This window comes from Microbacterium sp. EF45047 (genome assembly GCF_028472845.1).
In the GTDB taxonomy this organism is placed as follows: Bacteria; Actinomycetota; Actinomycetes; order Actinomycetales; family Microbacteriaceae; genus Microbacterium; species Microbacterium neungamense.
Map to the genome: position 1 here is coordinate 1,417,928 of NZ_CP069429.1, position 54,040 is coordinate 1,471,967.

General features: G+C 71.8%; 56 protein-coding genes, 1 tRNA gene and 4 pseudogenes (2 of these 61 cut by a window edge). 19 read left to right on the top strand and 42 right to left on the bottom strand.

All coding sequences use genetic code 11. The features are described 5' to 3' along the window. Window positions 1-68, bottom strand: a pseudogene (locus tag JRG78_RS06810) (helix-turn-helix transcriptional regulator); its annotated part reaches 187 nt to the left of the window's first position; the annotation flags it as partial. Window positions 69-161: 93 nt separating this feature from the next. Between JRG78_RS06810 and JRG78_RS06815 the strand changes: the two are divergent. Continuing rightward, window positions 162-737, top strand: a complete 576-nt coding sequence (locus JRG78_RS06815; protein ID WP_259605979.1) for an HdeD family acid-resistance protein — start codon at window positions 162-164, stop codon at window positions 735-737. Between the two features lie 24 nt (window positions 738-761). Here the strand turns inward: JRG78_RS06815 and JRG78_RS06820 are convergent, their stop codons facing one another. Continuing rightward, a complete protein-coding gene (locus JRG78_RS06820; protein ID WP_259605980.1) occupies window positions 762-1,526 on the bottom strand; it encodes an SDR family oxidoreductase in 765 nt (254 codons plus the stop codon). 113 nt (window positions 1,527-1,639) lie between these two features. On the opposite strand from JRG78_RS06820, the gene JRG78_RS06825 reads away from it, so the two are divergent. The 4 genes from JRG78_RS06825 to JRG78_RS06840 all read left to right on the top strand — a co-directional run bounded on the left by JRG78_RS06825 (window position 1,640) and on the right by JRG78_RS06840 (window position 4,301). Next, a complete protein-coding gene (locus JRG78_RS06825) occupies window positions 1,640-2,101 on the top strand; it encodes an NfeD family protein (RefSeq protein ID WP_259605981.1) in 462 nt (153 codons plus the stop codon). An 8-nt stretch (window positions 2,102-2,109) separates the two neighbouring features. Continuing rightward, window positions 2,110-3,036, top strand: coding sequence for an SPFH domain-containing protein (locus JRG78_RS06830; protein WP_259605982.1), 927 nt, complete (start codon window positions 2,110-2,112; stop codon window positions 3,034-3,036). Next, entirely contained in the window at window positions 3,033-3,803 is a 771-nt protein-coding gene (locus tag JRG78_RS06835) for a glycerophosphodiester phosphodiesterase family protein (protein ID WP_259605983.1), read from the top strand. The genes JRG78_RS06830 and JRG78_RS06835 overlap by 4 nt, the downstream gene beginning before the upstream one ends. Before the next feature lie 117 nt (window positions 3,804-3,920). Continuing rightward, a complete protein-coding gene (locus JRG78_RS06840; protein ID WP_259605984.1) occupies window positions 3,921-4,301 on the top strand; it encodes an RNA polymerase-binding protein RbpA in 381 nt (126 codons plus the stop codon). On the opposite strand, the gene lnt is transcribed toward JRG78_RS06840, so the two are convergent. The 9 genes from lnt to JRG78_RS06885 all read right to left on the bottom strand — a co-directional run bounded on the left by lnt (window position 4,302) and on the right by JRG78_RS06885 (window position 14,045). Further along, window positions 4,302-5,849, bottom strand: coding sequence for an apolipoprotein N-acyltransferase (gene lnt / locus JRG78_RS06845; RefSeq protein ID WP_259605985.1), 1,548 nt, complete (start codon window positions 5,847-5,849; stop codon window positions 4,302-4,304). An 11-nt stretch (window positions 5,850-5,860) separates the two neighbouring features. Beyond that, window positions 5,861-8,335, bottom strand: coding sequence for a DEAD/DEAH box helicase (locus JRG78_RS06850; RefSeq protein WP_259605986.1), 2,475 nt, complete (start codon window positions 8,333-8,335; stop codon window positions 5,861-5,863). Further along, window positions 8,332-9,090, bottom strand: a complete 759-nt coding sequence (gene tatC / locus JRG78_RS06855; protein ID WP_259608152.1) for a twin-arginine translocase subunit TatC — start codon at window positions 9,088-9,090, stop codon at window positions 8,332-8,334. Before tatC ends, JRG78_RS06850 begins: the two co-directional genes overlap by 4 nt. A 62-nt stretch (window positions 9,091-9,152) precedes the next feature. After that, on the bottom strand, window positions 9,153-9,404 hold the full coding sequence (tatA, locus tag JRG78_RS06860; RefSeq protein WP_259605987.1) for a Sec-independent protein translocase subunit TatA: 252 nt from the start codon (window positions 9,402-9,404) through the stop codon (window positions 9,153-9,155). Between the two features lie 29 nt (window positions 9,405-9,433). Further along, window positions 9,434-10,426: a helix-turn-helix transcriptional regulator gene (locus JRG78_RS06865; RefSeq protein ID WP_259605988.1), complete on the bottom strand. Its 993-nt coding sequence runs from the start codon at window positions 10,424-10,426 to the stop codon at window positions 9,434-9,436. After that, complete coding sequence (locus tag JRG78_RS06870) at window positions 10,423-11,418, bottom strand: helix-turn-helix transcriptional regulator (RefSeq protein WP_259605989.1); 996 nt, start codon at window positions 11,416-11,418, stop codon at window positions 10,423-10,425. The genes JRG78_RS06865 and JRG78_RS06870 overlap by 4 nt, the downstream gene beginning before the upstream one ends. Beyond that, a complete protein-coding gene (locus tag JRG78_RS06875) occupies window positions 11,418-12,326 on the bottom strand; it encodes a hypothetical protein (protein ID WP_259605990.1) in 909 nt (302 codons plus the stop codon). The genes JRG78_RS06870 and JRG78_RS06875 overlap by 1 nt, the downstream gene beginning before the upstream one ends. A gap of 10 nt (window positions 12,327-12,336) precedes the next feature. Continuing rightward, window positions 12,337-13,350: a tRNA (adenine-N1)-methyltransferase gene (locus tag JRG78_RS06880; RefSeq protein ID WP_259605991.1), complete on the bottom strand. Its 1,014-nt coding sequence runs from the start codon at window positions 13,348-13,350 to the stop codon at window positions 12,337-12,339. After that, complete coding sequence (locus JRG78_RS06885) at window positions 13,347-14,045, bottom strand: HAD family hydrolase (RefSeq protein ID WP_259605992.1); 699 nt, start codon at window positions 14,043-14,045, stop codon at window positions 13,347-13,349. Before JRG78_RS06885 ends, JRG78_RS06880 begins: the two co-directional genes overlap by 4 nt. Window positions 14,046-14,131: 86 nt before the next feature. Here JRG78_RS06885 and JRG78_RS06890 point away from each other — a divergent pair, with 86 nt between their 5' ends. Then, entirely contained in the window at window positions 14,132-14,977 is an 846-nt protein-coding gene (locus tag JRG78_RS06890) for a PAC2 family protein (RefSeq protein ID WP_259605993.1), read from the top strand. Window positions 14,978-15,086: 109 nt separating this feature from the next. Here JRG78_RS06890 and JRG78_RS06895 read toward each other — a convergent pair whose 3' ends face one another. Next, window positions 15,087-15,911, bottom strand: coding sequence for an undecaprenyl-diphosphate phosphatase (locus JRG78_RS06895; protein WP_259605994.1), 825 nt, complete (start codon window positions 15,909-15,911; stop codon window positions 15,087-15,089). A 64-nt stretch (window positions 15,912-15,975) separates the two neighbouring features. After that, complete coding sequence (locus JRG78_RS06900) at window positions 15,976-17,271, bottom strand: M20/M25/M40 family metallo-hydrolase (RefSeq protein WP_259605995.1); 1,296 nt, start codon at window positions 17,269-17,271, stop codon at window positions 15,976-15,978. Between the two features lie 110 nt (window positions 17,272-17,381). Between JRG78_RS06900 and JRG78_RS06905 the strand changes: the two genes are divergently transcribed. Then, window positions 17,382-17,466 (top strand) — tRNA-Leu (locus JRG78_RS06905). Window positions 17,467-17,559: 93 nt separating this feature from the next. Here the strand turns inward: JRG78_RS06905 and glmS are convergent. Together glmS and JRG78_RS12710 are read right to left on the bottom strand one after the other, a co-directional pair. After that, window positions 17,560-18,909 (bottom strand): annotated as a pseudogene (gene glmS, locus JRG78_RS06910) (glutamine--fructose-6-phosphate transaminase (isomerizing)); the annotation flags it as partial. Between the two features lie 466 nt (window positions 18,910-19,375). After that, window positions 19,376-20,221 (bottom strand): DUF222 domain-containing protein, encoded by an 846-nt coding sequence (locus JRG78_RS12710; protein ID WP_442927192.1) that lies wholly within the window; start codon window positions 20,219-20,221, stop codon window positions 19,376-19,378. A gap of 46 nt (window positions 20,222-20,267) precedes the next feature. Between JRG78_RS12710 and JRG78_RS06915 the strand changes: the two genes are divergently transcribed. Together JRG78_RS06915 and JRG78_RS06920 are read left to right on the top strand one after the other, a co-directional pair. Continuing rightward, a complete protein-coding gene (locus tag JRG78_RS06915; protein WP_272653225.1) occupies window positions 20,268-21,134 on the top strand; it encodes a Sir2 family NAD-dependent protein deacetylase in 867 nt (288 codons plus the stop codon). Window positions 21,135-21,143: 9 nt separating this feature from the next. Continuing rightward, window positions 21,144-21,782, top strand: coding sequence for a histidine phosphatase family protein (locus JRG78_RS06920; RefSeq protein ID WP_272653226.1), 639 nt, complete (start codon window positions 21,144-21,146; stop codon window positions 21,780-21,782). Between the two features lie 44 nt (window positions 21,783-21,826). Here the strand turns inward: JRG78_RS06920 and JRG78_RS06925 are convergent, their stop codons facing one another. From JRG78_RS06925 to JRG78_RS06945, 5 genes are read right to left on the bottom strand one after another with little or no spacing between them, the layout of a single operon-like run. After that, window positions 21,827-22,630: an HpcH/HpaI aldolase/citrate lyase family protein gene (locus tag JRG78_RS06925; RefSeq protein ID WP_272653227.1), complete on the bottom strand. Its 804-nt coding sequence runs from the start codon at window positions 22,628-22,630 to the stop codon at window positions 21,827-21,829. Next, complete coding sequence (locus tag JRG78_RS06930; protein ID WP_259606006.1) at window positions 22,631-23,107, bottom strand: MaoC family dehydratase; 477 nt, start codon at window positions 23,105-23,107, stop codon at window positions 22,631-22,633. It abuts the gene before it with no gap. Window positions 23,108-23,116: 9 nt separating this feature from the next. Then, window positions 23,117-24,271, bottom strand: a complete 1,155-nt coding sequence (locus tag JRG78_RS06935) for an acyl-CoA dehydrogenase family protein (protein WP_272653228.1) — start codon at window positions 24,269-24,271, stop codon at window positions 23,117-23,119. Next, entirely contained in the window at window positions 24,268-26,220 is a 1,953-nt protein-coding gene (locus JRG78_RS06940) for an acetyl/propionyl/methylcrotonyl-CoA carboxylase subunit alpha (protein WP_272653800.1), read from the bottom strand. The genes JRG78_RS06935 and JRG78_RS06940 overlap by 4 nt, the downstream gene beginning before the upstream one ends. A gap of 7 nt (window positions 26,221-26,227) precedes the next feature. Beyond that, window positions 26,228-27,799, bottom strand: a complete 1,572-nt coding sequence (locus JRG78_RS06945; RefSeq protein WP_272653229.1) for a carboxyl transferase domain-containing protein — start codon at window positions 27,797-27,799, stop codon at window positions 26,228-26,230. Window positions 27,800-27,916: 117 nt separating this feature from the next. On the opposite strand from JRG78_RS06945, the gene JRG78_RS06950 reads away from it, so the two are divergent. Continuing rightward, on the top strand, window positions 27,917-28,510 hold the full coding sequence (locus tag JRG78_RS06950) for a TetR/AcrR family transcriptional regulator (RefSeq protein WP_272653230.1): 594 nt from the start codon (window positions 27,917-27,919) through the stop codon (window positions 28,508-28,510). A 27-nt stretch (window positions 28,511-28,537) separates the two neighbouring features. Here the strand turns inward: JRG78_RS06950 and JRG78_RS06955 are convergent, their stop codons facing one another. Genes JRG78_RS06955 through pdhA form a run of 3 tightly spaced genes read right to left on the bottom strand, consistent with a single transcriptional unit; the run spans window position 28,538 to window position 32,197 of the window. Then, window positions 28,538-30,046 carry a dihydrolipoamide acetyltransferase family protein gene (locus JRG78_RS06955; protein WP_272653231.1) on the bottom strand — a complete coding sequence of 503 codons (1,509 nt, stop codon included), beginning with the start codon at window positions 30,044-30,046 and terminating at the stop codon, window positions 28,538-28,540. Next, the gene (locus JRG78_RS06960; protein ID WP_272653232.1) at window positions 30,043-31,083 is read right to left on the bottom strand and encodes an alpha-ketoacid dehydrogenase subunit beta; all 1,041 of its coding nucleotides are present in this window, start codon (window positions 31,081-31,083) and stop codon (window positions 30,043-30,045) included. The genes JRG78_RS06955 and JRG78_RS06960 overlap by 4 nt, the downstream gene beginning before the upstream one ends. A gap of 1 nt (window position 31,084) precedes the next feature. Continuing rightward, on the bottom strand, window positions 31,085-32,197 hold the full coding sequence (pdhA, locus tag JRG78_RS06965) for a pyruvate dehydrogenase (acetyl-transferring) E1 component subunit alpha (protein WP_272653233.1): 1,113 nt from the start codon (window positions 32,195-32,197) through the stop codon (window positions 31,085-31,087). 166 nt (window positions 32,198-32,363) lie between these two features. Between pdhA and JRG78_RS06970 the strand changes: the two genes are divergently transcribed. Further along, window positions 32,364-32,837, top strand: coding sequence for an Lrp/AsnC family transcriptional regulator (locus tag JRG78_RS06970; RefSeq protein ID WP_272653234.1), 474 nt, complete (start codon window positions 32,364-32,366; stop codon window positions 32,835-32,837). On the opposite strand, the gene JRG78_RS06975 is transcribed toward JRG78_RS06970, so the two are convergent. After that, complete coding sequence (locus JRG78_RS06975) at window positions 32,809-33,714, bottom strand: alpha/beta fold hydrolase (RefSeq protein WP_272653235.1); 906 nt, start codon at window positions 33,712-33,714, stop codon at window positions 32,809-32,811. The genes JRG78_RS06970 and JRG78_RS06975 overlap by 29 nt on opposite strands. A gap of 48 nt (window positions 33,715-33,762) precedes the next feature. On the opposite strand from JRG78_RS06975, the gene JRG78_RS06980 reads away from it, so the two are divergent. Then, window positions 33,763-34,479 (top strand): 3'-5' exonuclease, encoded by a 717-nt coding sequence (locus JRG78_RS06980; protein WP_272653236.1) that lies wholly within the window; start codon window positions 33,763-33,765, stop codon window positions 34,477-34,479. Between the two features lie 508 nt (window positions 34,480-34,987). Here JRG78_RS06980 and JRG78_RS06985 read toward each other — a convergent pair. The 3 genes from JRG78_RS06985 to glgA form a co-directional block, all read right to left on the bottom strand. Continuing rightward, window positions 34,988-35,239, bottom strand: a complete 252-nt coding sequence (locus JRG78_RS06985) for a type B 50S ribosomal protein L31 (protein WP_259606016.1) — start codon at window positions 35,237-35,239, stop codon at window positions 34,988-34,990. A 101-nt stretch (window positions 35,240-35,340) separates the two neighbouring features. Then, window positions 35,341-36,123: an ABC transporter ATP-binding protein gene (locus JRG78_RS06990; protein ID WP_272653237.1), complete on the bottom strand. Its 783-nt coding sequence runs from the start codon at window positions 36,121-36,123 to the stop codon at window positions 35,341-35,343. Between the two features lie 16 nt (window positions 36,124-36,139). Beyond that, the gene (gene glgA / locus JRG78_RS06995) at window positions 36,140-37,324 is read right to left on the bottom strand and encodes a glycogen synthase (protein ID WP_259606018.1); all 1,185 of its coding nucleotides are present in this window, start codon (window positions 37,322-37,324) and stop codon (window positions 36,140-36,142) included. A 46-nt stretch (window positions 37,325-37,370) separates the two neighbouring features. On the opposite strand from glgA, the gene JRG78_RS07000 reads away from it, so the two are divergent. From JRG78_RS07000 to JRG78_RS07010, 3 genes are all read left to right on the top strand, one after another. Continuing rightward, on the top strand, window positions 37,371-38,612 hold the full coding sequence (locus JRG78_RS07000; RefSeq protein WP_272653238.1) for a glucose-1-phosphate adenylyltransferase: 1,242 nt from the start codon (window positions 37,371-37,373) through the stop codon (window positions 38,610-38,612). 17 nt (window positions 38,613-38,629) lie between these two features. Continuing rightward, window positions 38,630-39,265, top strand: a complete 636-nt coding sequence (gene serB / locus JRG78_RS07005) for a phosphoserine phosphatase SerB (protein ID WP_259606019.1) — start codon at window positions 38,630-38,632, stop codon at window positions 39,263-39,265. Between the two features lie 133 nt (window positions 39,266-39,398). Beyond that, a complete protein-coding gene (locus JRG78_RS07010; protein ID WP_272653239.1) occupies window positions 39,399-40,034 on the top strand; it encodes an alpha/beta fold hydrolase in 636 nt (211 codons plus the stop codon). A gap of 16 nt (window positions 40,035-40,050) precedes the next feature. Here the strand turns inward: JRG78_RS07010 and fabG are convergent, their stop codons facing one another. Beyond that, window positions 40,051-40,761, bottom strand: coding sequence for a 3-oxoacyl-ACP reductase FabG (fabG, locus tag JRG78_RS07015; RefSeq protein WP_272653240.1), 711 nt, complete (start codon window positions 40,759-40,761; stop codon window positions 40,051-40,053). A gap of 99 nt (window positions 40,762-40,860) precedes the next feature. Here fabG and JRG78_RS07020 point away from each other — a divergent pair, with 99 nt between their 5' ends. The 3 genes from JRG78_RS07020 to JRG78_RS07030 are packed head-to-tail and all read left to right on the top strand — an operon-like array spanning window position 40,861 to window position 42,235. Further along, complete coding sequence (locus JRG78_RS07020; protein WP_259606022.1) at window positions 40,861-41,235, top strand: DUF3099 domain-containing protein; 375 nt, start codon at window positions 40,861-40,863, stop codon at window positions 41,233-41,235. Beyond that, on the top strand, window positions 41,232-41,429 hold the full coding sequence (locus JRG78_RS07025; protein WP_259606023.1) for a hypothetical protein: 198 nt from the start codon (window positions 41,232-41,234) through the stop codon (window positions 41,427-41,429). The genes JRG78_RS07020 and JRG78_RS07025 overlap by 4 nt, the downstream gene beginning before the upstream one ends. Next, window positions 41,426-42,235 (top strand): SURF1 family cytochrome oxidase biogenesis protein, encoded by an 810-nt coding sequence (locus tag JRG78_RS07030; RefSeq protein ID WP_259606024.1) that lies wholly within the window; start codon window positions 41,426-41,428, stop codon window positions 42,233-42,235. The genes JRG78_RS07025 and JRG78_RS07030 overlap by 4 nt, the downstream gene beginning before the upstream one ends. A gap of 60 nt (window positions 42,236-42,295) precedes the next feature. On the opposite strand, the gene JRG78_RS12715 is transcribed toward JRG78_RS07030, so the two are convergent. From JRG78_RS12715 to JRG78_RS07060, 7 genes and pseudogenes are all read right to left on the bottom strand, one after another. Beyond that, window positions 42,296-42,499 (bottom strand): HNH endonuclease, encoded by a 204-nt coding sequence (locus JRG78_RS12715; RefSeq protein WP_432806393.1) that lies wholly within the window; start codon window positions 42,497-42,499, stop codon window positions 42,296-42,298. A 121-nt stretch (window positions 42,500-42,620) separates the two neighbouring features. Continuing rightward, window positions 42,621-42,770, bottom strand: a pseudogene (locus JRG78_RS12720) (HNH endonuclease); the annotation flags it as partial. Window positions 42,771-43,397: 627 nt separating this feature from the next. Continuing rightward, window positions 43,398-44,996 carry a ribosomal protection-like ABC-F family protein gene (gene abc-f, locus JRG78_RS07040; protein ID WP_272653242.1) on the bottom strand — a complete coding sequence of 533 codons (1,599 nt, stop codon included), beginning with the start codon at window positions 44,994-44,996 and terminating at the stop codon, window positions 43,398-43,400. A 78-nt stretch (window positions 44,997-45,074) separates the two neighbouring features. Further along, the gene (locus tag JRG78_RS07045) at window positions 45,075-45,422 is read right to left on the bottom strand and encodes a CHY zinc finger protein (protein WP_259606026.1); all 348 of its coding nucleotides are present in this window, start codon (window positions 45,420-45,422) and stop codon (window positions 45,075-45,077) included. Further along, entirely contained in the window at window positions 45,419-46,015 is a 597-nt protein-coding gene (locus JRG78_RS07050) for an energy-coupling factor transporter transmembrane component T family protein (RefSeq protein WP_272653243.1), read from the bottom strand. Before JRG78_RS07050 ends, JRG78_RS07045 begins: the two co-directional genes overlap by 4 nt. Further along, on the bottom strand, window positions 46,012-46,722 hold the full coding sequence (locus JRG78_RS07055; protein WP_272653244.1) for an energy-coupling factor ABC transporter ATP-binding protein: 711 nt from the start codon (window positions 46,720-46,722) through the stop codon (window positions 46,012-46,014). Before JRG78_RS07055 ends, JRG78_RS07050 begins: the two co-directional genes overlap by 4 nt. Then, the gene (locus tag JRG78_RS07060; protein ID WP_272653245.1) at window positions 46,712-47,290 is read right to left on the bottom strand and encodes a biotin transporter BioY; all 579 of its coding nucleotides are present in this window, start codon (window positions 47,288-47,290) and stop codon (window positions 46,712-46,714) included. The genes JRG78_RS07055 and JRG78_RS07060 overlap by 11 nt, the downstream gene beginning before the upstream one ends. A 100-nt stretch (window positions 47,291-47,390) precedes the next feature. On the opposite strand from JRG78_RS07060, the gene JRG78_RS07065 reads away from it, so the two are divergent. Further along, window positions 47,391-47,942 (top strand): TetR family transcriptional regulator, encoded by a 552-nt coding sequence (locus tag JRG78_RS07065; protein WP_259606030.1) that lies wholly within the window; start codon window positions 47,391-47,393, stop codon window positions 47,940-47,942. 503 nt (window positions 47,943-48,445) lie between these two features. Here the strand turns inward: JRG78_RS07065 and JRG78_RS07070 are convergent. The 7 genes and pseudogenes from JRG78_RS07070 to sufB all read right to left on the bottom strand — a co-directional run. Then, window positions 48,446-49,117: pseudogene (locus JRG78_RS07070) on the bottom strand (MFS transporter); the annotation flags it as partial. A 110-nt stretch (window positions 49,118-49,227) separates the two neighbouring features. Next, on the bottom strand, window positions 49,228-50,376 hold the full coding sequence (locus JRG78_RS07075; RefSeq protein ID WP_272653246.1) for a MalY/PatB family protein: 1,149 nt from the start codon (window positions 50,374-50,376) through the stop codon (window positions 49,228-49,230). A 99-nt stretch (window positions 50,377-50,475) separates the two neighbouring features. Then, window positions 50,476-50,805, bottom strand: a complete 330-nt coding sequence (locus JRG78_RS07080; RefSeq protein ID WP_272653247.1) for a metal-sulfur cluster assembly factor — start codon at window positions 50,803-50,805, stop codon at window positions 50,476-50,478. A 9-nt stretch (window positions 50,806-50,814) separates the two neighbouring features. Continuing rightward, window positions 50,815-51,585 carry a Fe-S cluster assembly ATPase SufC gene (gene sufC / locus JRG78_RS07085; protein ID WP_259606033.1) on the bottom strand — a complete coding sequence of 257 codons (771 nt, stop codon included), beginning with the start codon at window positions 51,583-51,585 and terminating at the stop codon, window positions 50,815-50,817. Between the two features lies 1 nt (window position 51,586). Then, complete coding sequence (locus tag JRG78_RS07090; RefSeq protein ID WP_259606034.1) at window positions 51,587-51,913, bottom strand: non-heme iron oxygenase ferredoxin subunit; 327 nt, start codon at window positions 51,911-51,913, stop codon at window positions 51,587-51,589. Then, entirely contained in the window at window positions 51,910-53,139 is a 1,230-nt protein-coding gene (gene sufD / locus JRG78_RS07095) for a Fe-S cluster assembly protein SufD (protein WP_272653248.1), read from the bottom strand. The genes JRG78_RS07090 and sufD overlap by 4 nt, the downstream gene beginning before the upstream one ends. Before the next feature lies 1 nt (window position 53,140). Then, a protein-coding gene (gene sufB / locus JRG78_RS07100; protein ID WP_259606036.1) for a Fe-S cluster assembly protein SufB crosses the window boundary here: on the bottom strand, window positions 53,141-54,040 show its 3' portion. It continues 519 nt past the right edge of the window; 900 of the gene's 1,419 nt are visible here — the last part of the coding sequence; its start codon lies off the right edge, out of view; it ends in the stop codon at window positions 53,141-53,143.

A 54,040-nucleotide genomic window follows, 5' to 3' on the forward strand; every position in this document is an offset into this window, starting at 1 on the left:
AACGCCTACCGGAACCGGCGGCTGAGATGCCCCGACGACATGTGCACGTCGCGGGCCAGCGACTCGACGTAGGCCAGCCATCGGGCACGCGCCGCCCCCGCTCCCCCATCCCGCCGGTGCCCGGCCTAGACTGAGCACACGCCTCCCAGAAAGGATCCCCGATGTCCGACCTCACCTCGGGAATCGCAAGCTTCGCGCGATCTGTGCGGCTCTTCCTCCTCCTCTCCGGCGTCCTCGCCGCGCTCGCCGGCCTCGTCCTGCTCATCTGGCCGGCCAAATCCGCGGTGATCGTCACCGGCATCGTCGCCGCCTACCTCATCGTCGGCGGCCTGATCTACCTCGGACTGGGCATCTTCTCCCGGCAGGAGGGCGGCTGGGCCCGCATCGGCCACATCCTGCTCGGCCTGCTCTACATCCTCGCCGGCGCGCTCGCCTACGCGAACCTGCCGGCTGCGACGGTCGCGCTCGCCCTGGTGACGGTGATCTTCATCGGCGCGAGCTGGATCGTGGACGGCGTCGTCGCGCTGAGCCTGATGGGCATGGACGGTTCGAAGGCGTGGACGCTGATCTACGCGCTGCTCAGCATCGCGGCGGGCGTCGTCGTGCTGCTCTCGCCGCTGTTCGCGGCCGCGGTGCTGTGGATCTTCCTCGGTGCGGCGCTGCTGGTCCTGGGCGTCACGCAGATCGTGCGCGCCGTGATGATCGGCCGGGCCGCATCCGCGGTCGCCGAGGGCTGACGCGCACGCCGACCGCTGCGGCGCTCACTCCGGGATGAAGTCCGACGTGTCGCCGACGAGCCGGGTGTTGTCCTCGGGCACCGGCTCGACGGCGGCCCGCGCCACCTCCGCGGCGAACTCCGACACGTTGTAGAGCTTGCCCGCCGACTCCCGCCGCGAGGCGATCGCGCCCGGATTGGCACGCTCGAGCAGCGTGGCGGTGATGGTGCCCTCGATCATGTCGCCGGAGACGACGGTGAAGCCGATCCCCTTCTCCGCCAGCGACGGGATGAGCTCGCGCAGCGCGTCCTCACCGGCGCGCTTGGACTTCGCGACCGGCTCGTACTCCGGCATGGTGGGCGTGGTGCGGATGAAGTGCGCCTGGTGGCTGGTCACGAACACCACGCGCGACCCGTCGCCGAGCAGCGGCAGCGCGGCGTTCAGCACCCCGAGCTGGGCGTCGCGGTTGAGCTTCAGCGCGTAGTCCTCGGCCATGCCGGACTCCATGCCGCCGGAGGCGTTCAGGACGAGGATGTCCAGCCGGCCGAACTCCTCGCGCACCGCCTCGAACATGGCGTCGACGGATGCCGGGTCGGTGAGGTCCGCCCCCACGACCAGCACCCGGCGGCCGAGCTCGCGCAGCTGCTGCGCCAGCTTCTCGGCACGCGGAGCCTTGTTGCGGTAGTTGATGACGACGTCGGCGCCGGCCTCGGCGAAGTAGCGCACGGTGTCGGCGCCGATGCCCCGGGACGATCCGGTGACGAGCGCCACCTTGCCCTCGAGGGATCCTGCGGGAAGAACGTCGGTCACAGCTGACTCCTTGTACACGGCCGGATCGCGCGATCGCGCTCCCCCACCCTACCAACGCGGCCGCCCGGGACCCGGATCGTGCCGCGTGATAGGTTGACCGCAGGGAGGGGCGCATGGACGTCATGCAGGTCATCGAGCAGTGGGCGTGGATCGGCTGGCTGGTCCTGATCGCGGTGTTCCTGGTGATCGAGATGCTCAGCCTCGACTTCACCTTCCTGATGCTCTCGCTCGGCAGCGCCGCGGGGCTCGTCAGCGGCGTGGCCGGTCTGCCGCTGTGGGCGCAGCTGATCGTCGCCGCCGCGGCTGCCGCCCTCTTCATCCTCTTCCTGCGTCCGCCGCTGCTGCGGCGGCTGCACCGCGGCGAGGATCCGACCAAGTCCAACGTGGAGGCGCTGATCGGACTGCCCGGCGTCGCGCTGCTGGACATCACCCGGATCACCGGCCAGGTCAAGCTCAGCAACGGCGACACCTGGACCGCGCGCAGCGCGGACGGTGCGCCGATCCCGAAGGGCAGCCGCGTCGCCGTGACCGAGATCAACGGCGCCACCGCCGTCGTGCGCCCCCTGTCCGAATAGGAGAAGCCATGGACGACGCCTCGTTCATCCCCACCGCGATCGGGTGGATCCTCGCCCTCGCGGTCATCATCTTCGTGGTGGTGACCGTCGCACGCTCGATCCGGATCATCCCGCAGGCCACCGCCGGCATCGTGGAGCGGCTGGGCCGCTACCACAAGACGCTCAACCCGGGCCTGAACATCCTGGTGCCGTTCATCGACCGGCTGCGTCCGCTGATCGATATGCGCGAGCAGGTGGTGTCCTTCCCGCCGCAGCCGGTGATCACCGAGGACAACCTCGTCGTCTCGATCGACACGGTCGTGTACTTCCAGGTCACGGACGCCCGTGCCGCGACCTACGAGATCGCCAACTACCTGGGCGCCGTCGAGCAGCTGACCACCACGACGCTGCGCAACGTGGTCGGCGGCCTCAACCTCGAAGAGGCGCTCACCAGCCGCGACAACATCAACGGCCAGCTGCGCGTCGTCCTCGACGAGGCGACCGGGAAGTGGGGCATCCGCGTCTCCCGCGTCGAGCTGAAGGCGATCGACCCGCCCGCCTCGATCCAGGACTCGATGGAGAAGCAGATGCGCGCCGAGCGCGACCGGCGCGCCGCGATCCTCACCGCCGAGGGATCCAAGCAGTCGCAGATCCTCGAGGCGGAGGGGCAGCGGCAGGCCGCGATCCTCAAGGCCGAGGGCGAGAAGCAGGCCGCCGTGCTGCGCGCGCAGGGTGAGGCGGAGGCGATCCAGAACGTGTTCAACGCGATCCACGTCGGACAGCCGGACGACAAGCTCCTCGCCTACCAGTACCTGCAGATGCTGCCGAAGATCAGCGAGAGCCCGTCCAGCAAGATGTGGATCATCCCCAGCGAGCTGACCGAGGCGCTGAAGAACATCGGCACCGCCTTCACTCCGCGCCAGGGCCCGGGCTCGCCCACACCGCCCGGCGCGTGACGCACCCCTACTTCGCCGGCGCACGGCATCCCCGGGTCCTCGCCCACCGCGGGTTCATCTCCGCGGAGGGCGGGGACTCCGGCGTGTGGGAGAACACCGCGGCGGCCGTAGCCGGTGCGCATGCCGTCGGGGCGGAGTTCGTGGAGACCGACTGCCGGGTCACGGCCGACGGGGACGTGGTCCTGTTCCACGACGACACGCTGCGGCGGCTCGCCGGGGACCCGCATCCGGTCTCCCAGGTGCGCACCCGTGACCTCGAGCGGATGCTGGCCCCGCACGGCGGGCTGCTCACCGTCGCCGACGCCCTGGACGCCTTCCCCGACCTCCGGTTCAACATCGATGTGAAGACGGATGCCGCGGCCGCCCCGCTCGGCGCGCTGATCGCCGACCACACCGATCGCGTGCTGGTGACCAGCTTCTCGGATCGCCGGCGCCGGGCGGCGGTGGCATCCGCTCTCCGCGCGGGCGCCGCTCAGCGGCCCGCCGCCTCGGCCGGGCGCACCACCATCGCCGGCCTGCGCGCGGCCTCGGCGATCCGCCTCTCCCCCACGCTGAGCGGGATCGACGCCGTACAGATCCCGGTGCGCCACCGCGGGGTGACCGTGTTCACGCCGGCACTGGTCCGCGCCGCGCATCGCCGGGGCATCGAGGTGCACGTCTGGACCGTCGACGATCCCGACGAGATGCGGCGTCTCGTCGCGGCCGGCGCGGACGGGATCGTCACCGACCGCACGGACCTCGCGCTGCGCACCCTCGGCGGCGGCTGACCTGCCGCCGGGGACGCCGTGCTGGGATTCCCCTGTGAATCCCTCGCTGTTCTCGCGGACGTGGATGAAGCGCACAGACGCGAGCGTTATACCTGACAGCGACGAGAGGACCACACAATGGCAGATCGTAGTCTGCGCGGCATCCGCCTCGGCGCCCAGAGCCTGCAGAGCGAAGAGGGCGTCGTCTTCATGGAGCGCCGTGCCACCACGTACACGTGTCCGGCCTGCGGCCACGACACCACGCTGATGTTCGCCGCCGATGCGGAGGCGCCGCCGACCTGGGAGTGCCGCTCGTGCGGCTCCGAGGCCGTCCTCCAGGTCGACGGAGAGCCGGTCAAGCTCGACGAGGGCGAGGAGAAGGCCGCCCGCACGCACTGGGACATGCTCCTGGAGCGCCGCACCCGTGCGGAGCTGGAGGAGCTCCTCGAGGAGCGCCTCGCCTACATTCGCGCCCGCCGCGGCGCCGGCGACGATCCGACCCGGGAGAAGATCGCCTGATCAGCCCCGGCGACGGGAGACGAGCCCGGCGACGACGAGCGTGACCAGCCCCGCCCACAGCAGCAGTTGCGGGATCCACGGGCCGAGCACGACACCCATGGTGAGGCCGGAGCGCAGCTCGACATCCTCGAGCAGCGCTCCGGCCTCATCCGCGTCCAGGGACGCCACGGTCGTGCCGTCGGGCCGGATGATCTGGCTGGTGCCCACGGTGGAGACGTTCACGACGCTGCGGCCGGTCTCGATCGCCCGCATCCTCGCGAACGCCAGCTGCTGCAGGTTCTCGTCCGTGCCGCGGAAGTCGGCGTTGTTGGTCTGGAAGACCAGCACCTCGGCGCCGTGCTGCACGCCCTCGCGGATCACCTCGTCGTAGATCACGTCGAAGCAGATCGCCAGCCCCACGCCGACGCCGCCCACGCGCACGATCGGGGGGTTGGTGCCGGCGGTGTACTCGCGCTGGAGCAGGCCGATCAGGTCGGGGACGAGGGCGTGGAAGAACGGACGGTCCGGCACGTACTCGCCGAACGGCACCGGATGCCGCTTGTCGTGGCGCTGCGGCGCCTCACCGCCGGCGGTCCACAGGAACGAGGTGTTGAAGATGTTCTCGCCGCGCTCGGTCGCGGTGTTGGCCAGCAGCGGAGCGTCGAAGCGGGTCACGATGCGGGTGAGGCGCCGCGCGGTGCTCTCGTCCTGGAACGGGTCGTAGTCCACGCCGCCCTCCGGCCAGACCAGCAGGTCCACCTCGTCCCCCGCGATCGCGTCGGTCGCCACCGTCTGCGCGTCGATCACGCCGTACGGCTCCCGCTCGTCGAAGTAGCCGGTGCTGCCGTTGCCCTGCACGGCCGCGATCCGCAGCTGCCCGGATGCCGTCGTCGGGAACAGCGGGGTGTACAGCAGCACCAGGACGAGCGCCGCCGGCACGGCCAGGGACACCGGTCGCCGCCAGGCGCCGGTGCGGACCAGCTCGATCGCCAGCGCCGCCGTGGTGACCATCAGGAACCCGAGCCCGGTCACGCCGACCCACGAGGCGACCGGGGCGAGCGGGCTCGCCGACTGGGTCATCCCTATCCGCGCCCACGGGAAGCCGCCGTAGGGCCAGGAACCCAGGAACGTCTCGTGCGCGGTCCACAGCGCTCCGACGAGCGGCGGCAGGATCAGCGCGCGGCGCCGCGGCCACGCCCGCGGGACCCACCGGTACGCCAGCGCGATGGGGACCAGCGCCACGGCGGTGAGGACGGCCTCCGCGCCGGCCAGTCCCGCCCACGGGACGGGACCGAGGAAGCGGGTGGTCCAGGACACCAGCAGCAGGTAGAACGCGGCGCCGTACACCAGCCCCACCAGCAGCGCCCCGCCGACGCTGCGACCGATCAGCGCGACCAGCAGCATCCCGACGGCGGGGAACGCGAGCGGCCAGGCCGCCACCGACGGGAAGGCGAGGTCCATCGTGAAGCCGGCGGCCGCGGCGACGACGATCGCGAGCCACAGAGGCAGCACCGGGCGGGCGCCGGGCATGGCCTGCGGCGTGCGCCGGTCCTCGCTCGTGGCGGTCATGCCGCGCTCGGTCATACCGCGCTGTAGGCGACGATCCCGCGACGCACGCCGTCCAGGGCGCGGCGCGCGGTGCGGGCCAGGTCGCCGTCCTCCGCGACGATGGACAGCTGGTCGAGCAGGTCGATGGTCTGCTTCGCCCAGCGCACGAAGTCGCCCGCGGCCATGTCGGCCTCGATCAGCACGCGGTCCAGCGACGCCCCGCGCGCCCAGGCGTGCATCGCGGCGGCCAGTCCTGGGGCGAGCGGCTCGGTGCCGGAGAGTCCGCGCTCCTTCTCGATCTCGTCGAGCTCGGCCCACAGCCGGGCCGTGCTGTCGTACGCGATCCGGAAGGCGCCGCGGGGCAGCCCCCGCTCCCCCGCGTTCTGCTCGTCCCGGCGCGGTTCGTACACCAGGCAGCTCGCCATCGCGGCCAGCGACGGGGCGTCCAGACTGCGCCACAGGTTCTGGCGCAGCGATTCGGCGACCAGGAGGTCGCGCTCCCCGTAGATGCGGCGCATCGTGCGCCCGGCATCCGTCAGCTGCAGCTCGTCGCCGCTGCCGGAGACGTACTCGAGCACCTCGAGCACGTCGATCACGCGGTCGAAGATGCGCGCCACGGTGCCGGTGCGCGTCTCGATCTGGCGCCGCATCCGGTCGGTCTCGCGCTTGAGCTTCCAGTACCGCTCCGCCCAGCGGGCGTGCGCCTCGCGGTCCGGGCAGCGGTGGCAGGGGTGCCGCTGCATCCGGGTGCGCAGGCTCTGGATCTTGCGGAGCCGCTTGTCGCGGATCGAGCGCGGGCCGGCCGCATCCTGACGGTTCTTCTTCTCCATGTCGCTGAGCTCGCGCCGGATGCCGGCGTACTCGGCGAAGTCGCCGTGCTCGCACTCCATGGCCTTCAGGTACCCGGCGAGCGATTCCTCGGCGTCCCGCACCTTGCGTGCCAGGCCGACGACCGCGCGGTCGGCTTGGAACTGGGCGAACGAGGACTCCAGGATCTCGCGGGCCCGGGCGCGGCCGAACCGGTCGATGAGGTTCACGGCCATGTTGTACGTCGGGCGGAAGCTGGAGTTGAGCGGATACGTCCGTCGGGACGCCAGCGCGGCGACGGCCTGGGGGTCCATGCCCTCGCTCCACTGCACGACGGCGTGGCCTTCGACGTCGATGCCGCGGCGTCCGGCCCGGCCGGTGAGCTGGGTGTACTCCCCCGACGTGATCGCGACCCGAGCCTCGCCGTTGAACTTCTCCATCTTCTCCAGCACGACGGTGCGCGCCGGCATGTTGATGCCGAGGGCGAGGGTCTCGGTGGCGAAGACGACCTTGATCAGCTTGCGCTGGAACAGCTCCTCGACGACCTCCTTGAACGCCGGCAGCAGGCCGGCGTGATGCGCCGCGACACCGCGCTCGAGGTCGTCCCGCCACTGCCAGAAGCCGAGCACGGCGAGGTCCTCGTCGAGCAGGGCGCGGGTGCGGTCCTCCACGATCTCGCGGATCTCCGCGCGTTCCTCCGGCGTCGTCAGCCGCAGGCCGGCGCGGCGCACCTGGTCGACGGCGGCGTCGCATCCGACCCTGCTGAAGATGAAGAAGATCGCGGGCAGGAGGTTCGAGCGCTCCAGCAGCTGGACGACGTCCGGTCGGTCCATGCGCTCGATGCGGCGGATGTTGCCGGCGCGCACCGGACGCCGGCCGCCGCGCGGCGGGCGGTGCGCGTCCCTGCCGCCGTGCCGTGCGCTGCGATGCTCCTGCGCACGCCGGTTCTCGTCGTAGCGGGAGCCGGTGAAGGAGCGGATGCGGAACAGCTCCTGGTTCACCTGGGCCGTGGCGATGCCGGCGCGGTCGTCGAACAGCGGCAACAGGTCGTCCCGGACGAGCACGTGCTGCTCCAGGGGCACCGGCCGGGTCTCCGAGACGATGACGTCGGTGTCGCCGCGGACCGTGTCCAGCCAGTCGCCGAACTCCTCGGCGTTGGAGACGGTGGCGCTGAGCGAGATCAGCCGCACGCTGGGCGGCAGGTGCAGGATCACCTCCTCCCAGACGGGTCCGCGGAAGCGGTCGGCGAGGTAGTGCACCTCGTCCATGACGACGTAGCGCAGCCCGCGCAGCGCGTCGGAGTCGGCGTACAGCATGTTGCGCAGCACCTCGGTGGTCATCACCACGATGCGCGCGTTGCCGTTGATGTTGGTGTCGCCGGTGAGCAGACCGACGTCGTCGGGGCCGTAGACGTCGACCAGCTCGCGGAACTTCTGGTTCGACAGGGCCTTCATCGGCGTGGTGTAGAACGCCTTGTCGTTCGGCGTCTGCATCGCCAGGTGGATCGCGAACTCCCCGACGATGGTCTTGCCGGCCCCGGTGGGCGCCGCGACGAGCACGCTGCGGCCGCGCTCCAGGGCGTGACACGCGGCGATCTGGAACGGGTCGAGGGCGAAGCGCTGCCGCGCGGCGAACTCGGTGGTCCGCGGATGCTCGGCCGCGGCGCTCGCGGCGGCGTAGCGCTCGGCCGGGGTGCTCATGACGGCAGGTCCGGGATCAGTCCCTCGGCGGCGGCCTTCTTGCGCTTGCGCCGGTCGAGCAGCAGCGACAGCCCGGCCGCGGCGAAGTAGAGCACGGTGAGCATGCCGGCCAGCATGAGCATGCTGACCACGTCGGCGGCCGGGGTGGCGAGGGCGGCGAAGGTGGTGGCGATGAGCACCGCAACGCGCCAGCCCTTCAGGATCGCCTTGCCGGACATGATGCCGGCGAAGTTCAGTGCGACGAGGAAGACGGGCAGGACGAAGGCGACGCCGATCACCATCATCATCTTGAACACGAAGTCGTAGTACATCTTCGCGCTGTACAGGTTGTTCGCACCCTCGGGCGTGAAGTTCGCCATCAGCTCGACGATGTGCGGGACGACGAGGGTGCCGACATAGCAGCCGGCGAAGAACAGCGGGATGGCTGCCGCCATGAAGCCGATCGTGTACTTGATCTCCTTGCGGGTCAGGCCGGGCATGATGAACGCCCAGATCTGCCACATCCAGATCGGTGCGGACAGGAAGATGCCGATCGAGAACGCCATCCGCATGCGCAGGTCGAACGGCTCGGTCACCGAGCTGAACGTCAGTCCGACGAGCGCGTCGCGGTTCTCGGCGACGTCGTTCACCGGCTGCACGATGAACGCGATGATCGGGTCGGTCACGAGGAACGCGACGACCATTCCGGCGAGCAGGCCCAGCGCCGCGCGGACGAGGCGCTTCCGGAGCTCCAGAAGGTGCGCGCCGAGCGACATCCGCCGCTCGTGACGGGGCTCGTCCTCCTTCGCGGCGTGGCGATCGACCACTGCCACGACCGTCAGCTTGTGCTGGTGCCGCGGTCCGAACCGGGCGAGGCGTCCGTGTCAGCGGCCGTCGAATCGGTCTTGCCGTCGGTCTTGGCGCTCTCCGCGGCCGCGTCCTCCTCGCGCATGGCCTTCATCTCGCCCTTGAACACGCGGGCCGACTGGCCCATGCTCTTGGCCAGCGCCGGCAGCTTCGCCGCGCCGAAGAGGAGAAGGATGACGACGAGGAGGATGACCAGGTGCCAGCCGTTGAGATTGCTGAACATTGACATTCTCCTAAGCGTTTGGGATCGGTTCAGTCTATCCGAGCGTCCGCGGCATCCGGCGCACGATAGAGGGCCAGTCCGGCCGCAGCCCAGTCGCGGGTCGTGGTGCGCGCGATGCCGGGTTCGAGGACTTCCAGGGCGCCGCCGAAGCGGCCGGCGATCCGCTTGATGCCGCGGGGATCGGCCATCCGCAGGCGCAGGATCAGCTCGCCGTCACGGCGGTCGATCTCCTCCATCGGGAACGCGCCGACGAGGGGCAGCAGCCGCTCGGGGACGCGGACGGTGACCTCGCCGGACGCGGTGTCCTGCCCGAACGCCTCCGGCACCTTCTCGTCGCGGTGCGTGATGGGGATGTCGGTGAGCTTCGGGTCGCTGACGCGGTCGAGGTGGAAGGTGCGCATCGCCTGCCTCAGATGGCACCAGCCCTGCAGGTACCACTGCCCGTTGGTGATGAGGATCTGCATCGGGTCGACCGTGCGGGTCGTCGGCGCGGCATCCGGCGCCTGATACGTGAACGACACCGCCACGCCGTCGCTGAGGGCGCGCGACACCACCGACTGCACCTCGCTGACCGCCCCCGGGGCGATCACGACATCCGGCGGCGCGTCGGCCGCGCCGCGGGAGAGCTTGGCGATGAGGCCTGAGACCAGACCGGAGTCGGAGACGGCCGGCACCGCGGCCACCATCTGCAGTCCCGCCAGGAGCGCCGCCGCCTCGCGGGCGGTGAAGCGGGGCACGCGCCGGAGAGCGACGTCATTCGTGATCTCGATGATGTCGTGCTCGTCGAGCAGGTCCCAGTCGATGTCGAACATCTCCTGCGGGGCCTGCCAGTACCCGTCCGCCCCGGGCAGCCCGATCACGGTGAGCTTCTCCACCATCGCCCGCATCTCCTCGGGCGTCACGCCGAAGTCCGCCGCGGCCTCGGCGAGGGTCACCTGCCCGCGCTCGAGCAGGTAGGGCACCAGCGTCAGGTAGAGCCGCACCCGGTCGGCGGCCAGCAGCGGTGTCGGCGACGGGGTCATCGTCGGTCCCCCTCCCGGTCGGTGTGGGACGCCACGATGGCGCGTAGCCGCGCGACGACCGCGTCGCGCAGCTGCTCCGGTTCGACTACGCGCACCTCCGGCCCGTACGAGGCGAGCTCGTCGGCGAAGATGTGCAGGTCCACGTACGGCACCCGGATGCCCTGCGGGGCGGGTTCGGCACGCCGCCCCAGCCGCAGTGCGGCCTCCGTGCCGGGGGTGACCTCGAGCAGCGCCCGCTGCGCCTCGGCGACGGCCTTCAGCCCGGCGAGGGCCCGTTCCCCGGCGCCGTCGCGCAACGCGGGATCGAAGCCCTGGCGGGTGACCTTCACGTCGCCCACGATCCGGCTGAGCAGGAAGGTGCGCTCGTCCTCCGCGTCCACGTCGATGCCGTACACGTGCCACCGAGCCTCGTAGTCCACCAGCGCGAGCGGCCGCACCCGCCGGGTGCGCGGCGCGTGCTCCCCGGGCTTGAGGTAGTCGAAGACGACGACCCGGCTGCGCTCGATGCCCTCCTGGAGCGGCGCGAAGGCGGCGTCCCGGGCGGTGATGCGCGGGGCGAAGCCGATGATCGGCTCGTCGCCGTCGATGCCGAGCGCGCGGATCTTGCGCACCCCGGCCTGAGCGTCCGCGGACACCGACTCGGTGCTCCAGACGCTGCCGGCGAGCCGGAGTACCGCGAGCTCCGCGGGTGTGAACTCGATGTCGGCCGGCAGGTCGTATTCCGCCTGCGGAATGCGGTACCGCGCCTCCCGGAGATCGTTCGGGTCGGACGGGTCGCCGATCGTCTCGATCGGCACGCCGAGGGCGCGCAGGTCGTCCTTGTCGCGCTCGAACATCTTCTCCAGCGCCTCCGGCTTCGCGCCGGCATCCGCGCGCTGGCGGTAGCCCGAGACGTTGTCGAGGATCTGCTGCTTGGTCAGCCCGATCTCCGTGGCCATCAGCGCCACGACGAGGTTCGTCTGCCGCTCCTCCGCGGGGATCGGGGCGGCCATCAGCCCGCCAGATCCGGCGGGATCACGCCGAGCACGTCGACCACGTAGACCGCGGCGTCGCCCTTCGCCTCACCCGGCACCACGACGAGCAGCTGCGAGCCGATGGTCGCGTCGGTGACGGCATCCGCCACCTCCTGCGGCAGCACCGAGGGGTCGGTGCCGAGGGTGGTGCCCCAGGACGAGCTGGTGACGCTGCGGTCCGCCCAGTCCACGGCGGTGTGCCGGAACAGCGGCGCGTCCTCGCCGACCTTGTCGCCGTCGCCTTCAATCAGCGTCTGCACCACGGGCTTCGTGGGCGCAGAGGCGTCCGGGATGATGACGCCCGGGCGGCCGTCGGCGGCGCGGACCACGGTCGGCAGTCCGTGGGCGTCGTGGAACAGGTGGCGGCCTTCGGCCTTCGCGAGCAGGGTGTGTATGACGTCGAAGACGCCGACGATGCTGTCGTCCTGGCTCAGCCCGATCTGCTCGGCCATGCCCTCGGGGAGCTCCTTCGCGGGCAGCGAGGCGACCACCCGGCTGCCCTCGGTGACGCACGGGATCATCTGCTGCATCCCCGGGATCTGCTGCTCGAGCGAGTCCATGTCCCACAGCCGCGTGCCGCTGCCGAGCTCGGAGCCGGTGGTGCCGTCGTACAGCGCGAAGGTGAGGATCATGCCCTGGGTGGGCGAGGTCGTCGCCCGGCCGTCGCCGACGATGAGGTCGGCGTACGCGAACTCGTCCGTGCCGACCGGGGTGACCAGCTCGGCCTCCGGGTCGCCGAGCTCGCCCGAAGCCGTGACCGCGTCCGCCAGGCCCTCCGTGGAGGTGCGCTCGCAGGCGGCGCCGTCGAATCCCGGCGCGCCGGAGCATCCGGTCAGGGCAAGGGCGGAGAGGGCGAGGACGGAGAGGGCAGCGGACGATCTACGCACGCGCCCCAGTCTATTCCGAAGCCTGCTCCGCTTCGCGCGCGGCGGCGGCCGTGCGCGCGCCGGCCGCGGTCTTCTGCGCCTCCCGCACCCGTTTGCGCAGGTTCTTGTCGGTGATCTCCCGGTCGCCGACGGCGCCGGGCGTCCACAGCTCCACGTCCTCGTCGCCGTAGCTGGTCTTGGATGCCCGGCGGCGCACCTCGGGCGGGATGGCGCCCGGTGCGAGGCGACGGGCGGTGAGCAGGAAGCCGGTGTGGGCGACCATGCGGTGGTCGGGGCGGACGGCGAGGCCTTCGACGTGCCAGCCGCGGACCATGGTCTCCGAGGCATCCGGCTCGGTGAACAGCCCGGTGCCGCGGATGTACTCGGCGACTCGGGAGAGCTGGGTGGCGGTCGCGACGTAGCAGAGCACCACGCCGCCGGGCGCCAGGGCGTCCGCGACGGCGTCCATGCACTCCCACGGGGCGAGCATGTCCAGCACGACCCGGTCGACGGTGCCGGCGGGGAACTCGCCGGGCAGCGCCTCGGCGAGGTCGTCCACGACGACCCGCCAGCTGTCCGGGATGCCGCCGAAGAAGGTCTCCACATTCGCCTTGGCGACCTCGGCGAAGTCCTCGCGGCGCTCGAAGGAGACCAGCGTGCCGTCGCCGCCGACCGCGCGCAGCAGGGCCAGCGAGAGCGCCCCGGAGCCGACGCCGGCTTCGACGACGGTGGCGCCGGGGAAGAGGTCCGCCTGCATCACGATCTGCGCGGCGTCCTTCGGGTACACGATGGCCGCGCCGCGCGGCATCGACATCGCGAAGTCGCGCAGCAGCGGGCGCAGGGCGAGGTAGTCGTGCCCGGAGCTGTTCGTGACGACCGACCCGTCGGGCAGCCCGATGATGTCGGCGTGACGCAGCACGCCGTGGTGCGTGTGCAGCTCCCCGTCGGCGCGCAGGGTGATGGTGTGCAGACGACCCTTGGGTCCTGTCAGCTGCACGCGGTCGCCCTCGCGGAACGGGCCGCTGGGCCGACGCGCCGCGGTCATCGCGCGGCCTCCGAGGCGAGACGTCCCTCGCGGTGCAGCGCGACGATGTCATCGGTGGTGCGTCCGCTCAGCGTGGGCCACAGCGCGTGCGCGCCGGCGTCGTCGAGGGGCACGATGTGCGGCACGCCGAGGGTGACGGCACCGGATGCCAGGCCGGCGGCCAGGCCCGTGCGGGAGTCCTCGATCACGACGGCGTCGGCGATGTCGATGCCGAGCAGCTCGGCCGCCCGCAGGTACGGCTCGGGGTGCGGCTTGGGCTGGGAGACGTCGTCGCCGGCGACGATGTGGTCGAAGGCGTCGAAGTCGATCAGGCCGACGACGCCCTCGGCCATGCGGCGCAGCGACATGGTCACCAGCGCGGTCGGGATGCCGGCGGCGCGCAGGTCCGCGAGCAGTTCGCGCGCGCCAGGGCGGAACGGCACCCCCTGGGTGCGCAGGGCGTCGGTGACGCGGTCGGTCAGGTGCTGGACGATCGCCTCGGCCTCCATGTCGACGCCGGCGCGCTGCAGCACCGCGGCGCTGTCGAGCAGTCCGTTGCCGACGAGCTCGACGGCGTCCTGGTGCGTCCACGTGCCGCCGAAGGATTCCACCAGCTCGGTCTCGGCCACCATCCAGAACGGTTCGGTGTCGACGAGAGTTCCGTCCATGTCCCATAGGACGGCGCTGGGCCCTCCGGCATCGCTTCTGCTGTTCACCGGTCCATGCTATCCGGGCCGCCGCCCCGTCCCGGCCGGGGGCGACTAGCCTGGAGGGACATCGGTTCGAGGAAGGGACACGCGGAGTGGACGTACTCGGCTCGCGGATCATCGTGGCGGCGTTCGACGGCTGGAACGACGCCGGGGAGGCCGCCAGCGGCGCCATCGCGACGCTGCGCCGCGATGCGGACTACGAGCTCGTGCACTCCGCGGACCCGGAGCTGTACTTCGACTACCAGTACACCCGTCCCACCACGGCGATGGACGCCACGGGCCGCCGTCAGCTGCGCTGGCCGTCGGCGTCGCTGTGGCGCCCGGCGACCTCGGGAGAGGGACCGGAGCTGTGGCTGCTGACCGGCTCAGAGCCGGCCCGGGCGTGGCAGGCGTTCGCGGGCGAGTTCGTCGACGTCGCGCTGCGCGACGACGTGACCGGGTTCGTGACGCTCGGGGCGATGCTGTCCGACGTGCCGCACACCCGGCCGATCTCGGTGTTCGCCTCCAGTCAGAACGAAGCGGTGCGGGAGGCGCACGGCCTGGAGCGCTCCACGTACGAGGGCCCGGTCGGCATCCTCAGCGTGTTCGAGCACTTCGCCGAGACCGCCGGCATCCCCACGGCCAGCCTGTGGGCGAGCGTGCCGCACTACGTCGCGACCGCGGCGCCCTCTCCGAAGGCGACCCTCGCCCTGCTCGACCGGCTCGAGGAGCTCACCGGCATCGGCACCGACCGCGAGCATCTGCGCACCGAAGCGGCCGCCTGGGAGGCGTCGATCGATGCCGCCGCCGCCGAGGACGAGGAGATGACGGAATACATCCGGCAGCTGGAGCGCACGCGCGACGCGTGGGACTCCCCGGATGCGTCCGGCGACGCGATCGCGCAGGCGTTCGAGCGCTACCTGCGCCGCCGCAACGACGGCCCCGACCACAAGCGCTGAAGCGGACGCTGAGCCCGTCGAAGCGGACGCTGAGCCCGTCGAAGCGGACGCTGAGCCCGTCGAAGCGGACGCTGAGCCCGTCGAAGCGGACGCTGAGCCCGTCGAAGCGTCAGGGCTGCCGCGCCCCCGTCGCGAGCATGATCAGCAGCACGCCGCCGAGCAGGATGCGGTAGATCACGAACGGCAGGAAGCTGCGCCGGGAGATCCAGCGCATGAAGAACGCGATCACGCCGAGCGCGACGACGAAGGCGATGCCGGTGGCGGCGAGCGTCTCCCCCATGGTGAAGATCGAGGTCTCGCCCCAGTTCTTGAACAGCTGGTAGAAGCCGCTGCCGAACACGGCGGGGATCGCGAGCAGGAACGCGTAGCGGGCGGCGGCGGCGCGCTCGTAGCCCAGGAACAGCCCCATGGTGATCGTGCCTCCGGAGCGGGAGACGCCGGGGACGAGGGCGAGGGCCTGCGCGAAGCCGTAGGCGATGCCGTGCGGATAGGTGAGCTGGCTGAGGTTGCGGCGCTTGGCGCCGACGTAGTCGGCGATCCCGAGCAGGACGCCGAAGACGATGAGCATGATCGCCACGACCCACAGCGAGCGGAACACGGTCTCGATCTGGTCCTGGAAGAGCAGGCCGAGCACCACGATCGGGATGCTGCCGATGATGATCAGCCAGCCCATCCGGGCATCCGCGTCGGTGCGCGGCACGCGTCCGGTGAGCGAGCCGAACCAGCGCCCGATGATCCGGACGATGTCGCGCCAGAAGAACACCACCACGGCCGTCTCAGTGCCGATCTGCGTGATCGCCGTGAAGGCGGCACCCGGGTCGGTCGCCGACGGAAGGAACGATCCGAGGATGCGCAGGTGGGCGCTGGAGGAGATCGGGAGGAACTCGGTCAGTCCCTGGACGATGCCGAGGATGAGTGCTTCGAGCAGATGCATGCAGTGGCTTTCTTGATCGTGGGCGCGGCGCACACGCGCGGGCGGGTGAGCACGGGCGCGGCGGTCAGCAGGTGCGCAGCAGATCGGCCAGCACACGCTGGCCGAAGACAAGCGATTCTACGGGGACGCGCTCATCGACGCCGTGGAACATGCCCGTGAAGTCCAGGCCCGCCGGCAGCCGCAGGGGCGCGAAGCCGTATCCGGTTATCCCGATCGAGGCCAGCGCCTTGTTGTCGGTGCCGGCGCCGAGGAGATACGGGATGACCGGGACACCGGGGTCGTGACGGCCGAGCGCCGCGATCATGGCCTCCACCAGGTCGCCCTCGAACGGGGTCTCCATGCCGATGTCGCGGACGACGGTCTGGATCTCGATGTCGTCGCCGACGATGCGCTGCAGCTCGGCGAGCACGTCGTCCTCGGTGCCGGGGATGACGCGCACGTCGATCAACGCCTCCGCGGCCTCCGGGATGACGTTGTGCTTGTAGCCTGCGCTCAGGACCGTCGGGTTGGCGGTGGTGCGGAAGGTGGAGCGCAGGAACGCCTCGGCGGGGCCGGATGCCGCGGCGAGGACATCCGGATCGTCCACGGGGCGTCCGGTGAGCGCGCTCAGCCCGTCCAGCAGGGCGCGTGTGGTCGGGGTGAGGCGGACGGGCCAGCGCGTGCGTCCGATCGCCGCGACCGCCTCGGCGAGGCGGGTGACCGCATTCTCCTCGTGGAGGCGGCTGCCGTGCCCGGCGCGTCCCTTCGCGACCAGCCGGAGCCACATCAGGGCCTTCTCCCCCACCTGCAGCAGGTAGGCGCGCCGGTCGTCCACGGTGATGGAGTAGCCGCCCACCTCACTGATCGCCTCCGTGGCGCCGCGGAACCACTCCGGCCGGTTCCGCACCACCAGGGCCGAGCCCTCGACTCCCCCGTTCTCCTCGTCGGCGAAGAAGGCCAGGATGAGGTCGCGCTCCGGCTGCTCTCCGCCGCGGAGGATGTCCCCGACGGCGGCGAGGATCATCGCGTCCATGTTCTTCATGTCGACAGCGCCGCGCCCCCACAGCATCCCGTCGCGGATCTCGCCCGCGAACGGGTCGACACTCCAGTCCTCGGCGATCGCGGGGACGACGTCGAGGTGGCCGTGAACCACGAGCGCCGGGCGCTCCGGGTCGCGGCCGGGCACGCGCGCCATCACGTTCGTGCGCCGCGGGATCGGCTCGTAGTACTCGGGGGTCAGCCCGAGCCCCTCGAGCCGGGCGCCGACGTACTCGGCGGCTTCCCGTTCCCCGTTCGCCTTGCCGCCTCCCCAGTTCGACGTGTCGATGCGGATGAGGTCTCGGGCGATCTCGACGACCTCGGGACGTTCGGGCTCCGGCATGCTCCCAGGCTATCGAACCCGGATGCCACGCCCGGGCGCTGTGCCGGTTCGATCCGGGGTCCGGAACGTGCTAATCTCGTTCTTCGGTCGGCAACGACCTTTCATCACCTGCGCGGGTGGCGGAATAGGTAGACGCGCTAGCTTGAGGTGCTAGTGCCCGCATAGGGCGTGGGGGTTCAAGTCCCCCCTCGCGCACGAAATGTCCTGAGTCGCGACATCGTTTACGAACGAGTCGCGGCTCAGGACTTTTTTGTTGCTTGGGGTGTTGACGTGTGGTGCGGGGTTGGGGAGCCCCATGGCGAAGATGTGCAGCGGCACGACCGCGAGGATCGGCTCGAACAGCGGCGCGGCGAGCGGGATGCGCAGCACCTCGTCGGCATGCGGCAGCACGGCCGAGTCCCCCTGCTCCGCGATCGCGATGACGCGAGCGCCGCGGGCGCGGATCTCCTCGATGTTCGAGATGACCTTGGCGTGCATGGTGGCGGCGCCGCGCGGCGACGGCACGACGACGAAGACGGGCTGGCCGGGCTCGATGAGCGCGATCGGGCCGTGCTTCAGCTCGCCGGCGGCGAAGCCCTCGGCGTGGATGTAGGAGATCTCCTTGAGCTTGAGCGCGCCCTCGAGCGCGATCGGGAAGCCCACGTGACGGCCGGAAGAGCACCGACCGGGTGTCGGCCATCCAGTGCGCCAGCTGCTCGGTGCGCTCCTGCTCGTGCTCGAGGATCCACTGGATCTTCTCCGGGAGCGACTCCAGCTCGCGCACGGCCTCGGCGGACGCCTCGGGAGTGATGGATCCGCGGATCCGTCCGACGTGCAGGGCGAGGAGGTAGAGCGCGGTGATCTGAGCGACGAACGCCTTCGTCGACGCGACGGCGACCTCGGGACCGGCGTGCGTGTAGATGATGGCGTCGGACTCGCGCGGGATGGTGGCGCCCTGCGTGTTGCAGATCGACAGCGTCTTCGCGCCGAGGCGCGCGGCCTCCTTGACCGCCATGAGCGTGTCCATCGTCTCGCCCGACTGGCTGATCGAGACGACGAGCGTGTCTGGGCCGACGATCGGGTCGCGGTAGCGAACTCGTGCGCGAGCTCGACGTCGACCGGGATGCGCGCCCACTGCTCGATCGCGTACTTGCCGACCTGCCCGGCATACGACGCGGTGCCGCACGCGACCACGATGATCCGGTTGATCCCGGCGAACAGCTCGTCCATGCCGTCGAGCTCGGGGATCGCGACCTGGCCGTCCTTGACGCGACCGCGCACGGTGTTGGCGACGGCCTCGGGCTCCTCCGAGACCTCCTTCGCCATGAAGCTCGACCAGCCGCCCTTGTCGGCAGCGGCTGCGTCCCACATCACGTCGAACGGCGAGGTCTCGACCGCGTTGCCGTCGAAGTCTGTGACGTCGACCGTCTCGGGCGTGATCGCGACGATCTGGTCCTGGCCGATCGCGACGGCGCGGCGCGTGTGCTCGACGAACGCGGCGACGTCGGATCCGAGGAAGTTCTCGCCCTCGCCGAGCCCGATGACGAGCGGCGAGTTGCGGCGGGCGCCGACGACGAGCCCGGGGTGGTCCTTGTGCATCGCGAGCAGCGTGAACGCGCCCTCGAGGCGCTTGGCCACGGCGCGGAACGCGGCGATGAGGCGCGCCGGGTAGCCGCAGGCGACGAACCGGCAGCGCTGATCGCGGGCCTTCAGATGCCGTTTCAGGTCTGCGCCGGGCCGGTACCGATCCACCGCGAGCATCGCCCCGGTGAACGGGTCGGTGAGCACCCGGTCCCACCCGGAGGCCGCGCCGGCGAGCATCCGCGCGGTACGCAGATCGATCGGCGAGCGGCCGTTCAGCATCGCCGGCGGCAATCGGCCCCCGGTCCACACGCTCGACCCGACGCCCGCCGACACCGGTGCGCGGCCCGTGCCGGCGAGGAAGGCGCCGGCAGCCGCTCGGACGGCCGTGAGGTCGCAGCCCATCAGCGTCATCGCGGGGACGGTGATCTCCACCTGCGCGGTGATGCCTGCAAGCAGTCCCTCCGGGGTGTCGTGCCGGGCCGGGGTCCCGGTGAGCACGAGATCGGCGAGCAGATCCGCCCGCAACTGCCCCAGCGTCCGGTCATCGGAGGCGCGCAGCTCCCGCTCCGGATCCTCCCCAGCGGCGCGGGCGAGGTCGCGGGCGGCGCGGGCGTTCTCCGCCTTGACGGTCTGCGCCATGCGGGTGAGCCGGTCGAACATGCCGTGCACGAGCGCCGCCGGGCCGGACATCCCCAGTTCGGCGCACCCGTCCGCACCGTCCTTGACCCACACACCCCGCCGCGCCCGCTGCTCCCGATGCCGCTCCTCGATCGACCGCGGCTGGAACCGCTCGGCCAGGCGGGCTGCGATCTTCCGCAGCCGGTTCGGCGACTCGCGCTCCGCGACCTCCAACGCCAGCGCGGCGAACGCCGCCCGATCGCTCGCCTCCGTCAGCCCCGACCGCATCGGCGATCACCCGTGCGTGCCCGGCGTTGATCCGCCCCTCCCCCTGCGCTTCCCACACCGACGGGAACAGGGCCACCAGCGCCGAGGCATCCGACATCCGCCGCTGCACGGTCCGGTCGCTGACCCGCAGCAGCGCGCCCAGCTCCGCCGTCAGCGACCGGATCGACATGTCTCCGCCATCGGGGTGCTCCGCCTCCGCCGCGATCTCGACCGCGAGCTGCGCGCCCACCGCGAGGAACCCGTCGCGCATCGCCTGCAAGCGGGTCAGCACCCCCTCGATCTCGCCGACCGAGCACACCAGCCGCTCCAGCGCCGCGGCCTTGTCGGCACTGACCTCCAGCAGCTCTTTGTTCATATCTCCACTACACCACGGGCCACCGACATTGGCACTTCCGTTCGAGATTCGGCACGATGGGCGCGGCCATGACGGAATCGACGATGGTCGGCAGCCCCGCGGCCGCGGCGGAACGGGGCGCCACATCCCGGCTCCCGGCCCGCACCCGCTCCGGCCGACCTAGACTCGGCAGGTGCGGACGAGCGAGCAGCAGCAGGTGCCGGAGGACCTGGTCGCGCAGGCGGCCGATGTCCTCCGCGGTCGCAGGATCGCCGTGCTCACGGGCGCCGGCATCTCCACCGACTCCGGCATCCCCGCCTACCGCGGCGCCGGGGCGCGGACGCGCGGGACCCCGATGACGATCCAGACGTACCTGGCCGACGAGTCCGCCCGCCGCCGCTATTGGGTGGGCGGGCACCTCGGCTGGCGGGCGTTCACCTCCACGGAGCCCAACGGCGGCCATCTGGCGCTCGCTGCGATGGAACGCGCCGGCGCGGTCACCGGCGTCGTCACCCAGAACGTGGACGGGCTGCACCTGCGCGCCGGGAGCACCCGCGTCGTGGAGATCCACGGAACGATGCGGAGGGTGCTCTGCCTGGACTGCGGTCAGGTTTTCGACCGTCGCGACGTCGCCGCCCGCCTGGAGGAGCTCAACCCGTGGATCACCGTCCCGGAGAGCATCGTCCTCAATCCGGACGGCGACGTCTCCCCCGAGAGCACGGCGGGGTTCGTGATCCCGCCGTGCACGGTGTGCGGCGGGATGCTGAAACCGGACGTGGTGTTCTTCGGCGAGTACGTCCCGGCCGACCGCTTCCGCGCCACCGAATCGCTGCTGCGGGGCTCCGACGCGCTGCTCGTGGCCGGCACCTCGCTCGCGGTGAACTCCGGCGTGCGCGTGATCGAGCGGGCGCGCCGGCGCGGCATCCCCCTGGTCATCGTGAATCGCGAGCCGACGCGGGCGGACGCCTGGGCGGACGTCGTCGTGCCGGGCGGCACCACCGAGGTGCTCGGCGGCCTGGCCCGGATGCTCGGCGCGGGGGCTCTCAGGCCGCTCACGTAGTCTCGAGGGGTGACCCTTCTCACCCTCGTCCGCCACGGTCAGACCGACTGGAACCTCGCGCGCCGCATCCAGGGCTCGACCGACATCCCGCTGAACGACACCGGGCGTGCCGATGCGCACGCCGCCGCGGCAGTGCTCGCAGAGCTGCGGCCGGACGCCATCTACACCAGCCCGCTGGTGCGCGCGCGGGAGACCGCGCAGATCATCGCAGGCGAGCTGGGGCTGCCCGAACCCGGGGTGACCCGGGGGCTGCGGGAGCGCGAGTTCGGCGACGGCGAGGGGATGCTGGTCGCCGACTACCTCGCCCGGTACGGCGACTGGCACGCCGAGGTTCCCGGTGCGGAGACGATGGCACAGGTGCGCGACCGCGCCCTGGACTCGCTCGAGCGCATCGTGCGCGCATCACGTCGGCGTTCCGCACCCCGGGCCGAGTCCATCGTCGTGGTGAGCCACGGCGGCGTCATTCGCGCCCTCCTCCAGCACGTGTCGGGCGGAACGCTGCCCCGAGAGGGCGACGTGCTGCGCAACGGCTCGGTGCACCGCTTCCTCGCGGAGCGCGGAACGCTGCGCCTGCTCGACGAGGTGCCGGTGCAGGTCGTCGCCGCGGGGGACACCGCCGTCGTCACGGCGGAGACCGTCGAAGCCTGACGCGCGCAGGGCGACCCGGAGGTGAGAGGCGGCACGAACCGGGCTCACGCGCGGGCCAGCAGCGATCGAGCGTGCCGCAGCACCGGCTCGTCGATCATGCGGCCCTGGAAGCGGAACACGCCCCGCTCCCCCTCGGCGGCGGCGAGCACGGCGCGCGCCCACGCCAGCGTGTCCTCGTCGGGCCGGTAGGCGGCGCGGATGATCGGCACCTGCCGCGGGTGGATGCACGCGGTCGCCCGGAAGCCGGATGCCACGGCATCCGCCGCCTCGGCGGCCAGCCCGTCCTCGTCGTCGATGTCCAGGTGCACGGCGTCGATGGCGGCCTTGCCGTGAGCCCCGGCGGCGAGCAGCACCTGGGCGCGGGCGACACGCGCCACGTCGCGGTAGCGTCCGTCCGCGAAGCGACTGGCGGTGCCGCCGAGAGAGGCGACCAGGTCCTCCGCGCCCCACATCAGCCCGGCGACCCGCGGATGCGCGGCGATGGCATCGGCCGCGCGCACTCCTCGCGCGGTCTCGCACAGCGCGAGCACGCGATAGTCCTCCCCGAAGACGTCGAGCGCCCCGGCATCCTCCGTCTTCGCGGTCATCACCGTCCGGAACGGGGTGCGTGCGACCGCCGCGAGGTCGGCGTCGAAATCCGCCGAGCCGGCCGGGTTCACCCGCACGATCACGCGGGTCGGGTCCAGGTCGGCCGCGACGATGCTCTCGCGGGCGCTCGCCTTCGCGCCGGGCAGCACCGCATCCTCCAGATCGAGGATGACGGCATCTGCCTTCGCCAGCGCTCCGGCGAAGCGCTCCGGACGGTCGGCGGGGCAGAACAGCAGCGCGGGACCGAGATCGAAGGACATTCATTCCCCTTCCGGCATGCAGCGCACGAGGACGGTGCGGGTCGCGGTGGCGACCACCGTGCCATCCTGATTGCGCCCGGTGTGCGCGATCGTGCAGATCCCCTGCCCCGGGCGTGAGGACGACAGCCGCTTCTCGGTGATGACGCTCTCGGTGTACAGCGTGTCGCCGGGGAACAGCGGATGCGGGAACGCGATGTCCCCCAGCCCCAGCTGCGCGACCAGGGTGCCCTGGGTCAGCTGCGCCACCGACGAGCCCACCATCGTCGACAGCGTCCACATCGAGTTCATCAGGCGCTGCCCGAACGGCTGCTGCGTCTCGGCGAACGCGGCGTCCAGGTGCAGCGCCTGCGTGTTCATCGTGAGCGTGGTGAACAGCACGTTGTCGGCCTCGGTCGCGGTGCGGCCCGGCCGGTGCAGGTACCGGGCGCCGACCTCGAACTCCTCGTAGTACAGCCCGCGCTGGACGATGTCGGTCATGGCGCCACGCTACCCCGCGAGTCCCAGCGCCCGCGCGATCACGAGCAGCTGCACCTCGGTGGTGCCCTCGCCGATCTCGAGGATCTTCGAGTCGCGGTAGTGTCGCGCCACCGGATACTCGTTCATGAAGCCGTTGCCGCCGAAGATCTGCGTGGCGTCGCGGGCGTTGTCCATCGCCGCCGCGCCGGAGACGAGCTTCGCGATCGCCGCCGCCTCGGCGAACGGTCTGCCGGCGTCCCGCAGCCGGGCCGCATGGTGCCAGGCCAGCCGCGCGGTGTGCACGCGCGCCCGCATCCGGGCCAGCGTGAACTGCGCGTTCTGCCGGGTGCTCAGCGCCGCCCCGAACACGGTCCGCTTCTGCGCGTAGTCGACCGCGGCCTCCAGGCATCCCTCCGCCGCTCCGGTCGCGAGAGCGGCGATCGCGATGCGGCCCTCGTCGAGGATGCTGAGGAAGTTGCGGAAGCCGGCGCCGCGCTCCCCGAGCAGGTTGCCGGCGGGAACCCGCGCGCCCTGCAGGGTGAGCGGATGCGTGTCGGATGCCCGCCAGCCGACCTTGTCGTATCCGGGCTCGACGGTGAACCCGGGCGTGCCGTTCGGCACGATGATCGTGGAGATCTCCTTGCGCCCGTCGGGGGTCTGATCCGTGACGGCGGTGACCGTGACGAAGCGCGTGATCGGCGTCCCGGAGTTCGTGATGAACTGCTTGCTGCCGTCGATCACCCACTCGTCGCCTTCCAGGCGGGCCGTGGTGCGGGTGGCTCCGGCGTCGCTGCCGGCCTCGGGCTCGGTGAGGCCGAAGCCGGCCAGCGCCTCGCCGGCGAGCAGCGCCGGGAGGTGCTCCTGCTTGTGCTGCTCCGATCCGAACCGGTACACCGGCATCGCCCCGAGGCTGACCGCCGCCTCCAGCGTGATCGCGATGGACTGGTCGACCCGGGCGAGCGCCTCGATCGCGATCCCGAGGGCGAGGTAGTCGCCGCCCTGTCCGCCGTACTCCTCGGAGAACGGCAGGCCGAACAGGCCCAGCTCCCCCATCTGCCGCACCACCTCCATGTTCAGGGTGTGGCTGCGGTCCGCCTCGTACGCCTGCGGGGCGACCACCTGTTCGGCGAAGTCGCGCACCATCGCCGCGAGCTCGCGCTCCTCGTCGTTGAGGTCCTCGGTCATGCTGTCTCCTCCTCGCTCACGCGGGCGACGGGTTGGTCGCGCCGCACCTGGTCGCCGAGCGCGACCAGGAGGTGCACCGTGCCGTCGTGCGGCGCGAGCACCGGATGCTCCATCTTCATCGCCTCGATCGAGACGAGCGGGTCGCCGGCGCGCACCCGCGCACCGTCCGGCACGTGCACGGCGACGACGCTGCCGGGCATGGGCGCACGGCCCTCCGGCTGGCGCGGCCCGGTGGCCGGCAGTCGCTCGGCGAGCCGCCGCTCCATGCGGGCACGCCGGCTCAGCGCCCGCAGCCGCACGGTCCTGCCCTCCTCCGCGACCCAGACCGCACCGTCCTCGTCGACGGCCGCCGGCAGCGCCGGCGTCCCGCTTCCCGCATTCGGCGCCTCGAGGGTCTCGTCGTCGTCGGTGAGGAAGGCGACGGCCGGCTCCGGCGCACGCTCGCCGAGGCGCCAGCCGCGCAGCTCGCGCCACAGCGGGCTCGCCCCCGACGGCCCCGCCCCCGACGGCCCCGCCCCCGATGGCCCCGCCGAGTCCGCGGCGGCGCCCGCCCCGGCGGCGGATCGGGCGACGGATGCCGCGGCGGCCAGCATCCGCTCGCCCGGCGCACCCGTGCGGAACGGCAGGAGCGTCTCGATGAGGCCGGTGTCCAGATCGCCGGCGCGCACCCGCTCGTCCTGGCAGAGCGCGCGCAGGAAGGCGATGTTCGTCTCCACCCCGAGCACGACGGTGTCGGCGAGGGCGGCGTCCAGCCGGCGCAGCGCCGTCTCGCGGTCGGGGCCGGTGGCGACGACCTTCGCGATCATCGGGTCGTAGAACCCGGTCACCGCCGAACCGGTCTCGATCGCGGCATCCACGCGCACCCCGGCCGGCGCGTCGAAGAGCAGCACGGTGCCCGTCTGCGGCAGGAAACCGCGCTCCGGCGACTCCGCGTACACGCGCGCCTCGATCGCGTGACTGCGCACCGGCGGCGCCTCGGGCAGCGCCTCCCCCGCCGCGACCTGCAGCTGCAGCGCGACGAGGTCGAGGCCGGTGACCTCCTCGGTGACCGGGTGCTCCACCTGCAGCCGGGTGTTCATCTCGATGAAGAACACCTCGTCCACGGCATCCGCATCCACGAGGAACTCGACCGTGCCGGCACCCACGTAGTGCACGCTCTCGGCGGCGCGCACGGCGGCCTCGAACAGGCGCTGCCGCACGGGGTCGGGCAGGTTGGCGGCCGGCGCCTCCTCGATCACCTTCTGGTGCCGGCGCTGCAGGGTGCACTCCCGCTCCCCCAGCGCCCGCACGGTGCCGTACCGGTCCCCGAACACCTGCACCTCGATGTGCCGCGGGCGCCGGATCAGCCGCTCCAGCACCAGGGTGTCGTCGCCGAACGCGGCCGCGGCGACGCGCCGCGCGGAGGCCAGGGCCGCGGCGAGCCCGTCGCCGTCGCGGACGATCTCCATACCCTTGCCCCCGCCTCCGGCGCTGGGCTTGACGAGCAGCGGGTAGCCGACCTCGGCCGCCCGCCGCCGGATCTCCTCCTCGCCCATGCCCGCGGCGCTGAAGCCTGGCACCACCGGGACGCCGTGCCGCGCCACGTGGTCGCGCGCCCTCGCCTTGTCCCCCATGACCTCGAGGGCCTCGGCATCCGGTCCGATGAAGACGACGCCCGCCTGGGCGCACGCGGAGGCCAGCGCCACGCTCTCGGACAGGAAGCCGTATCCGGGGTGGACGGCGTCGGCCCCCGTGCGCCGCGCCGCATCCACGATCGCGTCGACCCGCAGGTACGAGTCGGATGCCGCGGGGCCGCCGATCCGCACCGCCGCATCCGCCTCGCGCACGTGCGGGGCATCGGCGTCGGCGTCGCTGTACACGGCCACGCTGCGGATGCCGAGACGGCGCAGCGTCCGGATCACGCGGCGGGCGATCTCGCCCCGGTTGGCGACGAGCACGGTCTGGAACATCACGGCCTCACATCCGGAAGACGCCGAAGCGCGGCGCTTCGACGGGCTCGGCACCCCGTAGCGGGCTGCGGGAGACGACGTCGAGGGCGAGGCCGAGCAGGTCCCGGGTGCGGTCGGGGTCGACGATGCCGTCGTCCCAGAGCCTCGCGGTCGCGTAGTACGGTTCGCCCTGCTCCTCGTACTGGGCGCGGATCGGGTCCTCGAAGGCGGCGCGCTCCTCTGCCGTCCACGACTCGCCGCGGGCGGTGAGCTGGTCCTCCTTCACGGTGGCGAGGACGGATGCCGCCTGCGCGCCGCCCATCACCGAGATGCGGCTGGCCGGCCAGCTCCACAGGAACCGCGGCGAGTACGCCCGCCCGCACATGGAGTAGTTGCCCGCGCCGAACGAGCCGCCGATGATCACGGTGAGCTTGGGCACCCGCGTGGTGGCCACCGCGGTGACCATCTTCGCGCCGTCCTTGGCGATGCCGCCCGCCTCGGCATCCGTGCCCACCATGAAGCCGGTGATGTTCTGCAGGAACAGCAGCGGGATGCCGCGCTGATCGCACAGCTCGATGAAGTGCGCGCCTTTGAGGGCGGATTCGCTGAACAGCACGCCGTTGTTGGCGATGATGCCGACCGGATGCCCGTGCAGCCGGGCGAACGCGGTGACCAGCGTGGTCCCGTACTCGGCCTTGAACTCGCGGACCGATTCGGCGTCGACGAGCCGGGCGATCACCTCGCGCACGTCGTAGGCGGCGTTGACGTCGACCGGCACCACGTCGTACAGGCTCCCCTGCACGGCCGGCGGACGGGACGGCTGCACCTCCCACGCCGGCGCCGCGGGCGGCGGCAGGGTCGCCACGATGTCGCGCAGGATCTCCAGGGCGTGCTCGTCGTCCTCGGCCAGGTGGTCGACGACGCCGGAGCGCCGGGCGTGCAGTTCGCCGCCGCCCAGCTCCTCGGCGCTGACCACCTCGCCGATCGCCGCCTTCACCAGCGGCGGGCCGCCCAGGAAGATCGTGCCCTGGCCTCGGACGATGACCGTCTCGTCGCTCATCGCCGGCACGTATGCACCCCCGGCGGTGCATGACCCCAGCACGGCGGCGAGCTGCGGGACGCCGGCGGCCGACATCCGCGCCTGGTTGAAGAAGATGCGCCCGAAGTGGTCGCGGTCGGGGAACACCTCGTCCTGCTTGGGCAGGAACGCCCCGCCGGAGTCGACGAGGTAGAGGCACGGGAGCCGGTTCTCCAGGGCGATCTCCTGGGCGCGGAGGTGCTTCTTCACGGTGAGCGGGAAGTAGGTGCCGCCCTTGACCGTGGGGTCGTTGCACACCACCATGACGTGCCGGCCGTGCACCAGGCCGATCCCGGCGATCACGCCCGCGCCGGGGGCCTCGCCGCCGTACAGACCGTGCGCGGCGAGCGGAGCGACCTCCAGGAACGGGCTGCCCTCGTCGAGCAGACGGGTGACGCGATCGCGCGGCAGCAGCTTGCCGCGTGCGACGTGGCGCTCGCGGGAGGCCTCGGGTCCGCCGCGGGCGGCTTCGGCGAGGCGTTCGTGCAGCTGCGCGGCGAGCTCCTGCTGGGTGAACGGCATCGTGCGTCCTCTTCGACGTGTGCGACCTTCTGCTGCGGATCCGGGTTGTGGCGCCGATCCGCGGTTTCGGTTAGTGTTCACTAACCCGATGATTCAGGTTAGCGAGGATTAACCGAGATGACAAGCACGGCGACCTCCCGCGATCGCGCGAAGGCCGAGCGCACCGACGCGATCCTGGCCGCGGCCGCGCGCCTGTTCGCCGAGCGGGGCTACTCGGGCGTGAGCCTGGAGGAGATCGGCGCCGCCGTCGGCGTGTCCGGCCCCGCCGTGTACCGCCACTTCACCGGGAAGCAGGCTCTCCTCGGCGCCGTGCTGGTGGGCGTCTCGGCGCGGCTGACGGAGGGCGGCGCCGCCGTCGCCGCCCGGGCCGAGCAGGCGGACGCCCGGATGCGCGCGCTGATCGCCTTCCACGTGGACTTCGCCCTCGGCAACGCCGACGTCATCCGGGTGCAGGACCGTGACCTGGTGCACCTCGCCGACGACGACCGCACCGAGGTGCGCCGTCTGCAGCGCGCGTACATCGATCTCTGGATCGACGCGCTCGCCGCGCTCCGGGAGGGCAGCCGGGACGAGCTGCGGCTGCGGGTGCAGGCGTGCTTCGGCCTGATCAACTCCACCCCGCACAGCACCCGCTCGGCCTCCCGCTCGCAGGCGCGGACCGCCGAGCTGCTGGCCGTGATGGCGGATGCGGCGCTGCGCGCGGACGTCTGAGCCCGCGCGCAGCGCCGCATCCGACCGTCAGAACAGCATCGCCCGGCCGGGCTGCTCGAGGATGTCGGCGACGTCCTTGAGGAACCGCGCGCCTTCCGCGCCGTCCACCAGGCGGTGGTCGAAGGACAGGCTCAGCGTCATCACCTGACGCAGCGCGATCCCGCCCTCGTGCTCCCACGGCTGCCGGCGCACCGCGCCGACCGCGAGGATGCCGGACTGTCCGGGCGGCAGGATGGGCGTCCCCGCGTCGATGCCGAACACGCCGATGTTCGTGATCGAGAAGGTGCCGCCGGCGAGCTCGGCGGGGCCGGTCTTGCCGGCCCGCGCGGTCTCGGTGAGCGCCTGCAGCGCGTCGGCCAGCTCGGTGAGGGACATCCGGTCGGCGTCGCGGATGTTGGGCACGATCAGGCCGCGCTCGGTGGCGGCGGCGATGCCGAGATCGACGTAGTGGTGCTGCACGATCTCGCCGGCCTCTTCGTCCCAGCGGGCGTTCAGCGACGGGTTGCGGCCGAGCGCGAGGCAGACGGCCTTGGCGACGAGGACGAGCAGACCGATCCGGTGGCCCGAGAGCGCGCGGTCCGCCTTCAGCTGCGCGATCAGATCCATCGTCGCGGTGACGTCGACGGTGTGGAACGTGGTCACGTGCGGGGCGGTGAACACGCTCTGCACCATCGCCTGGGCGGTGTGCTTGCGCACGCCGCGGATCGGGATGCGGGTCTCCCGCTCCGGGCCGCCCAGCGCGGGGACCGCCGACGGTGCGGCGGACGGTTCCGGCGCCGTCGCGGGTGCGAGCGGGATGCCGGCGCTGTCGGCGTAGGCGTCCACGTCCTCCCGGGTGATCAGCCGGTCGCCGACCTGCGCCGCCACGAGCACGAGGTCGACGCCCCGGCGCTTGGCGTAGGCGCGCACCGGCGGCGTGGAGCGCGGGCGCTCGCCCACCACGGGCTCCGCCGCGGCGGGTGGGAGCGCGTCATGCGGCGCGGCCTCGATGACGGCGGTGTCCGCGGCGGTGGCGGCCGGTGCCGCGGATGCCCGGCGCGGCCGGCGCCGCGGCCGGTCGCCGGCCGCGGGTGCGGCGCCGTATCCGACGAGGTTGGGCTGCGCCTTCTCCCCTGCGTCCGCGGCGGCTTCTCCCGCCGTCGCGGGGTCGTGCACCGTCGCAACCTCGTGCGCCGTCTCGCCCTGCGTGCTCGTGCCGGCGTCGGCATCCGCTCGCGTGCCGGCATCCGGCGCGACCTCCGGCGACGACGCGGCCGCGGCATCGGATGCTCCCGGTGCTCCGGCATCCGGGCCGTCGCCGGCGACGTCGAAGGCGATCAGCGGCGAGCCGACGGCTACCGTCTCGCCCGCCTCGGCGTGCAGGCTGGCGACCGTCCCCGCGTAGGGCGAGGGCAGCTCGACCACGGCCTTCGCGGTCTCCACCTCGGCGAGGGTCTGGTTGAGCGCCACGGTGTCTCCGGGCTGCACCAGCCACTGCACGACCTCCGCCTCGGTGAGTCCCTCACCGAGATCGGGCAGGCGGAACTCGGCGATCATCGCTGCGTCCCCTTCCCGTCGGCGGAGCCGTCACCGGCGACGCTGAGGCTGCTGGGGCGGTCCAGCACGCGGTCCACGGCGTCGAGGATGCGGTCGAGATCGGGCAGGTGGTATTTCTCGAGCTTGGCGGGCGGATACGGGATGTCGTGGCCGGTGACCCGCAGCGGCGGCGCCTCGAGGTACTCGAAGCACAGCTCGGTGATGCTGGCGATCACCTCGGCGGCGACCCCGGCCTCACGGGACGCCTCGTGCGCGACGACCACCCTGCCGGTCCGGCGGACCGCGGCGGCCACCGTGTCGTAGTCGACCGGCGACAGCGAGCGCAGATCGATGACCTCGAGGGAGATCCCCTCGTCCTCGGCGGCCGCGGCGGCGTCGAGAGCGGTGCGCACCATGGCGCCGTACGTGATCACCGTGGCGTCCCGGCCGGGCCGGACGATCTGCGCCAGCCCCATCGGCGGGGCGTCTGCGAGCGGGGCGGCCAGATCGACCTCGTCCTTGTGGTGGTACAGCCGTTTCGGCTCGAAGAAGACGACCGGGTCGTCCGAGGCGATCGCCTGGCGCAGGCAGCGGTACGCGTCCTGCGGGTTGGACACGGCGACCACCCGCAGCCCGGCGGTGTGCACGAAGTACGCCTCGGGCGATTCGGAGTGGTGCTCGGCCGCGCCGATGCCGCCGGCCCACGGGACGCGGATCGTGATCGGCATCCGCACCCGTCCCTGCGTGCGGCAGTGCAGCTTCGCCACCTGCGAGACGATCTGATCGAACGCGGGGTAGACGAAGCCGTCGAACTGGATCTCGACGACCGGCCGGTAGCCGCGGAAGGCGAGCCCGACCGCGGTGCCGACGATGCCGGACTCCGCCAGCGGCGTGTCGATCACGCGCTTGGGGCCGAACTGGTCGAGCAGCCCGTCGGTGATCCGGAAGACCCCGCCGAGGCGGCCGATGTCCTCGCCCAGCAGCACCACCTTGTCGTCGTCGAGCATGGCCTGGCGCAGGCCCGCGTTCAGGGCCTTGCCGAGCGTGAGCTGGACCATGTCACGCCTCCGCGAAGGTGTCGAGGTAGGCCCGGTACTGCTCGCGCTGACGGGCGAGCCCGGAGTGCGGCTCGGCGTAGACGCCGTCGAAGACGGCCAGCGGCGGGCGCGTCGTCATGCCCAGGCAGGCGGCGCGCATCTCACGGGCGGCGGCATCCGCGGCCTCCTGCACGGCGGCGAGGTGCGCCTCGTCGAGCTGACCGGCGGCGCGCAGGTGCGCCTCGAGGCGGGTGATCGGGTCGCGTCGGCGCCATGCCTCCAGCTCGGCATCGTCGCGGTAGCGCTTCGGGTCGTCGGCGGTGGTGTGCGGCCCCATCCGGTACGTCACGGCCTCCAGGTACGCCGGGCCCTTGCCGGAGCGGGCGTGTTCGAGCGCCCAGCGCATCGCGGCCAGGCACGCCAGCACGTCGTTGCCGTCGACGCGCAGGCTCGGGATGCCGAACCCGGGCGCGCGTCCGGCGAGCGGGTACTGCGACTGCAGGCCGACCGGCTCGGAGATCGCCCAGTGGTTGTTCTGGCACACGAAGACGACCGGGGCGCGGTACGAGGACGCGAAGATCATCGCCTCGTTCACATCGCCCTGGCTGGTCGCGCCGTCGCCGAAGTAGGCCACGGCCACCTCGTCGATGCCCTCGTTGCGGATGCCGAGGGCATAGCCGGCCGCGTGCAGCGTCTGCGCGCCGATGATGATCTGCAGCGGCGCCATGCGCAGCGCCGCGGGGTCGTAGGCCGCCCCCTCCTCGCCGCGCCACATGCGCACGTAGTCGCCGGGCTGGGCGCCGCGGACGTACATGACGCCGGTCTCCCGGTAGCTCGGGAAGACGAAGTCCTGGGGGGCGAGGGCGCGGGCCGTGCCGATCTGCGCGGCCTCCTGGCCCTGGCAGGGCGCCCACAGCCCGAGCTGGCCCTGACGCTGCAGGGCGACGCCCTCGGCGTCGATGCGGCGCAGCACGACCATGTCGCGGTGCAGGTCCCGGAGGGTCTGCGGGGTGAGGTCCGTGAGATGTCGGTCCAGCTGGGGATTCGGCACGCGGGAGCCGTCCGGAGCGAGGATCCGTTCGGCGAGTTCGAGATCGTGAGCGGTGTCCACGATCGGTGCGGTGTGCGGTGACATCGGTGTCCTCCTGACGTGCTGCCCTTGTGGGGCGTCCACGGCGACCGACGGCATCGTCGGCCCTGATTCGAGGGTACGTCCGTGTGACACCTCGCTCAAGCATGTCCGGGGCCGGTGAGCATGTTGCCCAGGCGGTGGCCGGTGCCGCCTGCTATCGTGTGGCACTATGCCCGCGCTCGACCGCACCGATCTCGATCTGCTCACCGCGCTCGCCGAGAACCCCCGGATCACCGTGGTGGCCCTCGCCGAGCGGCTCCGGCTGTCCCGCAACACCATCCAGGCGCGGATGAGCAGGCTCGAGCAGACGGGGGTGTTCCAGTCCTACGAGCGGTCGTTCTCGACCGAGGTGCTGGGGTTCCCGCTGCAGGCGTTCATCAGCATCGGCGTGCGCCAGACGGAGCTGCCGCAGATCATCTCCGAGCTGGCCCGCGTGCCGGAGATCGTGCAGGCGCACGGGCTGAGCGGCTCGGTCGATCTGCTCGCCCGGGTGGCCTGCCGCGACGCGCGCCACCTGTTCGACACGGACGCCCGCATCCTCTCGATCGACGGCGTGGAGCGCACCGAGACCTCGCTGGCGATGGGCGAGGTGATCCCGTTCCGCGTCGCCGGGCTCATCGGCCTGGCGCGACGGGAAGCCTGAGGAAGCGACGGATCGCGGCGGCCGCCTCGGCCGGCGTCTCGTAGTGGATGAGATGCCCGACGTCGGCGATCTCGACGAGCTCGGCGTGCGGGAACATCGTCGCGAGCCTCCGCTCCGCCTCGATCGGGGTGATGTCGTCCCGCTGCGCCGCGATCAGCAGCGTGGGCACGTCGATGCGGGGGGCGAAGGCGCGCACGTCGTGCGAGACGCTGGTGACGAAGGCGTCGTGCAGCTGGTCGCGATCGGCGAACCGCGAGAAATACGTGTCGTGCTGGTCGTGGATGAAACGGCGGAGCACCGGATCCTTCGTCTTCGCCATGGCGATGCTCATCGCGCGCACGATGAGCGGATGCCGCAGCAGGGCGGTTCCGAGCCGCTCGGGCAGGCGGGCGCCGAGCGTGTAGTAGAGGATGGCGAGCCGGGTGAGCAGCCCCTTCGGCCCCTCCAGGGCCGGGGCGCCGATCGGGTTGATCAGGATGAGGCGCGGCGTCCGCAGGCCCTCCGCGACGGCCGCAGAGGCGACGATCGAGCCGAAGGAGTGGCCGAGGACCACGGCCCCCGGGGCGACCGCGGCGGTGAACGCGGTGAGCCAGCCGGTGTACGCCTCGAGGTCGTGCCGGCCGGAGGTCAGCGGCGGTGTCTCCCCGAATCCGGGGAGGTCGGGTGAGAGCACCCGGACCCCGGGCAGGAAGGCGATCACCGGCTCGAGGCCGTGGTGCTCGCCGCGGAAGCCGTGCACGGCCACGATCGTGGCCGCGGCTTCCGCGGGAGGCGGCCCGTAGACCCAGTACGCCGTGACGGAGCCGTCGATCTCCACCTCACGCCGTTCGACCGGGACCTCCGCGAGGCGCGCAGCGTAGGGGGAGGTCGCGGGCATGCTCCGAGTCTACGGGGCGGTGTCGGAGCCCACGCTTACCCTGTCGCCATGACCCACGCAGCGCAGCTCCCGTCCTGGATCACCCGGGTCGGCGTGTTCGACCTGGAGACGACCGGTGTCGACGTGACCGCCGACCGCATCGTCACCGCCCACGTCGGCGTGCTCGACGCCCGCGGGCGGGAGATCGCCGCGCGGGACTGGCTGGCCGATCCTGGGGTGGAGATCCCGGAGGGCGCCGCAGCGGTGCACGGCATCACCACGGCGCACGCCCGGGCGCACGGCCGGCCGGCGGCCGAGGTCGTCGCCGAGATCACCCGGGCGCTGCGCGCCCTGCTCGCGCAGGGTCTGCCCATCGTGGTGTACAACGCGTCGTACGACTTCTCCCTGCTCGCGCACGAGGCACGGCGGCACGGTGTTCCGGAGCTGGTGGATCCCGCGCCGGTGATCGACCCGTTCGTGATCGACAAGGCCTACGACCGCTACCGGCCGGGGAAGCGCACGCTCGAGATCGTGGCCGCGCACTACGCGGTCGGACTGGACGCCGCACACGAGGCGTCCGCGGATGCGGTCGCCGCGGGGCGCGTGGCGCAGGCTCTCGCCCGCCGGTTCCCGCTGCCGGACTCGCCGGTCGAGCTGCACACCCGGCAGATCGCGTGGGCGCGGGCGCAGGCGTCCAGCCTGACCGAATACTTCATCAGGATCGGCCGGCTGGACCCGGAACAGACCGTGGACGGCACCTGGCCGGTCCGCGGGGAATCCGCCTGAGTCCCCGCTCCGGATCCGGCGGGGTCGGGGCGGGTTTTCGCGTTCGGGGCGCACGTACCCCGCCCCGAACGCAGGAATCCGCCCCGAACGGATGCGGAGGGAGAAGAGAGGCCCCGGGATAGAGTAAGCATCCCGGGGCCACCGTCCCAGCATGGCAAAGGAGAAGCGAGAATGGAACTACTCACGTGGATCGTCTCCGCGGCGGCCCTCGGCGTCTCGCTCGCGGCGCTCACCGTCGCCATCCGCGGTGCGCGCAAAGCCCGCCGCTGAACGCACCCGACCCCGATGGCCTGGCCACCGCCCCGCGGTTCGCAGGCTGGGAGATCGGCGCCCCTCGCTTTCATGACCCGCGGTAGCATCGCGAGGCCCTGACCCGCTCCCGAAGAGACCGAATCTCCTCACGCGCGCGGTCTCATCGGCCACGCAGAAGGCCCCCACCTCGGAATCGAGGATGGGGGCCTTCTTGATGTCTGTCCGGGGACTATCCCGGTGACACGCCGTATGGGACTTAGCGTCCGCCGAAGTTCTTGAAGCGCTGGTTGAACTTCTCCACGCGGCCGGCGGAGTCCATGATGCGCTGCTTGCCCGTGTAGAACGGGTGCGAGGCAGAGGAGATCTCGACGTCGATGACGGGGTACTCCACACCGTCCAGCTCGATCGTCTTGTCGCTGGTCACGGTGGAGCGGGTGAGGAAGGTCTCGCCCGAGCCGAGGTCGCGGAACACGACGGCCTGGTAGTCGGGGTGAATGTCAGTCTTCATGCGGAATCCTTGGATCGCGGAGGGTGTACTTCGGAAAGCCGGAGGGCGCAAGATGCACCAAGGGTCGATTCTATCAGTTGTTGGGCGGGGACAGAAACCCGTCAGGCGGCGCGGGCCGCGAAGCGGCCGCCCTCGGCGGACAGCGCGATCGGCATCCCGAACGCCTCGCTGAGCGAGTCGGACGTGAGCGTCTCCTCGATCGGGCCGGATGCCACCACCCGCCCCTCTCGCAGCAGCAGCATGTGGGTGAACCCGACCGGGATCTCCTCCACGTGGTGGGTGACCATCACCATCGCCGGCGTCGTCGGCGAGCCGGCGTAGCCGCCGAGCAGGCTGAGCAGCTCCTCGCGGGACCCGAGATCGAGGCTCGCGGTCGGCTCGTCGAGGAGCAGCAGCTCCGGGTCGGTCATCACCGCGCGGGCGATCTGCACGCGCTTCTGCTCGCCGTCGCTGAGCGTGCCGAACAGCCGCTCGGACAGGTGCTCGAGCTTCCACTCGGCGAGCACCCGCTGGGCACGGCGCTCGTCGATGCCCTCGTACGCCTCGTTCCAGCGACCGAGCACCGAGTACGCCGCGGTGAGCACGGCGTTCAGCACCGTCTCGTCGCGGGGAACCCGGCGTGCCATCGCCGATGATGCGAAGCCGATCCGCGGCCGGATCTCGAACACGTCGGTGCGCCCGAGCGTCTCGCCGAGCACCGTCACGGTTCCCGAGGTGGGATGCAGGAGCGTGTCCGCCAACTGCAGCAGCGTCGTCTTGCCCGCGCCGTTCGGTCCGAGGATGACCCATCGCTGGTCATCCGAGACCTCCCAGGTCACGTGATCGACGATGTTGCGCCCCTCGCGGCGCACGACGACATCGGTGAGTTCCAGAGCACTCGGCATGCCGCCAGCCTATCGCTCAGGCCGTCAGCTCCTCGTAGAGCGCGCGCGTGGTGTCGGCGATGGCACCCCAACTGAACGCGCTGCGGGCGCGCTCGCGTCCGGCGGCGCCGTACTCGGCGGCCCGCGCGGGATCCATCGCCACCTCGCTGAGCGTCGCCGCCAGGTCCGCGACGTACCGGTCCGGGTCGACCGGGGTGCCGGTGCCGTCCTGCAGCTGCTCGATCGGCACCAGGCGCCCGGTGACGCCGTCGTCGACGACCTCCGGGATGCCGCCGGTGGCGGTGCCGACCACCGCCGCGCCGCACGCCATCGCCTCCAGGTTCACGATCCCGAGCGGCTCGTACACCGACGGGCACACGAACGTCGTGGCGGCGGTGAGGATCGCGGACAGCTCGTCGCGCGGCAGCATCCGCTCGATCCAGATGACGCCCTGGCGGGTCTGCTGGAGCACCCGCACGAGCTCCTGCACCTCGGCCATGATCTCGGGCGTGTCGGGGGCGCCGGCGCACAGCACGAGCTGCACCTCGGGCGGTAGCTGCTGGGCGGCGCGCAGGAGGTACGGCAGCCCCTTCTGCCGGGTGATCCGCCCGACGAACACGACGGACGGGCGGGACGGGTCCATGCCGATGGATGCCAGGAACTCCGGGTTCTCGACCGGCCGCCAGCGTTCCACATCGATGCCGTTGTGGATCACCCGCACCCGCTCGGGGTCGACCTGCGGGTAGCTGCGGAGGATGTCGTTGCGCATGCCGGCGCTCACGGCGATGATCGCCGCGGCGTTCTCGTAGGCGAGCCGTTCGATGCCGCTCGAGACCGCGTAGCCCCCGCCGAGCTGCTCGGCCTTCCAGGGCCGCAGCGGCTCAAGGCTGTGCGCCGTGAGCACGTGCGGGATGCCGTGCAGCTGCGAAGCGAGGTGTCCGGCGAAGTTCGCGTACCAGGTGTGGCTGTGCACGACGTCGGCGCCGGCGATGTCGCCGACCATGGTGAGATCCGTGCCGAGCGTCTGCACGGCGGCGTTCGCGCCGGCGAGCTCGACCGGCGTCCGATAGGCGTGCGTGCCCGGTTCTCCGCGCTCCGCTCCGAACGCGCGCACCTGCACGTCGATGCTCCGGCGGAGGGCCGCGACGAGCTCCGCGACGTGCACGCCGGCACCGCCGTAGATCTCCGGCGGATACTCCTTCGTCACGATGTCGACTCTCATGACTGAACGCTAGTACACGACGGGATTCGCCCTCTATGGTGGAACCATGTCGGCACCAAAGAAGGTCTTCGGGATCATCCTCGCCGGTGGCGAGGGCAAGCGACTCATGCCTCTCACAGCGGATCGAGCCAAACCCGCGGTGCCCTTCGGGGGGCAGTACCGCCTCATCGACTTCGCGATATCCAACCTGATCAACTCGGGGCTGCGGCAGATCGTCGTGCTGACGCAGTACAAGTCCCACAGCCTCGACCGGCACATCTCCCAGACCTGGCGGCTTTCCGCGCTGCTGAACTCGTACGTGGCGTCGGTGCCGGCCCAGCAGCGGCTCGGCAAGCGCTGGTTCTCAGGGTCGGCGGACGCGATCCTGCAGAGCCTCAACCTGATCGTCGACGAGAAGCCGGACATCGTCGTGGTCATTGGCGCCGACCACGTGTACCGGATGGACTTCATGCAGATGGTCCAGGCGCACATCGAGTCCGGCGCGGCCGCCACCGTGGCCGGCATCCGTCAGCCGCTCGCGCTGGCCTCGCAGTTCGGCGTGATCGACGCGGATGCCGAAACCGGCCGCATCCGGCAGTTCCTGGAGAAGCCGACGGATGCCACGGGGCTGACCGACTCCCCCAACGAGGTGCTCGCCTCGATGGGCAACTACGTGTTCGACGCGGATGCCCTCGTCGCCGCGGTCGAGGCGGACGGGGAGTCCGCGACGAGCGGGCACGACATGGGCGGCGACATCATCCCCTACTTCGTCGACCGCGGCGAAGCCGGGTATTACGACATGAAGCAGAACGACGTCCCGGGCTCGTCGCCACGCGACCGCTCGTACTGGCGCGATGTGGGGACCATCGAGTCGTTCTTCGACGCGCACATGGACCTCATCTCCACGCTGCCCGTGTTCAACCTGTACAACACGGACTGGCCGATCCACGCGCAGTCGGTGAACTCGCCGCCGGCGAAATTCGTGCGCGACTCGGTGGGCCGGATCGGGAACGCGATCGACTCGATCGTCTCGCTCGGCTCGGTCCTCTCCGGCACGCATCTGGAGCGCAGCGTGGTCGGGCCGTGGACGCTCGCCGCGGGCGGGTCGACGATCACGGACTCCGTGCTGTTCGACGGGGTGCGGGTCGGTGCCGGGGCGCGCGTGCGCCGGGCGATCCTGGACAAGAACGTGGTGCTCGAGGACGGAGCGACGGTCGGTGTGGACCGGGAGCGCGACCTGGAGCGCGGTTACACGGTGACCGAGTCCGGGATCACGGTGGTGGGCAAGGGCGTGCACGTCGCGCGCTGACCGCTACGCTCGATCGGGTGACCGCAGCGCGCTTCCTCGTCGTCCTCGATGCCGATTCCACGCTCATCCAGGATGAGGTGATCGAACTCCTCGCCGAGGAGGCCGGCCGGCGCGAGCAGGTGCAGGCCGCGACGGAGGCGGCCATGCGCGGCGAGGTGGACTTCGCCGCCAGCCTGCGCTCGCGGGTGGCGGCGCTCGAGGGAGTGCCGGAGACGGCCTTCGAGACGGTCCGCGCGCGGGTGCGTCCGACCCCCGGCGTCCACGAGCTGATCGAGGCGGTGCATGAGCGCGGCGGTGTGGTCGGCGTCGTCTCGGGCGGGTTCCACGAGATCCTCGACCACATCGCGCCGGCGCTCGGCGTGGACCGCTGGCGCGCGAACCGGCTCGCGATCGCGGCGGCCGCGCTGTCAGGGCTGGTGGACGGCGCCATCGTGGATGCCGCGGCGAAGGCCGCCGCCCTCCAGGAGTGGGCGGACGAACTGGGCGTGCCGCGGCGGGCCACGATCGCGATCGGCGACGGTGCGAACGACCTGCTGATGATGGCGGCGGCCGGCCTCGGCATCGCTTTCAACGCGAAGCCCGCCGTCCGCCAGGCGGCGAGCCTCGTGGTCGGGCCGGTGGACCTGCGCGAGGTCATCCCGCTCCTGCCCTGAGCCGTCCCGGGCTCATCCCGAGCTCTGCCGTGAGCGGATGCCGGGGGCCGATGTCGGCGGCATCCCGTAGCGTCGGGGCCATGGACATCATTCTGGTTCCGGTCTCTGGCTCGACGCGTCCTCCTGGGACGAGGTGACACCAACGCTGGAGGCCGCCGGCCTCCGCCCGCATCCGATGACGATGCCTGGCGTCGACGAGCCGCACCCCGACGGGATCAGGCTCGCGGAATGGGTGGCGGCGGCGGTCGAGCGCATCGACGCGCTTCCCGGCGAGGTCGTGCTCGTGGGGCACTCCGGCGGCGGCAGCGTCGTGTGGGGTGCGGCGGATGCCCGGCCCGACCGTGTGGCGCGGGTGGTGTTCGTCGACACCGTGCCCACGCCGCCCGGCTTCCCGATCAACGACTTCGAGACCGAGGGCGAGGTGATGCCGTTCCCCGGGTGGGACTTCTTCCCCACGGAGGACGTGCACGACCTCGATGAGGAGTTGCGGGCGCGCACGCTCCCCCTCACGCGCACGATCCCGGCGCGGGTGCCGTCCGACCCGCTCGCACTGAACGACGAGGCGCGCCATCGCGTGCCGGTGACGATGCTGATGGGCGAGTACGACCGCGAGGCTCTGGAGCGCGAGCTGGAGAAGTGGGGGCCGTACGCCGACGAGTACCGCGCGATCGAGGACGTCGAGGTGACGCGGATCGGCTCGGCGCACTGGCCGCAGTTCAGCCGGCCGCAGCGGCTCGGCGAGCTGCTCGTGGAGGCGGTGAAGCGCTAGGCCCGCGGGGTGGTGCTCAGTGGCCCATCCCGAGGCCACCGTCCACCGGGATGACCGCGCCGGAGATGTAGGCGGCGTCGTCGGAGGCGAGCCAGGTCACCACGCCGGCGACCTCGTCGGCGGTCGCGAAGCGCCCCGCCGGGATGTTCGCCTTGTACTGCTTCTGGGTCTCCTCGGGCAGCTCGGCGGTCATGTCGGTCTCGATGAAGCCCGGAGCGACGACGTTCGCGGTGATCCCGCGGCCGCCCAGCTCCCGGGTGAGCGAGCGGGCGAAGCCGACCAGGCCGCTCTTGGAGGCGGCGTAGTTGACCTGGCCTGCCGAGCCGTACAGGCCGACGACGCTGGAGATGAGGATGACGCGGCCGAACCGGGCGCGCAGCATCCCCTTCGAGGCGCGCTTGACGACGCGGAAGGAGCCGCCCAGGTTCGTGGCGACGACGCTGTCGAAGTCGTCCTCCGACATCCGCATCAGCAGGGTGTCCTTGGTGATCCCGGCGTTCGCGACGACGATCTCGACCGGGCCGAGCTGCCGCTCGACCTTGGTGAAGGCGGCGTCGACGGCCGCGGCATCCGTCACGTCGGCCCGCACGGTGAGCGTCCCCTCCGGGCCCTCGCCGCTGCGGGCGGTGACCGCGACCCGGTACCCCTCGCGGACGAAGCGCTCGGCGATCGCACGACCGATGCCGCGGTTTCCGCCGGTGACGAGGACGACGCGATCCGTGCTCATGAGGGGCTCCTGCCTGTTCGTTCGGGACCGAGGACATCCTATCGGCGGGGCCGGGCGGACGCGTCCGGGCACCCCCGCGCGGCGTAGGCTGGAAGCACCGTGAAGCACACCCGACACGCCCCCGCTGTCACCTCTCTGCCGCAGGCGCCGCATGATGAGGCGAGCCACCGCGTGCGCCGGTATGCGCTCACCATGGGCATCCGGATGGTGTGCTTCCTGCTGATGGCGTTCGTGCAGCCCTACGGCTGGTGGACGTGGGTGTTCGCGATCGCCGCGGCCGTGCTGCCGTACATCGCCGTCGTCTTCGCGAACGCCGGCAGCGACAGTGTGGAGACGCGCGTGGAGTCCCCGGGCCCGCAGCTCGGCGCGCCCGCGACGACGGGACCGGAGCCGACGGCGCCGGACGTGATCACGATCCACGAGAGCCCCGACCGCGGGGATGCGCGGGCCGACGAGCGGGACGAGGGGAAGTGACCGAGGAGTTCGAGTGCTCCCGCGCGGGATGCCGGCGCACCGCGACTCATCACGTCGTGTGGCGCAACCCGCGCATCCACGGCGAGGATCGCCGCAAGATCTGGCTGGCCTGCGATGAGCACGTCGGGTATCTGGGCGACTACCTGCGTGCGCGCGACTTCCCCGTCGACGTGCGAGAGGGTCTTCCCGAGTGAGCCGGCGGATGCTGCGCTGGGGCGCCTATCTGCTGGTGGCCGCGGGCTTCGCGGTCGCCTGCGCGTTCCTGTCGCACTGGCAGTTCGACCGCAACGAAGAGCGTGCGCGCCAGATCGCGCTCGTGGAGCGGAACTACGATGCGCCCGCCGCCCCGCTCGACGCGGTGCTGGACGGCGATGAGCTCGACCCCGGTGACGAGTGGCGTCCGGTCGAACTGCACGGCGAGTATCTCGCCGATCAGCAGGTGCTGGTGCGGAACCGTCCCCACGGCGGCACGAGCGCCTTCGAGGTGCTGGTCCCGTTCCGCGACCGCAGCGGCCTGGTGCTGCTGGTGGATCGGGGCTGGGTGCCGCCGGGGGACGGCGACGCCCCGGATGCGGTCCCGGCGCCGCCCTCCGGCGAGGTGACGGTGATCGCCCGGCTGCGTCCCGGCGAGCCGCTGCCCTCCTCCGGGCGGGGCGCGCCCGAGGGACAGGTGCCGACGATCCACCTGCCGACCGTGGACGCGGCGGTCGACGCCGCGCTCGTCACGGGCGCGTACGGGCAGCTGGTGTCGGAGACGCCGCCGGCCGACCGCACGCCCGGCGGGTTCGAGTCGCCCACCGAGGACCCGGGGCCGCACCTGTCGTACGCGATCCAGTGGATCCTGTTCGCCGTGATGGGCTTCGGGTTCATCGGCTACGTGATCCGCACCGAGATCGTGAAGGCCCGCGAGGATGCCGGTGAGCGCCCCGCCCGTGCCTCTCGCCGGCGCGATCGCGACGCCGACGACGAGGACGCCCTGCTCGACGCCGCCCAGCGGTAGCCGCCCGCGGTAGCCGCCCAGCGGTAGCCACCCGCTGTAGCGGCCGGGTGCGGTTCGGGTTCAGGCGGCCAGGTCGAATCGTGCCCGGCCGCCGCGCCGGGGTGTGCGCTGAGGGTCCAGCCAGGGCGGCGGGATGAAGACCGGCGTCGCCGTCACGCCCGTCCCCTCGATGCGTATCTCCCAGCCGTCGTCGTGGATGCGGTGATGGCAGGCGACGCAGAGCAGGATGCCGTTGCTGAGATCCGTGCCTCCGCCGTCCCGCATCCACCAGCGCAGGTGATGCGCCACCACGTACCCCGGCGGTGCCCCGCAGAAAGCGCACCCGCCGTCGCGTTCGCACCTGGGCGTCCGCGGCCATCCGCCGCGCGGTCGCCGCCGAGACCGGCTGGGTGATCCCGTCGATCGTGGCCGTCCCCGCGCCGCTCTGGAGATCGGAGAGCGAGATGCGGACCACGACCGTGGTCGTCGCCAGCGTCGGCATCTTCGTGCAGCCGAGCGCGTGCCGGCAGAGGTCGGCGAGGGCGTCGGCCTGCATCTGCTTCACCGAGCGCGGCCACGATCGACGCACCGGTCTCGGGATCGAACCGCCCCTCGACCCGGATGCATCCCTCGCGGTCCTGCCGGATGATGAGGGAGCGCTCGGCACGGAGATCCCGCTCGCGCGGCTCCACGCCGTCGAGGTCGAGATACGCCTCGGCGCGGGCGATCAACTTGTGCAGCTGGTCGGGCGTGAGGCCCGGCGCCAGCTCGACGAGGTGCCATTCCATCTCGGCCGCGCTGTCCGCGTCGGCGCGGGGCGCGACACTGTCCAGCATCCGGATGATCTCCGACGCCGCGGCGACCGAGAGCTCCCCCGCGTCGAGCGCTCGCGCGACGTGCGGATGCTTGGCCGGCATCCGTTCTCCCGAGATCGACGTGCGCGGCGCCGGGCGAAGGAGTCGCGCCCGAGATCGGCGGTGGACCGCCGGGCCACCTCGGCGGCGATCTTCACATGCGCCGCCTCGACGCACCGCCGCAGCGTTCCGAACGCCGCGTTGACCGCGGCGAGTTCGGCGTCGGTCAGCGCGTCCGGCACACGGTCGCCGCCGGCCGCGATCAACGCGTCGAGCGCCTCCGCGATCCGTGTCGACGAATTTCGAGTACGGACCGCCGGCCCGGAGCCTCAGGCGAGCTCGATGAGCTCCTGGTACTCCTTGCTCCACAGGTCCTCGACCCCGTCGGGCAGGATGAGCACCCGCTCGGGGTTCAGCGACTCCACGGCGCCGGGGTCGTGGGACACCAGCACCACGGCGCCCTCGTAGTGCGCCAGCGCGCCGAGGATCTCCTCGCGGGAGGCCGGGTCGAGGTTGTTCGTGGGCTCGTCGAGCAGCAGCAGGTTCGCGGACGACACCACGAGGGTCGCCAGCGACAGTCGGGTCTTCTCGCCGCCGGAGAGCACTCCGGCGGGCTTGTGCACGTCGTCTCCGGTGAACAGGAAGGAGCCGAGCACCTTGCGCGCCTCGGTCTCGGTGAGGTCGGGCGCCGCGGAGACCATGTTCTGCAGCACGGTGCGCGAGACGTCGAGGTTCTCGTGCTCCTGGGCGTAGTAGCCGATCTTCAGGCCGTGCCCCGGCTCGAGCCGCCCGGTGTCGGGCTGGTCCACGCCGGCGAGGATCCGCAGCAGCGTCGTCTTGCCCGCGCCGTTGAGCCCGAGCACGACGACCTTCGAGCCGCGGTCGATCGCGAGGTCCACATCTGTGAAGATCTCCAGCGACCCGTACGACTTCGACAGGCCCTTCGCCTGCAGCGGCGTCTTCCCGCAGGGCGCCGGCTTCGGGAACCGGAGCTTGGCGACCTTGTCCTCCTGCCGCACCTCCTCGAGTCCCGACAGCAGCTTCTCGGCCCGCGCGAGCATCTGGTGCGCCGCCGCGGCCTTCGTCGCCTTCGCCCCGAAGCGGGCCGCCTGCAGCTGCAGCTGCGTCGCCTTCTTCTCGGCGTTCGCGCGCTCCTTCTTGCGCCGCTCCTCGTCGGCCACCCGCTGGCGCAGGTAGTTCTTCCAGTTCATGTTGTAGATGTCGATGACCTGGCGGTTGGCGTCCAGGTAGAACACCCGGTTGACCGTCTCCCCGACCAGCTCCACGTCGTGGCTGATCACGATCAGCCCGCCCTTGTAGCCCTTCAGGAAGTCCCGCAGCCAGACCACGCTGTCCGCGTCGAGGTGGTTGGTCGGCTCGTCCAGGATCATGGTCCCGGCGTCCGAGAACAGGATGCGGGCGAGCTCGATGCGCCGGCGCTGACCGCCCGACAGCGTCTTCAGCGGCTGGTCGAGGATCCGGTCCGGCAGCGAGAGGTTGTGCGCGATCGACGCCGCCTCCGCCTCGGCCGCGTAGCCGCCGAGAGCCTCGAAGCGCTCGGTGAGGTTCGCGAACCTCTTCATCGCCCTCTCGGCGACGGCGGGGTCGCCCGAGCCCATCTGCTCGGACGCCTCGCGGATGCCCAGGGTCAGCGATCCGAGCCCGCGCGCGTCCAGGATGCGGGTGCGGGCGAGCATCTCCGGGTCGCCCGAGCGCGGATCCTGCGGCAGGTACCCCAGCTCGCCGGAGCGGGTCACCTTGCCCTCCGACGGCAGCAGATCCCCCGCGAGCACCTTCGTCAGGGTCGTCTTGCCCGCGCCGTTCCGGCCCACCAGTCCGATCTTGTCCCCGTCGGCGACGCGGAAGGACACGTCGGACATGAGCACGCGCGCGCCGACGCGTATCTCGAGCTGGTCCACGGCAAGCACAGCGGGATCCGTTCTTCGTGAGGGTGGGCGGCCGAATGGCCAGCCTCCCAGTATAGGAGCCGCTTCCGGGAGCCCGGCTCAGCCGAAGTAGAGCGGGTGGTGCCGCACGCATCCCGGGTTGAACGCCGTCCCGCACGCGGGACACGCGGCCGCCGCCCGGTACGCGGCGATCCGCATCCGCTCCCCGCACACCCCGCACAGGGCGGCCTCGACCCCAGCATCCGCCTGCGTCCACGGCAGGAGCGGATGCCGGGCCGCCTCGGCGTGGCAGTGCAGGCACGGGTACCAGTCCCCGCAGCAGGCGAACCGGATCGCGACGACGTCGTGCGCGGCGCGGTAGTGGGCGCATCGCGTCTGCGGGTCGACCTCCCGCCCGCGGACCAGGACCCCGCCCACGCACACCTCGCTCACCTGCACCTCGCTCATCGGACCAGCCCCCGCGCCGCCAAAGCATCCCCCACATCGTCCGCGTGCCGCATCGTCATCACCAGCAGCGGCACCGCCGCCCGCACCCCGAGGCGCACACCGCGGGCACGCTGCGCCTCCCGCACGCGCTCCGCGAACCCCGCCACGACCGGGATCATCGCGAGCGTCAGCGACAGGGTCATCGCAACGCCCTCAGGGTCGATGCCGACCCGGCGCAGGGGCCGCAGCATCCGTCGCAGGACGTCGAGCAGCTCCCCCATCCGGGTGGTGGCGGTGACCAGATCGGCGAGCAGCAGCAGCGACACCATGCGGCCGACGGCCACGACGGCGGCATCCGCCCCGGCGAACACCCACAGCGCCCCGCCGAGCACCAGGACCAGCCAGCGCATCCGCCACCAGGACGCGGCGAGCACGCGCCACGGCAGCCGCGCGAGCGGGTACGCCGCGGTCGCCGCCGTGAGGATCGCCACCACGCTGACCGCCCCGTGCGGATACAGCGAGATCGCCAGGGCGCACAGCGCCAGCCCGGCGAGCTTCACCCCCGCCGGCATCCGGTGCAGCGGCCCTGCCCCCGGCACGAAGAGCGAGATCATCCGCACTCCGCCCGGTACGTGCGGATCACCGTCTCCGGCTCCCCCACCGCCCGCACCCGCCCGTCCTGGAACAGCACGGCCTCCTCGCAGCGCGCCGCGAGCTCGAGATCGTGCGTCACCAGCACCACCGGGATCTCCAGGCCCAGCAGCAGATCGCCGATCCGGCGGGCGTTGCGCAGGTCGAGCAGGGTCGTCGGCTCGTCGGCCACGAGCATCGCCGGCCCGCTCGCCAGCACCGACGCGATGGCCAGCAGCTGCCGCTGCCCGCCGGACAGCGCGGATGCCGGAACGTCCGCCAGCGCATCCAGGCCGTGACCGGCGAGGATCTCCCGCGCGCGGGCATCCGCCTCCCGCCGGCCCAGGCCGCGCAGCGACAGCGCCACGTCCTCCGCCGGGGTGGGCATCAGGATCTGCGCCTCGGGATTGGTGAAGACGAAGCCGACGCGCGCGCGAAGGGCCGCCGCGTCCCTCCGCGGGTCGAGGCCGAGCACGCTCAGAGCGCCGGCCGTCGGCATCCGCAGCCCGTTCAGCAGCCGGGCGAAGGACGACTTGCCGGAGCCGTTCGCGCCGATCACAGCCGTGCGCCGGGCGGTCAACCTCAGCGTGACGTCGTGCAGCACCTCACGGCCGTCGATCGTGAGTCCGACGCCGTCGGCGACGATCCCGCCGCCGGTGGCGCGGGGCTCCGCCGCGGTCTCAGGCCGCATGCGCGAGGGCCCGTGAGCCTCCGAACGCCCGCGGGTAGGCCCGGGCCAGCGCGACCGCGAGCGCCGTGGCCGCCGCCGCCTTGAGCATGTCGCCGGGCAGGAACACGAGAGCGGATGCCGCGGTCGGCAGCAGCGGCGTGCCGAGCACGGCCGCCTGCACCGGGACGCCGAACAGGTACACCACGAGGATGCCGCCCGCCACGCAGGCCAGGCCCGCGCGCCACCAGGTGAACCGACCGCGGTGCGCGATCAGCCCGATCACCACGACGCCGAAGATCCAGCCGAGCATGTACCCGGCCGTGGGCCCGGCGAAGACGCCGAGTCCGCCCCGGCCGCCGGCCAGGACCGGCAGCCCGATCGCGGCCAGTCCGAGGACGAGGAGGATCGCCAGCGGCGCGCGGCGGGGACCGAGCACGAGGCCGGCGAGCATCACGCCCAGGGTCTGCGCCGTGATCGGCACGCCGCCCGGCAGCGGCACGACCACCATGCCGAGCACCACGATGAGCGCCGCGAACACGGCGATGCGGGCGAGGTCGGCGCCGAGCGGGCGCACGGGGGTATCGGTCATCGGGGACTCCTTCGGGTAGGCGGATGCGGGAGCGGGCGGGCGCCGCGCGGACCCTTCCTGAACAGTGTTCACCTGAACGGTGTTCACTATACTCGGGATCATGTCCCCCACCCGGCACGACCGCGAGAGCGTGACCTGCGCCGCCCTCGACCTGCTCGACCGGGTCGGGCTGCCGGACCTGTCCATGCGCCGGCTGGCGGCCGAGCTCGACGTGCAGCCCAGTGCGCTGTACTGGCACGTCGCCAGCAAGCAGGAGCTGCTGGCCGCGGTCGCGGACCGCATCCTGCGCACGGTCCCCGAGCCCGACCCGGCCGCGCCCCTCGCGGACGTCGCGCGGGCCATCCGCGACTCGCTGCTCGCCTACCGCGACGGGGCGGAGGTCGTGATGAGCACGTACGCGCTGCGCCTCGGCGCCCGGCGCGCCCAGGAGGCGCTGATCGCCTCGCTCGGCACCGATGGGGACGAGGATCTCGCGGATGCCGCCTTCGAGTTCATCCTCGGTCACGCCATGCTGCTGCAGCAGCGGATGCACGCGCAGAGCATCGGGGCGGTGGAACCGGATGCCGCCGACCCGACCGCCCGCTCCGCGGAGGTGTTCGACGCGGGCATCCGCGCCTTCGCCGCGCTCAGCGCCGCCCGTCGCCCGTCCTGATCCCGTCCTCGACGCGGGTTCCGACCCGGAGCCCGTCGCGCATCCGCAGCCCGGGGACGAGGGAGAGCAGCAGCAGCGCCGCCGTGAACAGGTACACGCCGGCGAAGCCGGCCGCCGCGCACGGGAGGGCGAGGAAGACGAGGCCGCCCAGCGCGATCGCGACCGAGGAGCCGGAGGCGTCCGAGATGGACAGCGCCGAGGAGTGGAAGCCCTCGTTCGCCGGGGTCGAGTACGCGAGCGTGAGCACCGTGAGCCGCGGATAGATCAGGCCCATGCCGGCGCCGGCCAAACCCCACGCGCCGACGACGAGCCAGGGCAGGGCGCCGGTCACCGACACGGCGAGCACCCCGAGCACCGCGGCGAGGAGCAGCGGGATGGCCGATCGCGACGGTCGCGCTGAAGGCGAACCGGTCCATCAGCAGCTTCGGCACGTACGCCTCCGCGGCGAAGAACGCCCCGGTGGCGAGTCCTCGCATCAGGATGACGCTGGGCAGTCCGGCCCCGGCGCGGAGGGTGCCGCGTGGCAGCAGCGGCACGATCGCGACGCCGATCACCGCGATCGCGGCCAGCGCGACGGGCCAGCCGATCGCCGGGGGCGCCTCACCCGCCAGGCCGACCGCCACCGCGGCCGCCGCGACGACCGCCGCCAGCATCAGCCGCATGCCGATCCGGCCGCGCAGTGGTCGCTCCCCCTCCGGCGCCTGGAGGGGCACCCGGCGGAGCCTGGCCACCACGAGCAGGAAGGCCATCGCGGTGAGCACCGCGACGCCCAGGAACGCCCAGCGCCAGTGCAGGAACTCCGCCACCGCGCCGGCGAGGAACGGACCCACCATCGACGGCACCACCCAGGCGGCGGCGAAGGCGGCGAAGATGCGTCCGTGCAGCTGCGGCGGATACACCCGCGCGACGACGACATAGAGGGCGACCGTCTGTCCGCCGGCGCCGAGCCCCTGGATCAGCCGCCCGGCGATGAAGAGCTCCATGTCCGGTGCGGCGCCGGACACCACGAGCCCCGCGGTGAACAGCAGCACGGCGGTGTACAGCGGCGCCCGCGGCCCGCTCCGGTCGCTCCACGCCCCGGCGGCCACCATGCCGATGACGCTGGTGGCGAGCGTTCCCGAGAACGCCACCGCGTACAGCGCCTCCCCGTCCAGGTCGCGGCTGACGATCGGCATCACCGTGGTGACGGCGAGTGCCTCGATCGCCGCGAGGAGGATGAGGACGACCGACCCGATCGTGATGCCGAGCCGGTCGCGGTCCCAGATCGTCGCGATCGCGATCGTGCTCACCCCCGGATCCGGGCGATGCGCTCCACGGCCTCGGTGATGATCTCCGGGCTCGTGCCGAAGTTGAAGCGGACGTGGCCGCGTCCCTCCGCGCCGAAGGCCGGCCCGAAATGCAGTGCCACCTTCGCCTCGCGGAGGATGCGGCGGGCGGGGTTGTCGCCCCAGCCGAGCCCGGCGAGGTCGATCCAGGCCAGGTATCCGGCATCCGGCATCCGGTAGCGGGCCTCGGGGAGATGCTCGGCGAGCAGCGATCCCAGCAGCCGCCGGTTCTCGTCGAGTGTGAGGAGCAGGCCGTCCAGCCACTCGTCGCTCTCCGGTGCGAACGCGGCGATCGCCGCGAGCAGGCCGAACTGGCCGGTGCGCCACTCCACCTCCACGGGCAGCGCGCGCAGCAGCGCGGCGTGCTCGGCGGAGCCGGCCACCATCAGGGCGCATTTCAGGCCGGCGAGGTTGAAGGCCTTGCTGGCGCTGACCACGGCGAAGCCCACCTCGGCCGCCGCGTCTCCGGAGGCGAGGAAGGGCGTGAAGGGGACGCGGCGCTGCACCAGCGGCGCGTGGATCTCGTCAGAGACGACCGTCGCGCCGTGCTCACGGGCGAGCCGGGCGAGCGCGTCCAGCGCCTCGGCCGAGTGGACGGTGCCGGTCGGGTTGTGCGGGTTGCACAGCAGCACCGCGCGTGCGCCGGATGCCAGCGCCGCGGCGATGCCGTCCAGGTCGAGCTCCCACGCCCCGCCGGTGTCCCGCAGCGGCACCCGCTCGACGACGCCGCCGGCTTCCTCGACCAGCTCGTAGAACGGCGGATACACCGGCGGGTTCACGATCACCCGCTCCCCCGGCGCGATCACACGGCGGAGGAGCTCCACGATGCCCATGCTGACGTCCGCGGTGGAGCGCATCCGCGCGGCATCCGGGGTCCAGCCGAAACGCCGCTGCGCGAACGCCGCGTACGCCTGAGGAAGCGGGGTGCGCGAGGCGATGTACCCGGTGTCGCCGAGCCGCACGGCGTGCTCCAGGGCGCGCGCGACGGCGGGCGCCAGCGGGAAGTCCGTCTCGGCGACGAACAGCGGCAGGACGTCCTCGGGGTACTCCCGCCACTTCTCGCTGGTGCGCTGCCGCAGCTGCTCCAAGGGCAAGGCCTTCACCCGCATCGGTCCTCCAGGGTTTCGACTCGCTCCGCTTCGCGGTGCTCGCTCAACCTTGACACGCAGCCGCGTCAAGTCCGCTGCGCGGCCGTGACCCGGCTCGTGTCAAATCGCGAAGCCGAGCGCGCGCATCATGTCGCGGCCGTCGTCGGTGATCCGCTCCGGCCCCCATGGCGGCATCCACACCCAGTTGATGCGGAACCGCTCCACGACGTTGTCCAGCGCCTGCGCGGTCTGCTCCTCGAGCACGTCGGTGAGCGGGCATCCGGCGCTGGTCAGGGTCATGTGGATGACCAGGGCGTCGTTCTCCTCGTCCCACGCGAGGTCGTAGATCAGGCCGAGGTCGACGACGTTGATCCCGAGCTCCGGGTCCATGACGTCCTTCAGAGCCTCGGTGACCTCGTCGTACTTCTCCTCGGAGAGCGTCGCCGTCATGCTCCCAGCCTACGCTTCGATCGGGGCGCTGGGGTCGAGGTAGCGGTCGTACCCCTCGTCCTCGAGACGGTCGGCGAGCTCCGGGCCGCCCTCCTCGACGATCTTCCCGGCGACGACGACGTGCACGAAGTCGGGACGGATGTAGCGGAGGATGCGGGTGTAGTGAGTGATCAGCAGCACGCCGAGGTTCGTCTGCTCCTTGGCGCGGTTCACGCCCTCGGAGACGATCTTCAGCGCGTCGACGTCGAGACCGGAGTCGGTCTCGTCGAGGACGGCGAGCTTGGGCTTGAGCACCTCGAGCTGCAGGATCTCGTGGCGCTTCTTCTCGCCGCCGGAGAAGCCCTCGTTGACGTTGCGCTGCGCGAACTTCGGGTCCATGCGCAGGTTCGCCATCGCGGCCTTGACGTCCTTTGTCCACTGGCGGATCGAGGGCGCCTCGCCGTCCAGCGCGGTCTTCGCGGTGCGCAGGAAGTTCGTCACGGTGACGCCGGGGATCTCCACCGGGTACTGCATCGCGAGGAACAGGCCGGCGCGGGCGCGCTCGTCGACGCTCATCTCCAGCACGTCCTCGCCGTCGAAGGTGATCGAGCCCTGCGTGACGGTGTACTTCGGGTGACCGGCGATCGTGTAGGCGAGCGTGGACTTGCCCGAGCCGTTCGGGCCCATGATGGCGTGGGTCTCGCCGGTGCGGATGGTGAGGTCGATGCCGTTGAGGATCGGCGTGGTGCCCTCATCCGTCTCGACCGTCACGTGCAGGTCGCGGATCTCGAGAACAGACATTTCAGACTTCCTTAATCACGGTCGGGTCGATGAGCACGTCGTCGCCGTCGATCTGGACGACGTAGACCGGGACGGGCTCATAAGCGGGGAGGTTGAGGGGCTTGCCGGTGCAGAGGGAGAACGCCGAGCCGTGCGCCCAGCATTCCAGCGTCTTGCCCTCGACGAAGCCTTCGGACAGGGAGATGTCGCCGTGCGTGCAGGTGTCGCCGATCGCGTGGATCTCCCCGTCGGAGTCCTTCACGATCGCGATCGGCACGCCGTCGAGCTCGACGCGCAGCGGCGTGTCCTGCTCCAGCTCGCTGACGGAGCAGGCGCGCTGCGCGCTCACGCCGAGACCTCGCTGTGGTGCGCGACCACGGGCGTCTGCGCGAGCTCGGCCTCGATCGCGGCCAGCAGCTCCTCCTGCAGCGTCGGGATGCCGATGCGCTGGACGATGTCGGTGAGGAAGCCGAGCACGACCAGGCGGCGCGCCTCGTCCTCGGGGATGCCGCGGGCCTGCAGGTAGAACAGCTGCTCGTCGTCGAAACGACCGGTCGCGCTGGCGTGGCCGGCACCGAGGATGTCGCCGGTCTCGATCTCGAGGTTCGGGATGGAGTCGGCGCGCGCACCCTCGGTGAGAACCAGGTTGCGGTTGGCCTCGTAGGAGTCGGTGCCGACGGCATCCGGCCCGATCAGCACGTCGCCGATCCACACGCTGTGCGCGCTCTCGCCCTGCAGCGCGCCCTTGTACAGCACGTCGCCGACGGTGTGCGGGCCCTTGTGGTGCAGGTACACCTGGCTCTCCAGGTGCTGCCCGGCGTCCGCGTAGGACAGGCCGTAGAGGCGGCCCTGGGCGCCGGCGCCGGCGAGCTCCACGTTCGGGTTGACGCGCACGATGCCGCCGCCGAAGCTGACCACGACGTGGGTGAGCTCGGCGTCGCGGTCCACGCGGGCCTGGTGCGCCGCGGCGTGCACGGCGTCGTCGTCCCACTGCTGCACGGACACGACGATGAGCTTGGCGCCGTCGCGGACCAGGATCTCCACGTTCTGCGCGTACTGCGCCGATCCGCTGTGCCGCAGCAGCACGGTCGCCCGGCTGTTCGCGCCCGCCTCGATCACGAGGTGCGCGTCGGCGCGGCGCTCGGCGCCCTGGCCGGTGATCGCGACGACAACCGGCTCGTCGAGCTCCTCTTCGCGCGGGATGCTGATGTGCAGCGCCTCCTGCGCGCCCTGCCAGGCCACGGCGGAGACGACGTCCTCCGGACGGAAGAACTCTCCGCGCGGCGTGTCGCCGAAGGCGAGGCCGGCGCCAGCGAACCGCTCCGGCGTCACGGCGCAGCTGACGCCGTCGTTCGCCTCGGCGGGCTGGAACAGCGGCTTCAGCTGCGCCACCGGCGTGTGCTTCCAGTTCACCTCGCGGCCGCTCGGCGCCCCGAAGTCGGCCGGGTCGAAGGAGTGCGGCCGCTCGGAGCGGGTCTGCACCGGCCGGAACGCGGCGTTCGCCGCCTTCGCCGCCGGGTCGATGTGCGCGTTCGTGTCCTGCGCCTGCTCAGGCGCCTGCGTCGGGGCCGTCATATCAGCCGACCGATCCTTCCATGCCCATCTCGATGAGCTTGTTCAGCTCCATCGCGTACTCCATCGGCAGCTCGCGCGCGATCGGCTCGATGAAGCCGCGCACGATCATCGCCATCGCCTCGTCCTCGGGAAGGCCGCGGGACTGCAGGTAGAACAGCTGCTCCTCGCTCACCTTGGAGACGGTGGCCTCGTGGCCCAGCTGCACGTCGTCCACGCGGATGTCGATGGCCGGGTAGGTGTCCGAACGCGACTTGGTGTCCACCAGGAGCGCGTCGCAGCGCACGGTGTTGGCGGAGTGGTGCGCGTTCGCGTCGACGCGGACCTCGCCGCGGTAGCCGGCGCGGCCGCCGCCGCGGGCGATCGACTTAGAGACGATCGACGACTGCGTGTACGGCGCCATGTGGATCATCTTCGCGCCGGCGTCCTGGTGCTGGCCGGGACCGGCGAAGGCGACCGACAGGGTCTCGCCCTTGGCGTGCTCGCCCATCAGGTAGATCGACGGGTACTTCATCGTCACCTTCGAGCCGATGTTGCCGTCGACCCACTCCATGGTCGCGCCCTCGTGGGCGACGGCGCGCTTGGTGACGAGGTTGTAGACGTTGTTCGACCAGTTCTGGATCGTCGTGTAGCGCACGCGGGCGTTCTTCTTCACGATGATCTCGACGACGGCCGAGTGCAGCGAGTCCGACTTGTAGATCGGGGCGGTGCAGCCCTCGATGTAGTGGACGTAGCTGTCCTCGTCGGCGATGATCAGGGTCCGCTCGAACTGGCCCATGTTCTCGGTGTTGATCCGGAAGTAGGCCTGCAGCGGGATCTCCACGTGCACGCCCTTCGGCACGTACACGAAGGAGCCGCCCGACCAGACGGCCGTGTTCAGCGCGGCGAACTTGTTGTCCCCCGG

What these genes read in the sequence shown, in the direction of transcription:
- tatC (WP_259608152.1), bottom strand. Translation starts at nt 9,090, where the DNA reads ATGTCGCTCGGCGCGCACCTTCTGGAGCTCCGGAAGCGCCTCGTCCGC.
- JRG78_RS06870 (WP_259605989.1), bottom strand. Translation starts at nt 11,418, where the DNA reads ATGGCCGCCCCGATCCCCGCGGAGGAGCGGCAGACGAACCTCGTCGTG.
- JRG78_RS07000 (WP_272653238.1), top strand. Translation starts at nt 37,371, where the DNA reads ATGTCGGCACCAAAGAAGGTCTTCGGGATCATCCTCGCCGGTGGCGAG.
- JRG78_RS07045 (WP_259606026.1), bottom strand. Translation starts at nt 45,422, where the DNA reads ATGAGCGAGGTGCAGGTGAGCGAGGTGTGCGTGGGCGGGGTCCTGGTC.
- JRG78_RS07075 (WP_272653246.1), bottom strand. Translation starts at nt 50,376, where the DNA reads ATGCGGGTGAAGGCCTTGCCCTTGGAGCAGCTGCGGCAGCGCACCAGC.
- JRG78_RS06825 (WP_259605981.1), top strand. Translation starts at nt 1,640, where the DNA reads ATGGACGTCATGCAGGTCATCGAGCAGTGGGCGTGGATCGGCTGGCTG.
- JRG78_RS06990 (WP_272653237.1), bottom strand. Translation starts at nt 36,123, where the DNA reads ATGCCGAGTGCTCTGGAACTCACCGATGTCGTCGTGCGCCGCGAGGGG.
- JRG78_RS06900 (WP_259605995.1), bottom strand. Translation starts at nt 17,271, where the DNA reads ATGCCGGAGCCCGAACGTCCCGAGGTCGTCGAGATCGCCCGAGACCTC.
- JRG78_RS06865 (WP_259605988.1), bottom strand. Translation starts at nt 10,426, where the DNA reads ATGACCCCGTCGCCGACACCGCTGCTGGCCGCCGACCGGGTGCGGCTC.
- lnt (WP_259605985.1), bottom strand. Translation starts at nt 5,849, where the DNA reads ATGACCGCCACGAGCGAGGACCGGCGCACGCCGCAGGCCATGCCCGGC.
- pdhA (WP_272653233.1), bottom strand. Translation starts at nt 32,197, where the DNA reads ATGTCACCGCACACCGCACCGATCGTGGACACCGCTCACGATCTCGAA.
- JRG78_RS07055 (WP_272653244.1), bottom strand. Translation starts at nt 46,722, where the DNA reads ATGCGGCCTGAGACCGCGGCGGAGCCCCGCGCCACCGGCGGCGGGATC.
- JRG78_RS06980 (WP_272653236.1), top strand. Translation starts at nt 33,763, where the DNA reads ATGACCCACGCAGCGCAGCTCCCGTCCTGGATCACCCGGGTCGGCGTG.
- tatA (WP_259605987.1), bottom strand. Translation starts at nt 9,404, where the DNA reads ATGTTCAGCAATCTCAACGGCTGGCACCTGGTCATCCTCCTCGTCGTC.
- JRG78_RS06930 (WP_259606006.1), bottom strand. Translation starts at nt 23,107, where the DNA reads ATGACCGACATCGTCCAGCGCGGGCTGTACTACGAGGAGTTCGAGGTC.
- JRG78_RS06895 (WP_259605994.1), bottom strand. Translation starts at nt 15,911, where the DNA reads ATGCATCTGCTCGAAGCACTCATCCTCGGCATCGTCCAGGGACTGACC.
- JRG78_RS06950 (WP_272653230.1), top strand. Translation starts at nt 27,917, where the DNA reads ATGACAAGCACGGCGACCTCCCGCGATCGCGCGAAGGCCGAGCGCACC.
- JRG78_RS06975 (WP_272653235.1), bottom strand. Translation starts at nt 33,714, where the DNA reads ATGCCCGCGACCTCCCCCTACGCTGCGCGCCTCGCGGAGGTCCCGGTC.
- JRG78_RS06985 (WP_259606016.1), bottom strand. Translation starts at nt 35,239, where the DNA reads ATGAAGACTGACATTCACCCCGACTACCAGGCCGTCGTGTTCCGCGAC.
- JRG78_RS06940 (WP_272653800.1), bottom strand. Translation starts at nt 26,220, where the DNA reads ATGTTCCAGACCGTGCTCGTCGCCAACCGGGGCGAGATCGCCCGCCGC.
- JRG78_RS07050 (WP_272653243.1), bottom strand. Translation starts at nt 46,015, where the DNA reads ATGATCTCGCTCTTCGTGCCGGGGGCAGGGCCGCTGCACCGGATGCCG.
- JRG78_RS07080 (WP_272653247.1), bottom strand. Translation starts at nt 50,805, where the DNA reads ATGACGGCGACGCTCTCCGAGGAGAAGTACGACGAGGTCACCGAGGCT.
- JRG78_RS07065 (WP_259606030.1), top strand. Translation starts at nt 47,391, where the DNA reads ATGTCCCCCACCCGGCACGACCGCGAGAGCGTGACCTGCGCCGCCCTC.
- JRG78_RS07060 (WP_272653245.1), bottom strand. Translation starts at nt 47,290, where the DNA reads ATGACCGATACCCCCGTGCGCCCGCTCGGCGCCGACCTCGCCCGCATC.
- JRG78_RS06830 (WP_259605982.1), top strand. Translation starts at nt 2,110, where the DNA reads ATGGACGACGCCTCGTTCATCCCCACCGCGATCGGGTGGATCCTCGCC.
- JRG78_RS12710 (WP_442927192.1), bottom strand. Translation starts at nt 20,221, where the DNA reads ATGTGGCGCCCCGTTCCGCCGCGGCCGCGGGGCTGCCGACCATCGTCG.
- JRG78_RS12715 (WP_432806393.1), bottom strand. Translation starts at nt 42,499, where the DNA reads ATGCGGGACGGCGGAGGCACGGATCTCAGCAACGGCATCCTGCTCTGC.
- JRG78_RS06850 (WP_259605986.1), bottom strand. Translation starts at nt 8,335, where the DNA reads ATGAGCACCCCGGCCGAGCGCTACGCCGCCGCGAGCGCCGCGGCCGAG.
- JRG78_RS06880 (WP_259605991.1), bottom strand. Translation starts at nt 13,350, where the DNA reads ATGACCGCGGCGCGTCGGCCCAGCGGCCCGTTCCGCGAGGGCGACCGC.
- glgA (WP_259606018.1), bottom strand. Translation starts at nt 37,324, where the DNA reads ATGAGAGTCGACATCGTGACGAAGGAGTATCCGCCGGAGATCTACGGC.
- JRG78_RS06960 (WP_272653232.1), bottom strand. Translation starts at nt 31,083, where the DNA reads ATGGTCCAGCTCACGCTCGGCAAGGCCCTGAACGCGGGCCTGCGCCAG.
- sufD (WP_272653248.1), bottom strand. Translation starts at nt 53,139, where the DNA reads ATGACGGCCCCGACGCAGGCGCCTGAGCAGGCGCAGGACACGAACGCG.
- JRG78_RS06955 (WP_272653231.1), bottom strand. Translation starts at nt 30,046, where the DNA reads ATGATCGCCGAGTTCCGCCTGCCCGATCTCGGTGAGGGACTCACCGAG.
- JRG78_RS06815 (WP_259605979.1), top strand. Translation starts at nt 162, where the DNA reads ATGTCCGACCTCACCTCGGGAATCGCAAGCTTCGCGCGATCTGTGCGG.
- JRG78_RS06970 (WP_272653234.1), top strand. Translation starts at nt 32,364, where the DNA reads ATGCCCGCGCTCGACCGCACCGATCTCGATCTGCTCACCGCGCTCGCC.
- JRG78_RS06945 (WP_272653229.1), bottom strand. Translation starts at nt 27,799, where the DNA reads ATGCCGTTCACCCAGCAGGAGCTCGCCGCGCAGCTGCACGAACGCCTC.
- fabG (WP_272653240.1), bottom strand. Translation starts at nt 40,761, where the DNA reads ATGAGCACGGATCGCGTCGTCCTCGTCACCGGCGGAAACCGCGGCATC.
- sufC (WP_259606033.1), bottom strand. Translation starts at nt 51,585, where the DNA reads ATGTCTGTTCTCGAGATCCGCGACCTGCACGTGACGGTCGAGACGGAT.
- JRG78_RS06935 (WP_272653228.1), bottom strand. Translation starts at nt 24,271, where the DNA reads ATGACCGAGGACCTCAACGACGAGGAGCGCGAGCTCGCGGCGATGGTG.
- JRG78_RS06925 (WP_272653227.1), bottom strand. Translation starts at nt 22,630, where the DNA reads ATGTCCTTCGATCTCGGTCCCGCGCTGCTGTTCTGCCCCGCCGACCGT.
- JRG78_RS06840 (WP_259605984.1), top strand. Translation starts at nt 3,921, where the DNA reads ATGGCAGATCGTAGTCTGCGCGGCATCCGCCTCGGCGCCCAGAGCCTG.